The sequence below is a fragment of the Tessaracoccus sp. OH4464_COT-324 genome (genome assembly GCF_003932855.1).
Taxonomy (GTDB): Bacteria; Actinomycetota; Actinomycetes; order Propionibacteriales; family Propionibacteriaceae; genus Arachnia.
On sequence record NZ_RQYZ01000005.1, the window covers coordinates 57,457 to 114,731 of the forward strand.

Here is a 57,275-nt window from a genome sequence, read left to right on the forward strand (position 1 = left end):
TGATCTCCATCAAACGCCGCACCGACCTAGGGGAGCTTGATCCTGAGGAGAAGGAGGCGCCCAAGGCGGTCGAGTCGGAGCCATTCGATCCATTCGCAGGTGGTTACCCAGTTCCGCCGCGGCCGGGGCAGAAGCTGCCGGAACTGGCGGGCGTCGTGGCTGCCCAGAGCGAACCGCAGGCCGCTGAGGCCGACGCCGTCAAGGAGGAGGACGCCTGATGGGTTTCCTGCAAGAGTGGGCCGGTTTCGGCATCACGTTTGAAACGATGTTCCGCAAGACCTTCACCCAGGGTTACCCCCACAAGAAGGGGGAAGAGAAGGTCACGATGCCCCGTTTCCATGGGCGTCACCAGCTGAATCGGTGGCCGGACGGCCTGGAGAAGTGCGTCGGCTGTGAGTTGTGCGCGTGGGCATGCCCCGCGGACGCGATCTATGTCGAGGGCGCGGACAACACCGACGAGAACCGCTTCTCACCCGGTGAACGGTTCGGTCACGTCTACCAGATCAACTATCTGCGCTGCATTTTCTGCGGTATGTGCATTGAGGCTTGCCCCACCCGGGCGCTGACGATGACGAACGAGTTCAAGATCGCGGACACCACGCGGGAAAAGCTCATTTACACCAAGAACGAACTCCTGGCACCGCTGCTGCCGGGAATGGAGCAGCCGCCGCATCCTCGCCGTCTGGGCCCGGACGAGGACGACTACTTCCTCGGACTGCCGCCCACCGGTGAGCCCGACACGCGCAGCGCCGCAAAGTCAGGAGTGTCCGAATGATGAACGTTGCGCTACTCGCTGCCAGCGACGTTGCCTTCTGGGTTGCAGCGCCGGTGATGGTGTTCTGCGCGCTGGCTTTCCTCATCTCGCGTCGGCCGGTGCATTCCGCCGTATACATGGCGGGAGTGATGATCGGTCTCGCTGTGTTGTTCGCGGCACAGGACGCCCCCTTCCTGTTTGTCGCGCAGATCATCGTCTACACCGGCGCGATCCTCATGATGTTCCTGTTCGTCGTGATGCTCATCGGTGTCCAGTCGACGGATTCTGTCGTCGAGACGATCAAGGGTCACCGGGTGGCTGCGATCCTGGCGGCGCTCGGGGTCGGGTCGTTGCTGGTGTTGGGTGTGGGGCAGCTGGCCCAGTTCGGCCAGCCTGCAGGCCTGGCGACGGCGAACGCCGAGGGCAACGTCGAGACACTCGCCAAGATCGTCTTCCACGACTACTTCCTGGCCTTCGAGGTGTCGGCCGCTTTGCTGATCACCGCCGCGGTCGGCGCGCTGCTACTTACGCACAGCGACGAGTTGCGGCGCAAGCTCACCCAGCGGGAGAAGGCACAGGAGCGGACCCGCGCCTACGCCGAGGACGGAGTGCATCCCGGAACCGCCCCCAACTCGGGTGTGTTCGCCCGGCACAACGCCATCTCGGTGCCTGCGCTGCTGCCGGATGGCTCAGTGGCCGAGACATCGCTGTCCCGGACTCTGCTCGATCGCGGAGTGGCCGTCGACGTGGAACAGCTGCGCGGCCCTGCGGTCGAGAGCCTCGCCGCGATCGAAGCATCCCGTGCGCAAGCCGAAGGAGTTGAGGAATGACCACTTCCGCTCTGCTCGTACTGTCCGCCATCCTGTTCACGGTGGGTGTCGCGGGTTTCCTCCTGCGCCGCAACGCGATCATCGCCTTCATGTCCGTGGAGCTGATGCTGAACGCGACGAACCTGGCCTTTGTCGCGTTCGCGCGCCAACATGGCAACCTTGAGGGGCAGATGGCTGCCTTCTTCGTGATGGTTGTCGCAGCGGCCGAGGTCGTGGTGGGCCTCGCCATCATCGTTGCCGTCTACAGGGCACGTCGCTCGGCTTCGGTCGACGACGCGAGCCTGATGAAGTTCTAAGGGGCCGTACGTGTTTGCTCTAGAAACCATTCCGACGGAGGCGGCGGCCGGCCTGTTCGCGCTCGCTCCGCTGATGATCGCGATCCCGCTCTGCACCGCGCTGCTGCTCCTCCTACTGGGCAAGTACTCGGACGCGTGGGGCCACCTGCTGGCCACCGTCGCGCCGATCGCATCCTTCGTCATCGGGCTGCTGCTGTTCCTGCAGATGCTGGGCGATCCGAAACCGGTGAACATCTCCGTCTACGAGTGGCTGGCCACCGGAAACTGGTCGGTCAGCATCGGGCTGCTCGTGGATCAGTTGTCGATCCTGTTCGTGCTACTGATCACCGGCGTGGGATCCCTCATCCACGTCTACTCGATCGGCTATATGTCTCACGACGAACGGCGTAGGCGTTTCTTCGCCTACCTGAACCTCTTCATCGCCGCGATGCTCACGCTGGTCCTGGCGAACAACTACCTGGTGCTGTTTGTTGGCTGGGAAGGTGTCGGCCTGGCGTCGTTCTTGCTTATCTCGTTTTGGGCACACAAGGACTCGGCGGCCGCAGCCGGCAACAAGGCGTTCATTGTCAACCGGGTGGGCGACCTGGGGCTGGCTACCGCAATGTTCACGATGTTCAGCCTGATCGGTTCGGTCAACTTCACGGACGTCAGCGCGGTAGCCCCGCAACTGGGTGGCTGGGCGACGCTGATTGGTTGTCTGCTGCTGCTGGCGGCATGCGGCAAGTCTGCGCAGGTTCCGCTCCAGTCCTGGCTGCTGGACGCGATGGAGGGCCCGACCCCGGTTTCCGCGCTCATCCACGCGGCGACGATGGTCACCGCCGGCGTCTACCTCGTCATCCGCTCCAACGCGATTTATGCACAGTCGCCGGAGGCGACGCTGGCCGTGGCCATCGTCGGCACGGTGACGCTGCTCGCGGGCGCCTGGATTGGTTCCTGCAAGGACGACATCAAGAAGGTGCTGGCCGGTTCGACGATGTCTCAGATCGGCTACATGATGCTCGCGGCGGGACTCGGCCCGGTCGGCGCAGCCTTCGCTATTTTCCACCTGATCACGCATGGTTTCTTCAAAGCCAACATGTTCCTCGGCGCCGGTTCCGTGATGCACGGCATGAACGACGACGTGAACATGCGCAACTTTGGTGCGCTCGCCGCGCCGATGCGGATCACCTTCCTCACGTTCGCGGCGGGTTACCTGGCGATCATCGGTTTCCCCTTCACCGCGGGCTTCTATTCGAAGGACCACATCATCGAGGCCGCATTCCACGAGAGCACCACGCTTGGTGTACTGGCTCTGATCGGCGCGGGGGTGACAGCGTTCTACATGACCAGGCTCATGATGATGACCTTCATCACCAAGAAGCGCTGGAAGGAGGGCGTCCACCCGCACGAATCGCCGCTGACCATGACGGTTCCGCTTGTGGTGCTGGCTGTGGCGTCGCTGGTGGCAGGCCTGGCCATGAACGGCTGGATCCAGGACTGGCTGGTGGTGCCCACCGGGCACGAGGTGCACGCCACCGGCCTGCTGCACATCACCGGGATTGGTTGGCTGACGATGGCCGTCGTCGCCGCAGGTGTGGCCGTTGGCTACCTGGCGTTCCGTGATGTCGCCCGGGACGAGCCCAAGACGAGGAACGTACTTGTTCTCGCTGGCCGCAACGATCTGTTCGGCGACGCCATCAACGAGCACGCAATCATCCGTCCCACCAAGGATTTGGCCGCTGGCCTTGCTTGGTTTGATCGAACCACTCTCGACGGGCTGCCGGAAGGCGGCGCGGTCGTCGCGGCTGGGTTGGGCAACTTCCTGCGCCGAGGCCTGAACGGCTACTCGCGCAGCTACGGGCTCACCCTCGTCGTCGGCGTGCTGGCGCTGGCGCTGGTGGTCATTCTGGGTCAGCTGGGCTAAGGAGTAATAGAGACATGTTGTTGACCATTCTCGCCCTACTGCCGATTGTGGGGGCCGCCGTCGTCGCCCTGCTCAAGGGCAACGTGGCGAAACTTGTTGGCCTTGGATTCGCGCTGACGACGCTGGTGTTCGGCGGGACCGTGGCGGTGCTCAGCTTCTCGGGTGTCACTTCGCTGGCCATATCGGTGCCGTGGATTCGTCCGATCGGCGCCTACTATGCGCTCGACATGATGCCGATGGATGCCGTCCTGGTGCTCCTCACCGTGATCCTGCTGCCGGTGGTGCTGCTTGCGGAGTGGCGCATCGACGATCGCCCCGATATCCGGGGGACCGCGGCCGGGTTCTTCTCGCTGGCGCTGCTGATGCAAGGCCTGGCACTGTTCGTGTTCCTCGCGGGCGATCTGTTGCTGTTTTACCTCGCGTTCGAGGCCACCCTGATCCCGGTCTACTTCATGATCGGTCGCTTCGGCGGCACGGGCAGGCGCCGGGCGGCGATCAAGTTCCTGCTGTACTCGCTGGCCGGGGGCCTGGTGCTGCTGGTGGGCGTCGTCGGGCTGTACGCGTCGTCGGTGTCCGCTGGTAAGCCGAGCATGCTGATCGGTGACCTGGCGGCGCTGTCGCTGGATCCCACCACAGCGAACCTCCTCTTCGTGGCGGTCTTCTTCGCCTTTGCGGTCAAGGCTCCTCTGGTGGGGCTGCATAGCTGGCTGCCGGACACCGCAGCGGCCGCGACGAGCGGCACATCGACGCTGCTGGTCGGCATCCTCGACAAGATCGGCACCTTCGGCCTGATCAAGATCTGCCTAGTGATTTTCCCAGGGTCCATGCAGTGGGCCGCGCCGGTGGTGCTGGTGTGGGCGGTGGTGTCGATGTTCTACGGCGCGCTGATGGCTTTCCAGTCGAAGGACATGCTCCGGCTGGTGAGTTACACGTCGATCAGCCACTTCGGGTTCATGGTTCTCGGCATCTTCGCGTTGACCACCCAGTCCATGACCGGGTCGATCTTCTACATGCTGAACCACGGATTCTCCACCGCCGCTCTGTTCCTGATGGTGGGCTTCCTGGTGGCCCGTCGCGGCTCGGCCGATATCAACGCCTTCGGCGGTGTGCAGAAGGTAGCGCCGGTGCTGGCCGGGTTCTTCCTGCTGTCCGGTTTGTCTGCGCTGGCTCTGCCAGGTATGGCTAGCTTCGTGTCCGAGTTCCTGGTGATGGCCGGCTCCTTCCAGCGATACCCGGCGCACGTCGCTGTGATCGCGCTTGGCATGGTGCTGGCGGCCGTGTACGTCCTGCGTTTGTACAAGACGACGATGACCGGACCGGTGACCGAACAGGTCGAGGAACACATCAAACACGACCTCAGCCTGCGGGAGCGGGCTGCGGTCTTCCCGTTGATCGTGCTGTTGCTGATTCTCGGTTTCGTTCCGAAGCCCGCGCTGAGCATCATTGACAGTGCTTCCCAGGGCTTCCTCTCCGTCGCTGGTGTGACGGATCCCACCCCGCAGCTGAAGGAAGGCGGACGATGAGCAACGTCTTGGAGATTCTGGCCCCCACCGTCGAGTGGTTGCCCCTGGCTCCGCTCATGATCGTGTTCGGGGGAGCGGTGATCGGCGTGCTCGTCGAAGCTTTTGTGCCCCGCAGCGTGCGCTATACCGTGCAGACCGCGCTGACGCTGTTGACCCTGATCAGCGCCGTCGGCGCACTCGCCTATTCTGCGGTCGACTTCAAGGCCCAGCTGTTGGCGATGAACTCGGTGTCGTTCGACGGGCCCACCGCACTGTTCTGGGCGATGCTGCTGATCTTCGGGCTGTGTGGCCTGGCGTTGTTCGCGGAGCGTGGCGTGGCCGAGGGGCGTTCCGCGTTCGCTGCGGCAGCCAGCAGCGTCCCGGGCTCCCCGCTGGAGCGGAAGGCTGAGGAGGAGGGCCGCGAGCACACGGAGGTGTTCCCGCTGCTGCTGTTCTCGCTGCTCGGCATGATGCTTTTCGTCTCCTCGAACGACCTGATCCTGCTGTTCGTGGCGCTCGAAGTGTTCTCGCTGCCGCTCTACCTGCTGTCCTCCATGGCGCGTCGTCGCAGGTTGCTGTCGCAGGAGGCGGGCCTGAAGTACTTCCTGCTGGGCGCCTTGGCCTCGGGTTTCTTCCTCTATGGTGTCGCCATGCTCTACGGCTACTCGGGTGGCCTGAAGCTGACCAGCGTGGCTGCGGCGCTCGACTTGGGTGCGCCAAACTACGGTCTGCTGCTGTTTGGCCTGGTCCTGGTGGCCGTCGGGCTGCTGTTCAAGGTCGGCGCGGTGCCGTTCCACGCCTGGACCCCCGATGTCTACATGGGCGCGCCCACCCCGGTGACGGGCTTCATGGCCATCGCCACGAAGACTGCCGCCGTCGCGGCGCTTCTGCGCGTTTTCTTTGTTGCGCTGGGCGGGGCCGAGTGGGATTGGCAGCCGGTGTTTGCGGTCGTCGCTGTGGCGAGCATGCTGTTTGGTGCGACGGCCGCGCTTTGGCAAAGCGATATCAAGCGCCTGCTCGCCTACTCGGCGATCACGCACGCCGGATTCATTCTGGTGGGCGTGGTTGGTGCCGTCCAGGCTGGTCCGGAGATCTACGTTTCGACGGTGGCTTCAGCGGCGTTCTACCTGCTCACCTACGGCGTGGCCACGCTGGGCGCTTTTGCGCTGCTGATGACCGTGCGCCGTTCCGGGGGAGAGGCCACGAACATCGACGATTGGCGCGGCCTGGGCCGGACCAACCCGGTTACGGCGGGGATCATGACGCTGTTCTTCCTGAGCTTCGCCGGTATCCCGCTCACAGCTGGTTTCGTTGGGAAGTTGGCGGTATTTGTGTCAGCGTTCCAGGGCGGCTACGGCTGGTTGGTCGTGGTCGCGGTCGTGCTGAGCGTCGTGGCGGCCTACTTCTACCTGAAGATCGTGGTGGCGATGTGGTTCCAGGACGCTCCGGCCGCGTCTGAGGTGAGCGTTGTCAGCCCGTCTGCTTGGGGCTGGTCCGTGCTGGTGTTCGGGGCTATCGCTACAGTGGTTCTTGGCCTGCTGCCTGGCGGGCTGTTGGATCTGATGAACAGCGTTTCGGAGTTCATTCGTTGATGACCCTGACTTTTGAAGACCGGTTGCAGCGCCGGCTTGAGGCTTTCGAGCCCCGGCTGGCGCAGTCCGCCATTGCCGCCAGCGATCTTGTGACCGAGGCTGCACGCCATGTTATCGTCGCCGGTGGCAAGCGTTTCCGCCCTCTGCTTGTGTTTGCCTGCTCCGAGTTCGGCACCGTGAGCGACGAGGATCGTCTCCAATCGGCGGCGATGGTGATGGAGTTGACGCACGTGGCCAGCCTCTATCACGACGACGTCATGGACGAGGCGGACACGCGCCGGGGGGCGCCCAGCGCCAACCGGTTCTACGGCAACTCCGTGGCCATCCTGGTGGGTGACTTCCTATTCGCCCGGGCTTCGGCGCTCGTGGCCAGGTTGGGGCCGGACTTCATCGAGTTGCAGGCCAACACGTTTGCTCGGCTCGTGCAGGGCCAGATCGCGGAGACGGTTGGGGCGAGCCCCGAGGACGATCCCTTGGCGCACTACCTGCAGGTGATCGCCGACAAGACGGGATCGCTGATCGCGGCGTCGGCTTGCTTCGGCGCCATGGTCGCCGGGCTGCCACCGGAGCAGGTGGAGGCGTTGCGCTCCTTTGGGGAGGAGATTGGGGTCGTGTTTCAGCTTTCCGATGACCTCATCGACATCAGCTCCGAGGAGACGGGCAAGACTCCGGGCACCGACCTGCGTGAGGGGGTGCCGACGCTACCTGTGCTCATGCTGCGTGCCAGGAACGACCCAGCGGATGCTGAGTTGCTGGCGTTGATTGACGGGGACCTCACCTCTGACGAGGCCCTGACCGAGGTGCTGGTCAGGCTTCGTGCGCACCCCATCATGGCCGAGGCGCTTGCCGAGGTTGAGCGTCATGCCGCCCTGGCACGGGAGTATCTGGCTCCGCTGCCGGAGTGCGAGGCCAAGGAGACGTTGCTGAAGGTTGCGGACGAACTGGTCACCCGCTCATCCTGACCCACTGTTCGTTTCTGAGGCGATGCTGGGTTACGGCGCATCGGACCTCCCGAGGGCGAGTCGATGACTTCCTTGGCCGGTAGACTGCCGAGGAGAACTAGCTGTATGAAGGAGTCAGATGTTTCCCAGAGACGTCGTATACCCGCCGGACCCAGTAGAAACCGAGGCGCCGCCGGGGTCGGAGTTCCCCATACCCGGCGCTGACGCAGGGTTGGGCTGGGATGGGATTTCCATCATCGTTGGTGGCGTGGTGCTGCTCCTGATTTTGGTCCCCCTGCTGGTGTTTTTCCTCAAGGCGCGCAAGTCATGATGGGCGGGCACCTTCTGATTCCCGTAGACGTTTTGCCGCCGGTGTTTCCGGGCAGCCCGGTGTTTGCGCTCTTTATCGTCTTTGTCCTGGGGTGCTCCGTGGTAGCAGGTCTCATCGCGCTCCTGGTGTGGTTGTTTCGTCGGCGCTAGTTGGTGGTGGACTCTTCAGCTGACCAGAAGGCCCAGCCCGAATGACACGGCGTTGGAGATCAACCCCAAAGCGGCCGCTAACGCCCACGGCGCGTGGGTGTGCCCTGTGGCGGTGCGCCAGACGCAGCACTCGATCAGGGCGACCAGGACTTCCCCGATGATGATGTTCCAGAAGGTGAGCCCGAAAAAGTGCAGCGAAATCCAGAGCACCGGGTGTGTCAGGTTGGCGAGGAATAGAGTTGGTGCCCAGCGGCGGGTGTGGGCCCGAGTGGCCAGCCCGATCAAGAACACGGTCGCGGCCTCGAACACCAGGGTGAGGCCGAAGGCGCCGAGCCAGAGGAGGAACTGGTCCATGTGGAAAGGCTAGCAGCGCCGCTGGGCGGCTTGGCCGTGCTCTATTTCGCCGCCTCGACCCTGGCCTCCCTCGCTGCGACCCTGATGAGCGTATGGGCTGTAGCTGCTCTCGGGCTGGCCGCCTTTGGCATCACGCACGTGATCATCGAGTTGCGCTACGTTATCGGACGCTTCTCCTCCATGCTGCGCGGCGCGTTCGCCTGGTGGCTCTTCGGGCTGACGAGCCTGGTGTTCGTCGCACGGGCCCTGGCCAGCATCGTTCCGGTGGCGGCCGTTCTGGAGATTGTTGCTGGCATGGCAACGGTTGCCCTGGGCTGCTGGGTTGCGCTGGGAGGCGCCTGGCGGCTGCTGGCGCTTCTGGTATGCGCCGCCGCCACCATCCACGCGATCGAGTGGCCCGGGCAGTATTTCTTTGTGCTGACCCACCTGCATAACCTGGTTCCGCTAGCTTTTCTGTGGGATTGGTCCCGACGATTGGGCACCTCACAGCGCCGCTACTTCCTGGGCATGCAGTTGCTCTGGGCTGTACTGATCCCGCTGGGTCTCCTGCTGGCCGCGCCCAGCGTCGAATCCGTCCCAGGCTGGCTGGACGCGCGCGCGGCCTACAGCATCTGGGCCGGGGCCACACCGCCCGGGCTGCGCGAGAGCGGTCTGACGAGCTACCTATCGGTCTTCGCTTTCATGCAGACGATGCACTACGCGGTGTGGATCGGCTTCCTGCCGTGGGCTGCTCGCGACGCCAGCGCGGCCTTCTCCGCCCGCGTTCCGCTCCTCAAGGGAGGACGGGTGTGGTGGCTCGCGGCGGGTTGCGCGCTGGTGTTGGCCGGCATGTATTGCCTGGACTACCTGGCAGGCCGCAGCGTCTACGGCCTGCTCGCCACCTACCATGTCTACGTGGAACTGCCGCTCATCGTGGTGCTGGCCGCAGGCTGCGCTACACGTCGGGCTGGCGGCCCCCACTGAGGAGGGCCGCCGGTTCCTCACCAGATACTGATTCGCTCGTCGGGGTCGAGCCACAGGCCGTCGCCGGGCTGCGTGTCAAAGGCTTCGTGGAAGGCATCGATGTTGGACAGAATCTTGTTGACCCGGAACTCCGCAGGCGAGTGCTGATCAACGCTCAACAGCAGCTTTTCCATCTCGGGGCGCCGTTTGGAGCGCCAGATGGCCCCGTAGCCAAGAAAGAAGCGCTGTTTTGGCGTGAATCCATCGATCTCTTCGCCGTCGGGCTCCCCACCAGAGAGCAACCAGGCGCGGTAGGCGATGCCGACCCCGCCGAGGTCGCCGATGTTCTCCCCGAGGGTGAGTTTGCCGTTGACTGCGCCATCCACGCCCACCGGGGAAAGCCCGTCGAACTGGTCCACCAGCCGGCCGGTGCGCGCACGGAAGGCCGCGTGGTCCTCGTCGGTCCACCAGTTTCGGATGCGGCCTTCGGCGTCGGTGGTGGAGCCCTTGTCGTCGAAACCATGTCCGATCTCGTGGCCGATAACCGAGCCGATAGCGCCGTAGTTCACCGCGTCGTCTGCGCCAGGAGTGAAGAACGGCGGCTGAAGCATAGCGGCGGGGAAGACGATTTCGTTGCGCAGCGGATGATAGTAAGCGTTGACCGTCTGGGGCAGCATCTCCCAGTCGTCCACGTCAACGGGCTCCAGCACGCGCGACAAGGAACGATCGAATTCGAAGGCGTTGCGCGCCAGCACGTTGTCGATGAGAGAGTCGCCCACGTGGAGCGCCGAGTAGTCGCGCCAGTTGTTGCGGTAGCCGATCTTGGGACGAAATCCGGTGAGCTTTTTCAGCGCCTCCGCCCGAGTGACGTCGGTCATCCAGTCGAGCTGGGAGATGGAATCCCGGTAAGCGGCGATCAGGTTCTCCACCAGCTGTTCCATTGCGGCTTTGGACTCCGGCAGGAAGTGCCGCTCGACGTACAGCCTGCCCACCGCCTCACCCACGGTGCTCTCGACGAAGCTGATCGCCCGCTTCCAGCGGGGCCGGATCTCCTCGGTACCGGCCAGCGTGCGCCCGTAGAAGTCGAAGCGCTCCTCCACGAATGCACTGGACAGGTAGGGCGAGAGTGCGGAGACCGTGTGCCAGCGTGCCCAGGCGCGCCATGCCTCAATAGGCATGCTCGCGGCAAGCTCGGCCAGGCCGGTGAAGAAGGAAGGCTGTGCGTTGACGAAGTAGGACAGCTTCTCGTGAGGGATTTCGGCGGCGGCCACGAAAGCGTGCCAGTCGAATCCTGGTGTCGCTGCCAGCTCGTCCAGGGAGGAGGGGTTGAACATCTTGATGAAGTCGCGGCAGCTGACCTTGTCCCAGTGCAGGGTCGCAATCCTCGTCTCCAGATCGAGCACGAGCTCGGCCTGCTCTGCGGCTGCGGGGACGCCGGCGAGAGTGAGGACGCGTTCGACATGGCTCCGGTAGGCGGCGAGCGTCTCCGCGTGCTCTTCGAGCCGGTAGTACTCCTCATCCGGCAGCCCTAGGCCGCCCTGGTAGAGGAAGTAGACGTAGCGTTTCGGATCCCCCGGGTCGGCGTCCTCGCTCAGCGAGAAGGCACCTGCGTAGCCGTCGCGAGCGGCCCGCCCCAGGAAGGCAGCCAACGACGATGAGTCATGGATCTCTGCCACGCGATCCAGCAGCGGGCTGAGTGGGGAGGCCCCGAGCTTTTCGAGTTCGTCCTCGGCCAGGAACGAGCTGTAGAGCAGGGCGATCTTCCCGGACTCGCTGGCCGGATCGTCGGAGACCTGCTCCTCGATGATGGCTCGCACGTTGCGTTCCGCCTCATCCGTCAGCGTCACGAAGGCGCCGGCCGACGAGCGGTCGGGCGCAATCTCGGCTGTGGCCAGCCAGGAGCCGTTCAGATAGCGGAAGAAGTCGTCCTGCGGACGAACCGTCACGTCGCGATGGGAAAGGTCGAGTCCAGTCATGGGCTCAACCCTACTGGCGGGGCGCAAGACGGGTTGACCGGCTAGCGTTCCCAGCGCACTTCCAGCTTGTCACCGTCGCTGCCCATCATGTCCGCAGACACGGTGGTGGAGACGTGGACTTCCTCGGTGCCGGGGCTGGAGCCGTCCGTGTACTCAAAGGTGAGCGTCATCTGCAGGTCGGCGTTCAGCGTGGCCCGGGTCTGGTCCTGCGTGGAAAGCCCCGGCTCGACCCGGGCGAAGGGGTTGCCGACCAGCTGCCAGCGCACGGAGCCTTCGACGATGGGTCGCGCCGCGCGTCGAGCCTGCGGGCAGCCTTCGGGCGCCAGCTCCGTCCGCGCAACGCATGCTTCCAGTGAGCGGGCAACGGCCGTGCGGAACGCCTCCGATCCTTTGCTAGTGAGCTGCGGGATCGCTGGGAAGGGGGTCTTCTGCGCGAACTGTAGCGAGCTGATGGTGATGGTGTTGGAGGAGGGGAACTCAATGAAGTCGAGCCCGGTGCTCAGCTCGTAGATTCCCGGCACCACCTCGATGGCCTCGAACTCCTCGACCTCCACCCCCGCGAGGCGCAGGGGGAGCCGCTGCGCATTGTTCAGCTCCAGCAGGACGGAGGTGGTGACGTTCGCAAGCGCGTAGAAACCGTTCTCGACCTTGACCAGAGGCATGGTCGCCTCCACCTTGTTTCCGGCCAGCCGGTAGCTGACCTCCACGTTGAGGGCCTTCTCGTCGGTGGTGTGCACCATGATCTCGGTGATGGGAGCCTTCTGCCGCATCCGACGGTGCGCGTCCGGGTTCAGCAGGGCGCGGCTGCCGTCGCCCTTGATCTCCCCAAACGTCAGGGCTTTCTCAATGTCTCCGGCAGCTAAAGCCTCCAGGTAGCCGCGCACGGTTTCCTGGGGGGAGCGTCGTTTGGCGGGTTCCGGTCCCGTGTTGGTGATCACGAGCGTGTTCGGATCGTAGACCTGCGTGTTCAGATATTTCACATAGACGTAGCCGAGGCCAACTGCGATGGTCAGCACTAGGACCAGCGTGTAGGCCGCCGCTTTCCACGGCAGCGGGGCGCGGGCGTGCTCCTGCTCGACGGGCGGTGCGACGAACCTGTCTTGGTCGGTCGCCTCGAACTGGGCGTGCGTGAACGCGGGTCGGGCGGCGGAGTTCACCGTCCGCTGGAACGCGGTGCGGTCGGCCTGCGGGGCCTCGTGTTGCGCGTGCGTGCCGGCGGGCCACCGTTGTGGAGCGGCGGGCTGGGTCGGCTGCTGGTGGGAGCCGGTATGCGGCGGGACACCACCCCGGGGGCTGGGGCGTGGGGCCTCCGGGCGGTGCCTCATGCGTGGGCCTCCCAGGTATCGGGGCCGGCGATGATCTCCGCCAGCGCTGACGCCCGATCTGGGCGTTGGGCGAGCCTGATCTGCTCACGCAGTTGATCGTCGTAGGCGGGGCGGTCGACCCGTCGGAGTACGCCGACGGGGGCTCGGCTCAGCAGGCCGCTGTCAGTGAGCCGGGTGAGCGCGAATGCGTAGGCCGGGTCGTCGCAGGTTTCATCGTGGATGACGATGTCCTCGTCGGCCACGCTGGCGGCGTCAACGATCTTCAGGCCGGAACCGTCGCGCACGACTGCCTTGTGTCCTTCGGCGCCAAACACGATGGGCGCTCCGTGCACCAGCGGGATCAGGGTCTCTGCCGCGGCAGGGCCCTTGACTGAGTCGAAGGCTCCGTCGTTGAAGATGGGGCAGTTCTGGTAGACCTCGACGATGGACGCGCCCCGGTGCTCTGCGGCCGCCCGCAATACCTGGGTTAGGCCCGCCCGGTCTGAGTCGATGGCGCGCGCGACGAAAGTTGCCTCGGCGCCGACGGCCACGGACAGCGGGTTGAAGGGGTGGTCGAGGGAGCCGTAGGGCGTCGACTTGGTGATCTTGCCCAACTCGGAGGTGGGCGAATACTGGCCTTTGGTGAGGCCGTAGATGCGGTTGTTGAACAGCAGGATGTTGATGTTCACGTTGCGTCGGAGCGCGTGGATCAGGTGGTTTCCGCCGATGGAGAGGGCGTCGCCGTCCCCGGTGATGACCCACACGCTCAGATCCTTGCGCGCGGCGGCGAGCCCGGTCGCGATCGCGGGCGCCCGACCGTGGATAGAGTGCATCCCGTAGGCATTCATGTAGTAGGGGAACCGCGACGAGCAGCCGATACCGGAAATCAGCACCAGGTTTTCTCTGCGGATGCCCAGATCGGCTGCGACCTGCTGGAAGGTGGACAGGATCGAGTAGTCGCCGCAGCCGGGGCACCAGCGGACCTCTTGATCGCTGGACATTTCCTTGCGGCTGATGGGGGTGATGGCGAGGGGGACGCCAGCGAGACCGGACACTACTTCTCCTTCAGTGCGTTGATTGCGGCGCTCAGGTGCTGTTCCAGTTCGGCGATGGACAGGGGCAGGCCGCGCACGCGCGTGTATGGCTGCACATCGACGAGGTATTCGGCGCGCAGGACGTGCGAGAGCTGCCCGAGGTTCATCTCCGGCACGATCACGCGCTCGTAGGAGCGCAGCACTTCCCCCAGGTTCGCGGGCAGCGGGTTGAGGTGCCGCAGGTGGGCGTTGGCCACGACGAGCCCGGCGGCGCGGACGCGGCGGACGGCTGCGGTGATCGGGCCGTACGTGGAGCCCCAGCCGAGCACGAGTACCCGCGCTTCACCGCTGGGGTCGTCGACCGCGACATCCGGCACGTCGCGCACGATCCCCGCGATCTTTCGCGCCCGCGTGCGCACCATCTGCTCGTGGTTGTCGGGGTCGTAGGAGACGTTGCCGGTGAGCTGATCCTTCTCCAGGCCGCCGATGCGGTGTTCCAGGCCCGGCGTGCCGGGCACGGCCAGCGAGCGGGCCAGAGTCTCTGGGTCGCGGGCGTAGGGGTGGAAGTCCTCGGCTTCGGGCTGAGCGAAGCCCGGGTCCACGTCGGGCAGCTCCGCCAGGTTGGGGATCCGCCAGGGTTCCGCACCGTTGGCGAGGTAACCATCGGAGAGCATGATGACCGGGGTTCGGTACTTGACCGCGATGCGGCAGGCTTCCACGGCGATGTGGAAGCAGTCGGCGGGGGACTGCGCGGCCAGCACGGGCAGGGGGGCTTCGCCGTGCCTGCCGTAGAGCGCCTGGAAGAGGTCGGCCTGCTCGGTCTTCGTTGGTAGCCCGGTAGAGGGTCCGGCTCGCTGCACGTCCACCACCACCAGGGGCAGCTCGGTCATCACCGCGAGGCTGATCGATTCCGATTTCAGCGCCATGCCGGGCCCCGACGTCGTGGTCACGCCGAGCGCGCCGCCGAAGCTGGCGCCGAGCGCGGCAGCGATGCCAGCGATCTCGTCCTCGGCTTGGAAGGTCATCACCCCGACGTCTTTGCGTTTGGACAACTCGTGCAGGATGTCGGAGGCCGGGGTGATGGGGTAGGAGCCGAGGAAGAGTTCGAGCCCGGCTTTGTGCGCGCCTGTCATGAGACCGTAGGCGGTGGCCAGGTTGCCCGACACGTGCCGGTAGCGTCCGGCGGGCATCGGTGCGGGGGCGACGACGGTGCGCACCGCGAAGGATTCGGTGGTTTCGCCGAAGGCATACCCGGCTTTGAAGGCGGCCAGGTTGGCGTCGCGGATCTCGGGTTTGCTGGCGAATTTTTCCGCCAGGAAGCGCTCGGTTCCCTGCGTGGGCAGTGAGTACATCCAGCACAGCAGGCCGAGCGCGAACATGTTCTTGGTGCGCGACGCGTCCTTACGGGTGAGGCCGAAGCCCTCAACTGCGCCTTGGGCCAGCGCGGTCAGGTTGATCGCGTGGACGGTGTGGTTGGTGAGCGTGCCGTCTTCAAGCGGGCTGGTGGCCCAGCCGATTCGTTTCAGGTTGCGCGTGGTGAACTCGTTGGTGTCCACGACGATGACGGTGCCCCGAGCCATGTCGGGGAGGTTGACTTTGAGCGCCGCCGGGTTCATAGCGACGAGCACGTCGGGCGTGTCGCCGGGGGTGACGATGTCGTAGTCGGCGAAGTGCAACTGGAAGCTGGAAACTCCGGGCAGCGTGCCCTGCGGGGCGCGAATCTCGGCGGGATAGTTCGGCAGTGTGGCGATGTCGTTGCCGAAGCTGGCTGCTTCGGCGGTGAACCGATCGCCGGTGAGTTGCATCCCGTCGCCGGAATCCCCGGCAAAGCGAATGACGACCCGATTGAGTTGCCTAGTCACGGAACCTCTTTGAGTTGAAACGTTCTTGTCGGCGTTCATTGTAGTCGCCGCGACCGGGGTGGGAACGAATCCCGGATTCCGGCCGGGTACTGGGCTTGGGGCAATTGATTAGCTATGGTTAACTAGTTGTGGTTAAGTAAATGCTGGGTGTGCAGGAGCTGGGATGAACGACACGAGGAGGTTGGCAAATCGGGTGCGGCTGGCCTGCCAGCTGGTCAGCTACAAGGTGCGTTTCGAGTCGGGGTCGCCGGTGTCGCCGCACCAGCTCGTCGTGTTGTGGAATCTGAAGGATGGGCCGAAAACGGCCGGGGAGCTGGCCGAGTTGGAGCGGGTGACCGCGCCGTCAATGACCAAGACGCTGGATCAGTTGGAGGCCGAAGGCTACATCTCTCGCCTGCCCGACCCAGCGGACCGTCGGCGGCGCATCGTCACGATCACCGAACTGGGGAGGGCACAGCTCGACGAGGCAGCAGTCGTCCGGGATTGTTTCATGAGCGAGCGACTACGAACGTTGTCCCCAGAGGATCGCGCCACCCTGGAGAGGGCAGCCGAAATCCTGGAGCGGGTGATCGGATGAGTACCAGGACCTTTGCCTCGCTGCATGTGTACAACTTCCGGTTGTTCTGGGCGGCTTCGCTGATCTCCAGCACGGCTGGCTGGGCCAGCCTGATCGCGCAAGACTGGCTGGTTCTCACGATCCTCACGGATAATTCGGCGGCAGCCCTGGGCGTTGTCACCGGACTGCAATTCCTGCCGATCCCACTGGCTACGCCGTTTGCCGGCGCTCTTGCCGATCGTTTTTCCAAGCGGCGAGTGTTGGAGGTCACCCAGGCCCTGCTCATGCTGAACTCTGTCGTGCTGGCTGTCCTGGTCACGCTCGGAGCAGCTGAGCTGTGGCACGTCTTCGCTCTCGCGGTGCTGACGGGTACCATCCAATCCTTCGACGGCCCCGCACGTCAGGCGATCGTCGCTGAGATGGTGCCGGAACGGCTGCTGCCCAACGCGGTGGGGCTAAACTCCATGCAATTCAACGGCGCGCGCCTCGTCGGGCCGGCCATCTCCGGTTTGCTGATTGGCGCCTTCGGAGTCACTCCATCGCTGTGGATCAATGTCGTCAGTTTTGTTTTCCCGATTCTTGCCCTGGCACTGCTGCGTCCCGACGAACTCGCTCCAGCGAAACGCAGCGCCGGAAAAGGCGCGGTGCGCGCAGGGTTCTCCTATGTGCGTAAGCGCCCAGACCTGCTGATGATCTTTTTCGTGGTCTTCATGCTCGGAACGTTTGGCCTGAACTTTCAGTTGACGAATGCGTTGATGGCGACAGAGGTGTACGGGCTGGGTGCGGAGTCCTACGGCTTCCTGGGGTCGATGATGGCTGCGGGGACACTGACCGGGGCGGTGCTCGCCGCCCGTCGGGGGTATCCCCGGCTGGGGCTGATCGTGGGAGCGCTGGGCGGTTTTGCCCTGTTCGAGATGATCTTGGCATTTGCCCCCTGGTATTGGCTCTACGCGCTGCTGCTCACCCCGACCGGGCTGCTGGCCATCACCGTGATGACCACCGCCAATTCGCGGGTCCAGCTGACCACCGAGCCCGAAATGCGCGGCCGGGTGATGGCGCTCTACATGGCCATCTTTCTCGGCGGTACCCCCGTGGGCGCTCCGGTGGTCGGGTGGATTGGGGAACTCTGGGGGGCGCGCTCCACGCTGCTGGTGGGCGCGGCGGCAACGGCGCTCACTATGCTGCTCGCCGGCGTCTTCCTCCTGCGTACCGCGGAAAGCTATCCGGCGCCGCTGCACTTCTTGGAGGCGGTCCGTGATCGGGTTCGGAATCGCCGGGCCTAGCGGAGGGGCTTAGGTTGGGATTCTCAACAGAGGCGCGTGGCCGAGTGGCGCTCACCGGGCCTCCAACCCTGGAGGAAGGGGCGTGCAGGCAAGGGCACACAGCTCGGACGAGTCCCAGCCGACGGCGCGCTGCCGGTCAGCCGCCCTTCGTCCGGCCGGTAAAGGCAGGCGTAAACGGTTGGGAAATAGGCGGGAGCCTGAGGGGAGACTTCGCGTGGGGCCACGACCCGGCCGAGCCGTGGCCCCACGGGGAAAGGGATCAGAGGGCAGCGAGGGCTGCCTCGTAGTCGGGCTCGGTTTTGATCTCGGCCACCTGCTCGGCGTGGAGGACCTTGCCCCGCTCATCGAGCACGACCACGGCACGCGACAGCAGCCCCTCCAGCGGGCCGGTGATCATGGTGACCCCGTAGTCCTCACCCAGGGTGGTACGGAAGTCGGAGGCGACGACGACGTTTTCGATTCCTTCGGCTCCGCAGAAGCGGGACAGGGCGAAGGGAAGGTCACGGGAGATGCACAGCACCTTGGTGTTCTCCAGCCCTGCGGCACGCTCGTTAAAGGTGCGCACGCTCTGGGCGCAGACCCCGGTGTCCACCGAGGGGAAGATGTTCAGCACGACGCGGGAACCAGCGAAGTCCGACAGCTTGACGGCGCCGAGATCGGTGCCGACCAACTCGAAGGCCGGGGCGGAGGCTCCGACTTCGGGGAGGGAACCATGAGTGCGGACGGGGTTGCCGCCGAGAGTGATATCAGTCATGCAAGCATGATGACTGATCTACGCAAATCGCGGAAGCCAAAGTGGATTTTTCGTGCGGGATTCTTGGGCCTCAGACTCTCAACCCAGGAGGACATGGCTGAAGGCGACGCGGTGCCGCTTGATACCGTTGCTGGCGAGCTGTGGGGCTGGTGAACGCGACACGAAGCCGGGGGCGGAACTTCGCGATCGTCGTCGGGGTGTCGGCGTTCCCCCTGGCCCGATCAACACCAGCGCCAGGACCGGAGCTGAAGGCGTCGAGAGGCCTGGGAGCCGGACATGGGTTGCAGAACGCGGTGCGTCTCCGGGGTGTCACCCGGTGACCGTGCCCAGCCGGCCAACCTCTGCGCCGCTGCGGCGGCCGACGGCAAACCCGGGGGTGGCCCAGACTCTTTCCGTGTGTTCGGAATAATCGGGCGCATGGTTAGTATTATCGACTCTGCGGCAATCGGCCTACGGCTTGGGCTCTTGGGTTACTCCATCGAGGATGAGGGAGTCAGCGAGCTCGCTGCAGGCCTGGTCCGCCCCATCCTCGCGCGTCAACGGGAGTTGGCCCGCCGCCTGGGCTATGCGCTGCCGCCCGTCGACAACCGGATCCAATCCTTCCTCGACGCCTACTTCGCCGGAACCGACTGGGCCTCGCGGCTGCCCAACCGCACCCTGGTGCTTGACCAGCCCGGGCTGGCCAGCGAGATGTCGCTGCCCAGGGGCGGCGATCACTTCGAGTCCGAGCAGCTGAGCAGCTACCGCCTCGCCAACGGCGTCCTGCACAACCCGGCGAACGATCGTCGCACCACCAAAGGAGTCTTCCACATCGCCGAAGGTGGGCTGCCCATCCAAGACGACAAGATCGCCGTGCCGCGCGATGTTGCCGCACGCATCTTCGCCGCCGCGCTGTGCCCGCCCCAGGACTCGTTGTTGCTGCCCTACACCGCCGACGAGCCCAACCCCGCGCACTGCTGGGCGTCGCTGCTGCTGCGCCCCGTCGTCGTGCCCGAGGTTCCCGGGTTTACGCCCAGGCGAACCATGGAGGTGCGCTTCTTCGCGCCGGCGACGCTGATGGCTAACCTGCACTTCGTCGAAGGTATCTTCGGCAACGGCGGCGACCCGTTCCTGCCCGAGTGCGACGCCGCCCTCGACCCCGAGAGCTGGACCGGCCACACCGGCGCCGTCATCCTCGCCCCGCACCTCACCAAACTCACCAAACGCGAACTCGGCCTGCCGCATCACGACGAGGCGACCGAACGCCAGCGGCGCGACGGCCAGTGCTGGACCGACCCGGAGGAGCGCTACAACGGCGGCTCCGCCTTCAAACTGTGCGTGCGCGACGAACGCGGCGTCATCGCCACCGTCATCGCCGACAACTACTTCGGCTACTGCAAGAAGGAGGTCAAGGCGCAGATCAGCTACGCAACCAACCTGCTCGGCCTCGTCGAGGAAGAGCACTCGGGCGGTGCGCGCACCTACCCGCGCTACAACCTGGGCCAAACCTTCACCGCCACTCTCACGCGCGGGCGCACCTTCGTCGAGGCCTTGCGGTTGGATCCCGAATGGCAGCGGCAGCCCGAGGGGCACGCGACGCATGCCCGCATAGCCCGCGCTGTGCTGGTGCCCGACGACGCCGAGTTCTCCCTGCGCGACTCCACGATCACCTGGCACGCCGACGGGGAACCTCGCAGAATCACGCTCAAGGGCGACCACACCTACCTGACGGCCGACGGCTACCAGGTGGAGCCGTTCCACCTGGAGGTGGACGGCGCGCAGTGGACCCTCGTCGGGACCCTGCCGGTGCCCACCGAGGCGCACAAGCCGGCCACCGTGTCGGGGGGTGGCAAGTCGGAGATCTCCAAGAGCATCACGGACGCGTTCATCGTCGGAAACGCCTACGTCGAGGACTTCGACCGCGACATGGCCGCCGTCGCCGCCATTGTGCACCGGGACTTCTCGCAACGGTTCGTGGACAAGACGGTGGTGGACCACCGTCCGCTGCTCTCCGACGAGCGCAGCGTCGGCTCCGTCATCAAACTCCTCACCCCCAGCGCCGACTTCACCGACTACTACAACGAATGGCTGGAGCAGATCCCCAACCACGTCAAAGAACTGGTCTTCGTCGTGAAGCGGTTCTACCGGCCCGAATGGGGGGAAGACTGGCAGAGTCACTTCTCCGTGCCCAGCGTGAACGGGCGCACTGGCCACGCGCTGCGGCTCGACGGCGAGAAGATCCGCGTGAACATGCTGCGCGTCGGATACGGCCCCAATGACTCCTGGCGGCTGTTCGGGCTGCGCCACGACTTCCATCCCGCGGTGAAGGTGCAAACCGAGGACGACATCACCGCGTCGATCGTCGCCCCGGAGGGCGAGTGGAGCCGGAAATACGTGGAGAACGCGGAGCGGCTGCTGTTCCAGCGGCCCGACGACGCCATCCATCGCGGCTACGACAAACAGACCGAGCAGGATATCGCCAGCGGCGCCTTCCTCAGCAACTTCGCCCCGCTCACTGCCTCGGACGCCCAGGCGATCTGCGACGACGCCGTCGGCTTCTCGCAGTTCACCCGCCCCATGCGCACACTCATCAAGAAGGTAGCCGACGGCGAATCCCGCGAGACCTACTTCGTTTCCTCGGCCCACCCGCGCATCGTGGATGGCGCCCGCTCCAAGAACCCGCGCTACCTGCAGGTGCGCCCCGACATCGTCAACGCGCGCACCACGCAGCTGGCTGAACTGAGTGAACGGATGGCGCTGGGGCTGACGCCTGAGGAACCGCTGCGCAACTCGGTGGACGTGGTGGCCGCCGGGCGGCGCAACAACGTCGCCGAGCCCGGCGTGCCGGCGCTGTGCGCCTACGCGCCGCTGCATTACATGGAGCTGCCGGAACTGATGATGGAGTTCATCTCGTCCATGACGGGCAAATCGCCTTCGACGACCGGCGCAGGCTCGGAGGGTGCCATGACTAAGGGCCCGTTCAACGCGCTGCCCTCGGTGTACGACCTGAATGCCGCGTTCCTGTCGTTCGCGCTGACCGGCTACGACGGTTGGCTGTCTTCAGCGGGGGTCGTCGGGCCTAACCTGCGCGTCGACCACGACATCTCGCTGCTGATCCCGGAGCTGTTCTCCCGCATGAGCCCGGCGGAGCGCAACGCCAGCAGCCTGATCGCTGAGGGGGCGCTGGAGCCCGTGCCCGACTTTGAGCACGGGGGCCAGGTGCTGGCTGCGAGCCGGCTTGGCTACCGGATGACGAAGCGGTTCACCACCAAGTACTTCGGGCGCATCTTCCTGCACCCGCACGTTGTGTTCTCCGACGAGATGCTGCGCCCCGAGCTGCAGGATGCCGAAGCCTACGCGTCGTCGGTACGGACGATCGTCGCCACGCATGAGCGGGTGGCGAGAAGCTACTTCGCCGACGGCACCATCGACTACGCGATCCCGCCGGTCAGGGCGCTGCTGGGGGTGATGGCCAACGGGGAGCACGAGGGCATGACGTTGCGCTCGGTTGAGTTGAGGAACATGTTCACCCGCGACGCGGTGCTGGCCGCCAACTGGTACGAGGAGCGGCTCAGCGCCGCGACGGACAACGAGCGCGCGCTGCTTGGCCGCTCCATCTCCGCTATCGAGGAGTTCCTGGCCGAACCCACCAACGCGGAGGCTGCGGCCCGGCTGGGGCTCGTCGGGAAGCTTGAGCGTCTACGGGCCATCGAGCCTGATCCGGCGCGGCTCCGGGGCACCCTCGGTAGGCAGGTTCGTTTCTCCTGACTGTACGCTGTCAGCCATGGTGGCTGCGGTGGACTGGTTTGCTGATCGTTCGGTGTACGTCGTCGATCTGGCGTTGGCCTGCTGCGCCCTGGAGTCGCAGGCCGCCCTGGCGGCGCGGCCGCGCGTCGAGCTCACCCAGATACCCGACGGGGCGCGCGTCGTGTGCACGGTGTCGGGTACCGTGACGGGCGCGATGGCCCCGGCAACCCGCTCCGCTATCGAGGCCCTGCCGGAGGGGGCCACCGTCGTGGCCTTTGGGGCGTGCGCGTGCGCGGGAGGGCCGTACTGGGATTCCTACGCGGTGCGGAAGGGAGTGGGAGAGCTGGTGGAGGTGGACCACTTCGTCGCGGGCTGCCCGCCGCCGCCGGGCGCATTCGCGCAGATCCTGGAGGAGGTGCGTCGTGGCTGACTACCGGCGTCAGGCGGAGGAGGCCAAGGCCGACGGGTTCACCTTCCTGGTGTTCCTCACCGCCGTTGACGAGCTGGGCCGCGACGGTGGTTTCTCCGTGCATCTTATGGTGGAGCGGCCCGACGATGGCGCCCGCCGCGCGATCACCCACAGCGTCGGACGTGAGGACGCTTGGGCGCCTGCGGTGGACGACCTCTGGGCGGGCGCCGGCTGGTTGCAGCGGCAGGTGTCTGATCTGTTCGGGATTCGCTTTCCGGGGGCGGATGACCGACCGCTCATCTACTCGGGCGGCGACCATCCCCTGCGGAAGGACATGTTGCTTCAGCCGCGCAGCGCCGTCTCCTGGCCGGGTTCGCTGGAACCCGGCAAAGCTGCCCCCAGCGGGCGTAAGCTTCTGCCGGTGGGCGTGCCCGACCCGGCGGTGGTGGAGAACCCGGCGGCGACGGCGGAGGACATCGCGTTGAGCGCCACGGGCACGAGAGTGAGGATGCGGTGATTCACGGTTCGATTCACCTGATCGAGGAACGGTGCACGTCGTGCATGATCTGCGCGCGCGAGTGCCCGACGTGGTGCATCCGCCTCACCTCGCACACCGAGTCTTCGGCGCCCGCGCCGGGAGCTCGCCCGCGGGCCCGCAACGTGCTCGACACGTTCACCATCGACTGGTCGCTGTGCATGTACTGCGGGATCTGTATCGAGCAGTGCCCCCAGGATGCGCTCGTCTGGGGCGGTGGGCACGTGCCGAGCGCGGACACGCTCGGGGGGCTGCTGTACGACAGGATTCAGCTCTCGCAAGGGGTTTCGAATGAGTAATTGGCGCTCGGATCTGGCCTTGGCCCTTCGCTCGCGCGCGGTGTGGGCCGGTTTCATTGGTTCGTTGTTGGCGCTGCTCGGCTCGCTGAGTCCGGCCTATCTGCCGCAGGCTTCGCCGCTTTGGGAGTGGCTGCCGCGTTCGGCCTGGGGATTGTCGGCGATGAAGTGGACGGGCACGATCTGCACGCTGCTCGGGCTGGGGCTGCTGCTGGAGTCGTGGTTCAGGCTTCGGCCGAGTGCGCGGCGCGCGAAGGGTCGCCCGCTGCTGCGCAACTGGGCGGTGCTGCTGATCATCTCGTTGCCGTGGCTGCTCAGCCCGCCCGCGTTCTCGCATGACGCCTACTCCTATGTCGCGCACGGCTGGCTGATCCACAACGGCCTGGATCCGTACCTGCTGGGTCCGGGCGCGCTGCCCGGGCACTTCGCCGACCAGGTCTCGACGGTGTGGCGCGATACGCCGGCCCCGTACGGGCCGCTGTCGCTGCAGATCTCCTACTGGTTGGTTTCGCTGACTGGTTTCGACCCGCTCTGGTCAACGCTGCTGCATCGCGTTCCGGCGCTGGCTGGGGTGGGCATGATCGGGTATTTCGTGCCGCGGATCGCGAGCTATGTCGGGGTTTCACGCTCGACGGCCAGCTGGTTCGCGACGCTCAACCCCATCCTGGTGATCGACTTCATCGGCGGGATGCACAACGATTCGCTGATGGTGGGTTTGATGGTGCTGGGCGTGTGGCTGACGCTGCGCTACCGCGTGTGGGCGCTGGGGGCTGTCGCCGTCGGCTTGGCCACGGCGATCAAGCAGCCGGCGCTGCTTGCGGCGGTGGCGCTGCCCTTCCTGATAGTCCCGTGGACGTCGTGGCGGCCGAAGCCCCTGGCCGTCGCGTTCATCAAGTCCGTCACGTCGTTGGCGATCGCGCTCGCGTGTTTTGTCGGGATCACGTTCGCGACCGGGTTCGGCTTCGGCTGGATCCAGGCCGCCGGTGTGCCGGGGAAGGTGGACACCTTCTCTCCGGTGGTGTTGATCGGCCGACCTCTGCAGCGTTTCTTCGGCTGGGTGTGGAGCCCGGGTGCGGGTGACCTGGCGTTCAGCCTAGTGAGCAAGACGTTCACAGTGGCGATGATCGTCGGCATCGTCTGGATGGCGATCAAGTACCTGGGGAAGCAGCCGATCCGTTTCGTGTCCTGGTCCCTGCTGTGGTTCGCGTTGTGCGCCCCGGCGCTGCACTCCTGGTACCTGTTGTGGGGAGGCGTGCTGTTCCCGATGACGCGCCCGTCGGCCCGGTTGGCGCGCACCGGCGTCGTGGTCACGGTGATCCTGTTCGCCTACAAGGCGCTCAACTTCGGCGAGCGCAACGGCTTGGGAGCGATCATGCTGGCGGCGGTGGTGGCCACCTACTGGGCGTTCCACACCCATGAACTCCGGCTGAACTACGGCACCGACGAGGAGCAGCCCGCGGGCGGGCGGACCGCTCCCGCTGGCTAGATCCGGTAGTCGACGAGCACGGGGGAGTGGTCGCTCATCCGGGCCGCGTACTCGGCCTCGCGGTGCGTCCACGCTGCCGTGGCCCGCTCGGCGAGCGGAGCGGTGGCGAGATGGTAGTCGATGCGCCAGCCCGCGTTGTTCTCGAACGCCTTCCCGCGCCAACTCCACCACGAGTACGGGCCGTCGACGTCACCCGCGAGCCGGCGCTGCACGTCAACGAGCCCGTCGGACAGCACTCGGGTGAGCCACTCGCGCTCTTCGGGCAGGAAGCCCTCGGACTTGCGGTTGGCCCGCCAGTTCTTCAGGTCGCGCTCGGTGTGGGCGATGTTGAAATCGCCGACGATGAGGTACTCGCGCCCGTCGTCGGCGGCGCGCCGCCGGGCGGCGGCGACGTGCGTGGCCAGCCCCGACATGAAGCGCATCTTGTGCTCGTACTTGGGCTGGTTCTCCCCGTCATAAGGCCACGCGGAACCCTTGGGCAGGTAGAGCGAGGCCACGGTGAGGGGCGCGTCGGCGAGGTCCACCTCGATGTAGCGGCCGTGGGTGGCGGCATCAGCGAGTTCGTCGTTGCCGGTGGCCTCGGTGGCGCATTCGGCTACCTGGCCCCCCGCGACGGTGTGCGCGGCCTCGCCGTGCAGGGTGCGTACTGCGGCGGGGGGTCGCTTGGTGAGCACCGCGACACCGTTTCGCCCCGCGAGTTGGCCGAGGTCGAGGGTGGCGTGCCAGCCGTCGAATGCCGCGAGCGGCAGATCCTTGGGGCGGCAGCGCACCTCCTGGAGGCACACGACGTCGGCGCCGGCGGCGGACCAGAATGCGTCGAAGCCGCGCTTCATCGTCGCGCGGATTCCGTTGACGTTGTGGGTGGCGATCCTCATCGGTAGTTCACGAATTGGGTGGCGAAGTCGTAGTCCTGGTCGCGGATCAGCTTCTGCACAAACTGCAGGTCATCGCGGCTCTTCGACGACACGCGGAGTTCGTCGCCCTGGATCTGCGCCTTGACCCCCTTGGGGGCCTCGTCGCGGATCAGCTTGGAGATCTTCTTGGCGTTCTCCTGGCTGATGCCCTGCTCCATGCGGGCCGTGATCTTCCACACCTTGCCCGACGAGCGCGGCTCGTCGTCCTTCAGAGACTTCAGGCTGACGCCGCGGCGCGCGAGCTTCGACTGGAAGACGTCGAGCACCGCCTTGACCCGCTCCTCGGTGGCGGCCTCCATCTCGATGTTCTCCCCAGACCAGGCGATCTTTGCGCCGGTGTCCTTGAAGTCGAAGCGCTGACGCACCTCTTTAGCGGCCTGGTTGATGGCGTTGTCCACCTCCTGGCGGTCCACCTTGCTGACGATGTCGAATGAGCTCTCGGAAGCCATGAAGCGTCCCTCCTGGTCGTTGGTCAAGACGCCAGCCTACAAGGCCGGGCGGGCGTCGTTTCGTGGCGCGCGGAATGCCTCGATGCGCGCCCGGGTAGGTTTTGTGCTCCCGGGGGATAGCTGCTAACGTTTTCTCCGCGCCTAGCGCACGGCAGGTTGCCCGAGTGGCCAAAGGGAGCGGTCTGTAAAACCGTCGGTTCGCCTACGTTGGTTCGAATCCAACACCTGCCACGGACCCCGGGTCGGATGGATCCGGGGTTCAGCATGGAATCGGCTGTTCACTGCGGTGAACAGAGCGGTGAATCGGGTCTGACAAGCCCGGCAAGCTTCGATTTTGTGCCAGGACAAAACTGGTGTAAGTTATGTCGTCGCCAGCCCTCATAGCTCAGTGGTAGAGCGCATCCTTGGTAAGGATGAGGTCCGCAGTTCGACTCTGCGTGAGGGCTCGATTCCTCCCTGCCGGGAGAATCAAATTGACGGGGTAGCTCAGTCGGTAGAGCAAGCGGCTCATAATCGCTGTGTCGCGGGTTCAAGTCCCGCCCTCGTCACTAGGCAACCCACTGTTGCGCAGCAAGCGCAGAGTCAAGGAGACATCATGGCCAAGAAGGGCGCGGACGTTCGTCCGAAGATCACGCTTGCCTGCACCGAGTGCAAGGAGCGCAACTACATCACCAAGAAGAATCGGCGCAACACGCCGGATCGTCTGGAACTCAAGAAGTTCTGCCCGAGGTGCCGCACTCACCAGGCGCATCGCGAGACCCGCTGACTTCTCCAGCCGCCGACAGCGACCGCCCTCGGGCGGTCGTTGTGCGTTTCACGCTAATCTGCTCTCATGCCAATTAGCAGTGAGCATGTGGGACGAACGTTTCCCGACACGCCCCCATATGTGGTGAGCCACGCGAAGATTGCGGAGTTCGCGCGCGCGATCGGCGACGACAACCCGGCCTACTTCGGCGAGCATCCCATCGCGCCGCCAACGTTTGCGGCCATCATCGCCGCGCAGGCCTGGGACGGGCTGTTCGACGACGATGAGCTGGGGCTGAAGCTGCATCGCACCATCCACGCGGATCAGCTGTTCGAGGTGCGGCGCCCACTGCGTCCCGGCGACGAAGTGGTGGCCCGGCTAACGATCGAACGGGTCCGCAATCGGGGGCCGCTGGACATGGTCACCGTAGCGGCGGAGCTTCGGGTAGGGGAGGAAGTGGTGTGCGTCGCGCGCTCCACGCTCATGCACACGAGACAGGAGCAGGAATGATCGTCGGAGAAGAACGGCAGCGCCGGGCTCGGATCACGCGCGCGGGCGTCGTGCGCTACGCGGGCGCCTCGACGGACTTCAACGAGATCCACTTCTCTGATCGGCATGCGCGTGCGATCGGGCTGCCGGGTGTCGTTGCGCACGGCATGTGGACGATGGGGGCGGCGCTGAGGGTGGTCACAGACTGGGTGGGCGATCCTGGCCGGGTGCGGAACTATTTCGTGCGCTTCACCAAGCCGATCGTCGTACCGGATACGGATGAGGGGGCCGAGGTGTTGTTCACCGCGAGGGTAGCCGAGGTGAGCGACGGCGTCGCTACCGTTGCGATCACAGCCACCTGTGGCGAGGAGCAGGTGCTCGGCGCAGCGAAGGCCGAGGTGCGTCTTGACTGAGTGCTCCCTGAACTCCATTTCGCGGGAGCCCATCCCGGTGTCGGAGCCGACGTCGGTGCTGCTAGCCGAGCACACCACCTTGCGGGTGGGCGGCCCCGCCAAGCGTTTCGTCGTGGCGCGCACGCCCGAGGAGGTAGCGCGACTGGTAAGCGAGGCCGACGAGGCGGGCGAGCCAGTGCTGGCGCTGGGCGGTGGTTCCAACCTGCTCGTGTCCGACGAAGGTTTCGAAGGCTTGGTGCTCCGGGTGGGGATCGCGGGCCTGAGCGGCACGGTGTCGGACTGCGGCGGGGCGGTGGTCACCGTCGGCGCGGGCGAGAACTGGGATGATTTCGTGGCGCACGCGGTGGCTGAGGGCTGGTCGGGCGCGGAGGCGCTGTCGGGCATCCCGGGATCGGTGGGAGCCACTCCGATCCAGAACGTGGGCGCCTACGGCACCGAGGTGTCGGAGTTCGTCTACTCGGTGCGCGCCTTCGATCGTGCGACGCGTCAGTTCCGCACCTTTGCGGCAGCCGATTGCGGTTTCAGCTACCGGGATTCAATCTTCAAACGCGCCCGGGACCGCTACGTTGTCGTTTCGGTCACGTTCCAGTTCTCGCTAGGCGTGCTGAGCGCCCCGGTACGCTACGCCGAATTGGCCGACGCACTGGGCGTGACCGTCGGCGAGCGTGTCCCGGCCGCCACAGTGCGCGACACAGTGTTGGCGATTCGGGCAGGAAAGGGCATGGTGCTCGACGCGTCGGATCATGATACTTGGTCGGCGGGGAGCTTCTTCATGAACCCGCTGCTGAGCCCTGAGGAGGCGGAGCTGCTGCCGCAGGAGGCTCCGCGCTTCGCCGCCGGCGAACTGGTGAAGACGAGCGCGGCCTGGCTGATTCAGCATTCGGGGATCGCGAAGGGCTTCACGCTGGGCGCGGCGGGGCTATCGACAAAGCACGTGCTGGCGCTGACCAACCGGGGGCAGGCCAGGGCCGCCGACGTGGTGCGGCTCGCGCGTAGGGTGCGTGACACTGTCGAGGAGGCGACGGGGGTGCGGCTTGCGCCAGAGGTGAACCTCGTCGGAGTGGAGATATAACTCAAACCTTGAAGCGCATTCCTTAAACCTCAAGTTGAAACACTTTTGCACGGCAGGACCGGGTGACTAACCTCGCACCAACTTCGGGTTGTAGGAGGATCATGCGGACGCTTCGCAAGGTGGGGGCGGCACTCGTTGCGGCCGTGCTGTTGCTCGGGATTTTCTCGCCGCGGGCTGAGGCCAGCTCCCGGCAGCGTGATTTCATCGCGAAACTAGTGTCGGCCGCGCAGCAGACACAGCGCGAGTACGGCATTCCCGCGTCGGTTACCCTGGGTATGGCTGCGCTGGAGACCGGTTGGGGCCGCTCGTCGATGACACGTGAGCCGATCAACACGCTGTTCAACATCAAATGCACTAAGACTGCGTCGAGATACCAAAAGGGCTGCGCAGAGGTCGCCAGTTACGAGTATCGCGCTGACGGCACCCGCTATCTGGAGGTGTCAAGATTCCGCACCTACGCCAACTGGGGCGACTCGGTGAAGGATTTTGGCTTGTTCCTGTCGTCTCTGAAGCGCTACCGGAAAGCCTTCGACCACAAGAACGATCCGGACGCTTTTGTGCGTGAGGTGCGGCGCGGTGGCTATGCCACGGACCCGCGTTACGCAGACCTGGTGATCTCTATTATGCGTTCGCACAACCTGTACCGCTACGACCTCAAGTCCCAGCCCTCACAGGGAATTGCAGGCAAACCGAAGCTGCCGGTGGCTAAGGAGGAGTTCACGACGCTCACGCACGGCAGCCGGAACAACAACGTCGTTACCGCACAGCGCCTGCTGAACCAGGCGGGAGCCCGGCTTGCCGAAGACGGCCGCTACGGTTGGGTTACGCAGCAGGCGGTGGCGGAGTACCAGCATCGCACGTTCCCGGGGAAGGAAATCTCGGGTGACGTCGACCGCGCCACCTGGGTTTCGCTAGTGCCGACGCTTAGGCAGGGCGACCGGGGACCACTTGTGAAGATTCTGCAGCAGGAGCTAGAGTTCTCTGGCTATGAGGTGGCCATCGACGGCTCGTTTGGTGCGCAAACTCGCGGCATCGTCGAGGATGTGCAGCGCCGACATTCGCTGCCTGTGACCGGCGTAGCGGACGAAAAAACGTGGGGCAAATTGGTAGGGATGTGAGTCGAGATTCCAAGGAGAACACTAAGCGCCGGGTGGCCCTGCTGAGACTGGCCCCGGCGCTTAGGCCGTTCGCCGGGGTTTATTCGGTGGGCATCATCTTGGCGCTGGCGACGACGGCGCTGCACGTCTCGGTGCCGCTGCTCATCGGCCATGCGATCGACTCGCCTATCGCGTCGGGGGACATGCCTGGCCTGTTCGTGGTGGTGGCGGTGATCCTGGCGATCGTGATCGTGCGCGCGATCCTGGACTACTTTCGTCGTTACTGGTTGAGCCGAGCCTCCACCCGGATTCAGCATCGGCTGCGGCTGGAGCTGTTCGAGAAGTTGTTGTATCTGCCTCTGGCCGCGCACCGCCGCTGGGACAAGGGCCAGCTGATCACCAGATTGAAGGGTGATCTGACCCGTATCCGCCAGTTCCTGAACGTCGGTCTCGTCGTGGCCCTGAGCAGCATCGCCCAGATAGTGCTCGTCTTTGCGGTCATCCTCGCGCGGCACTGGCCGCTGGCGCTCGTGGCGGCCGTCGTCACCGCGCTGCTCGCTTGGGCGCTGGCGGTGCTGCTCAGACGTGCGGCGAAGGCCAGCCGCGCAATGAGCGAGACCGCGGGTGAGATGACGACCATGGTGGAGGAGGCGTTGCAAGGCATCCGCACGGTCTGGGCCTTCGGGTACCAATCAACCTTGTTCGCTGGTTTTGCGCAGGCGGCCGGGCGGCTGCGGGACATCGGGGTGTGGCGGATGCGGCTGTCGGCGGCGCTGTGGACAGTCATGGAACTCATCCCGAGCATTCTGTTGATCGTCACGGTGGCAGTCGGCGGTCTGGCGGCGGCCGCCGGCCAGCTCACCGTCGGTGACGTGGTGGCTTTCCTCGCGCTGCTCACCGCGTTGGCCGGCCCACTGGACACGCTCGGCTTCCTGGCCGACGGTGCAGTCAAGGCCGAAGTTGCCGCCCGTCGGCTCTTCGAAGTACTCGACGAGGAGGCCAGCCTGGCCCCCGGCGGGCGCAGGCTTGCCGAGGTACGTGGGCGCATCACCCTGAGCGACGTGGTCTTCCAACACGCCGACGCCGAGCGCCCCCTGCTTGACGGATTCAGCCTGGACATTCATCCGGGGGAGACGGTGGCCTTCGTCGGAGCGAACGGCAGCGGAAAGTCGTCGCTCGTCAGCCTGCTGCCGCGCCTGGAGGACGTCACGGCGGGCCGGATCGAGCTTGACGGCGTGGACGTGCGCGAGCTGCAACTCGACCAGGTGCGCTCCACCTTCGGGATCGCCTTTGACGATCCGCTCCTGTTCTCGCACACGGTTCGCACCAACTTGACGTTCGGTCGGTCAGGGGCAACCGACGAGGAGCTCCGCGAGGCCCTCAGGATTGCGCGTGCCGAGTTCGTCCTCGACCTGCCCGACGGCCTTGAGACCCGAATTGGCGAGCAGGGCCTCACCCTCTCCGGTGGGCAGCGGCAGCGGATCGCATTGGCCCGCGCCATCGTCGCGCGCCCCAAGGTGCTCGTGCTCGACGACACCCTCTCCGCACTGGACATCCACACCGAACGCGAGGTGGAAGAGGCGCTCACGTCGGTGCTGACATCGGTCACGGGGCTGGTGATCTCGCACCGCGCCTCCACCGTCCAGCTCGCGCACCGAGTGGTGCTGATCTCCGAGGGGCGGGTAGGGGACGTCGGCACGCATGCCGAGCTGCTGGCTCGCTCCGCGGAGTATCGACAACTGATGTGCCTGGATGCGCAGGAGGCCCAGCCGTGAGCGGTGAGCGCGACGCGCAGACCACCGACGCCGACCGCGCGGCCGGTCGGCGGCTGCTGCGGGAACTAGCGTGGCCCCACCGGCGCGCACTAGCTGGGTATGTGCTGGTCTCGGCGGTGGAAACGGGCGCCGGGCTGGCGGTGCCCTACCTGACCAGCCAGGTGCTGGATGAGGGTATCCCGCAGGCCGCAGCCGGCCTGGTTGGCGTGCTATTCGGACTGCTGGTGGCGCTGGGGGCGGCGGCAGCAGTGCAGGGTTTGTGCCGGTTCGTGTTCGTCGCCGGCACGGGACGGATCGGTAACGACATGTTGCGCGAGCTGCGCTCGCGACTGTTCCACCACCTGTTGTGGCTGCCGGTGGGTTTCCACGATCGATACAGCTCCGGGCGGGCGGTGTCGAGGATGACCTCCGACGTCGAGAGCTTAGAGGACCTGACTTTCGATGGTGTGGACGTCATCACTAACGCGGTCCTGCTGTCGCTCGGCACGTTGGGCCTGCTGTTCTGGCTGGACTGGCGGCTGGCGCTGGTGGTGCTCGCCGTGCTGCCGGTGGCGGGGCTGGTGGCCCGCTGGTTTGGGCGCGCCACCACGCGCGAGGCACGCCGCATCAGCAGCCGGGCGGCGGAGGTCATCGTGAGTTTCTCGGAGACGATCGGTGGATTGAAGGCGGTGCAGGCCTTCCGTAGGGAGGAGACGCGGCGCGAGGACTTCCAGCGGGCGTCGCAGGAGCTGCTGGATGCTGAGTTGGGCAGGCTGCGAGTGGACAGCATCGCCAGCCCGGCGATCCAGCTGGCGGGCAACGTGGGCGTCACGCTGGTGCTGTTGGCCGGTGGAATCTTCGCGGCCTCGGGATCGCTGAGCGTTGGCGTGCTGGCCGCGTTCGTGTTGGCGGTCCGCCAGCTGTTCAACCCGCTCTCGGAAGTGGGATATTTCGTCGCGCTCATCCACGCGACGCTGGCAGGGCTGGAAAAGATCGCGACCGTCCTCGCCGAGCCTTCGCCCGCCGACGACGGGATCACGCTGCCGGGTAGGGTCTCCGGGGCCGTGCGCTTCCAAGGGGTGAGCTTCGGCTACGGCCAGCAACCCGTGCTCAGCGATTTCTCGCTCAGTATCCCAGCCGGGCAGCGGGTGGCACTCGTGGGCGCCACCGGCGCGGGCAAGAGCACGGTGGTGAAACTGCTCACCCGCTTCTATCGGGCGGACTCGGGCCAGATTCTGCTCGACGATCACCCGCTCGACACGCTCGCGGAGGAGACGCTGCGCAGGCAGGTTGCGATGGTGACGCAGGAAACGTTCCTGTTCTCCGGCAGCGTCGCTGACAACATCGCGCTCGGCCGGCCCGACGCCAGCCGGGCCGAGGTGGAGGAAGCGGCGCGGCTCGTCGGGGTGGAGCCGCTGATTCGGCAGTTACCGAACGGCTACGACACCCAGCTTGGGTCGCGCGGAGGGCGGCTGTCCGCAGGCGAGCGGCAGCTGGTGGCGCTGGCACGGGTACTGCTCGCCGATCCGCCGGTGGTGGTACTCGACGAAGCCACCAGCTCCCTGGACATCCCCAGCGAGCGGCGGGTGCAGGCGGCGATGGCTGCCGCGCTGGCCGGGCGCACCGCAGTCATCATCGCGCATCGACTCACCACCGTGCAGTCCGCCGACCGGGTGTTGGTCCTTGACGGTGGGCGAATCGTCGAGGATGGGGCACCCGCAGAGCTGCTCATCGGCGGCGGGCACTACTCCGGCCTGCACCGTGCCTGGCTTGCCTCCCTGGCGTGACTGGTGGACGGTGTCGATCACGTGCCTCGTCTGAGCAGGAGGTTCACGTAAGGGCGCTCGACCAGGTGCCCGTGCTCGCTGACCGCCAGGTCGCGCTCATCCGACTTGGCCAGGAAGTCAAGCGGGAGTCCGGCCCGTTCGACCCAGCTGAGCACATCGTCGGCGTCCAAGATGCGGAAGCCGTGGCGGGTGAAGGACAGGGAGCGCATGAAATGGCTCTCCGCGAAGCTCAGGCACAGTAGCCCTCCGGGGCGCAGCACGCGAGCGAACTCGCCGAGCGTGGCCTGGGGATCATTCCAGAAGTAGGCGGTGTTCACGCTGAGCGCACGGTCGAAGTGCGCGTCGGGCAGCGGGAACACGTCTCCGGCACAGCACAGGAAGTCGGCTCGGCCTGCGGCGATGAAGGGCTGGTTGAAGGAGCGCGCCTCATCCACCATCGTCGGCGAGATCTCCACACCGGTGTAGCTGAGACCGGGGTGCTGGGAGAGCGTATAGCCCAGATGGCCGGCGCTGCCGCAGCCCTGTTCCAGGAGTCGGGGACGGTCGCAGGCCACGTCGGGCAGCCCCAACCCATCGAGCGCTGAGAGGATCATCGTCAGGTTGCGCAGGCCCATGGCCTGCCCGAAAGCGACGCCCGTCGCGCCCGACGGGCACCGCAGCTGCTCGGCTACCTCTTTGCTGCTTAACGCCATTCGGCAATCCTATGGCATGCTCCGGGCCCTGTTGGCGGGAAGACCCCGGGCGGGATTGGTCGGGCGGCCAGCAGCTTCCTTCCGCGCCCGATGTGCTGACCAGGAGGGGGAGCCGCATCACCCAAACCGGTACCGGCGCCGCGGCTACCTGCGCCAACCGGTGACGACGCCGTTGCGGTAGGCGAGGATTACCAGCTGGGCGCGGCCGCGGGCGCCCAGCCGGCTGAGCAGCCGTGAAACGTAGCTTTTGATGGTCGCGGGAGAGAGCGTGAGCTGCTCGGCGAGTTCCGCGTTGCTCAGTCCCTGCGAGATGAGCCGCAGCAGCTCCAGGTCGCGGCTGGATAGGTCCTCGATCTCCTTGGCCGGCCGCTGTCCCGGTTCGTAGTTGGCCAGGACTCGCGTGATCAGGCTGGGCGACAGCATTGATTCACCGTGGTGCGCCTGTTGGATGGCGTGCGTGATCTCCCCGCGGGAACTAGTTTTCAGCAGGAACCCGGTGACCCCAGCGCGTAGCGCCTCGTGGAAGGTGGCGTCGTCCTCCAACGAGGTGGGCGCCGCTGGCCGATCTGCGCGCGGACATCCAATTCTCGGCCGGCGCCGACGCGGTGCGCCAGCGGCTGGAGGCGGCGCTTCGGGCCGACGAGCGGCTCGGCAACGTCCGGGCGTTCAGCAAGGTGCTGTGCGAGGCCCGTGGGCCTCAGGGGTGGGAGAGTCTTCGGGTGGAGGTGGGCGACCATTCGGCGGGCGCCGTCGAGTTCCTGGCGGGGCGGCGGCCCGTGAGGGGAGAGATCGCACTGTCGGTGCTGAACGCGAATCGGTTTCAGGTATGGGTGGGGGACACTCTGCGGCTGCGTCGAGGCGGAGAGGAGGGCAGCGAGACCGTCTCCGGCATCTACCAGGACGTCACCAGCGGCGGACGGACGGCGAAGATGCCGGGCGGCGTTGAGGAGGGGGCGGTCGGCCACATCATCTACGCGGATGTGCTCGACGGCGCAGACCCGGAGCTTCTCAGCCGGGAGTATGGCGCGCGGTTCCAGCGCGCGAGCATCGTCCCGATGCCGCAGTACGTGGCTGAGGCCCTGTCTCACGTGACCGAAGCGTTGCGCAGCGCGGCCTGGCTGTCGTTCGGGTTCGGTTTGTTGGTCGCTGGTCTCATCACCGTGCTTTTCCTGGGGCTGCGGTTGAGCAGGGAGCGGCGTCGCCTCGGTGCCCTCGCGGCGCTCGGCTTCTCCCGGCGGGAACTGGGCGCCCACGTTCGGCGCAAGGCCACCGTCATGGTTGCGGTGGGCACCATCGTCGGCACCCTGTTGGCCGCGACCGTCGGCGAGTTGTTGCTCAGCTGGGTGATTTCCGCGACCGGCATCGGCCTGACGAGTCTGCGGCTCGTCCCGCAGCCGCTGCTGGTTCATGTCGGCTGCCCGGTTGCCCTGCTGGGGACTGGTTACCTCGCGGCGACCGTCGTCGCGGCGCGGCTGCGGCGCGGGGAGATCAGCGAGTGGCTGACCAAGTGAAAGGAGGCCGTATGCCGGACGTGATGCTGGAGTGCACCGGAATCACCAAGACATGTCTGAACACCGACCCGCCGACGCAGGTGCTGCACGGCGTGGATCTGCGGGTGGCCGAGGGTGAGTTCGTGGTCATCATGGGGGCCTCGGGCTCGGGGAAGTCGACGCTGCTCCACACCATCAGTGGCATGGATCGCCCGACGACGGGGCAAGTTCGGCTAGAGGGCCGGGAATTGACGAGCCTCGGGGACGACGAGATGAGCCGCGTGCGGCTGACCCGCATGGGCTTCGTCTTCCAGCAGGCCTACTTCCTGCCGAACCTGAACATCCGTGACAACGTCCTGCTGCCGGCGCTCAAGGCGGCGCCGAAGCAGACGGAGGCCGTGGTAGCCCGCGTTGACGCGCTGCTCGAACAGTTCGGCATCGCGCACGTCAAGAGGCAGGGCATAACGGAAGTTTCCGGCGGGCAACTCCAACGCGCCTCGCTTTGCCGGGCGTTGGCGGGGGAGCCGGTCATCGTGTTCGCCGACGAGCCGACCGGGGCGTTGAATAGCTCCATGTCTGCGGAAGTGATGGACGCGCTGTCCGGCATCCACGCCGAGGGCCGCACGGTCGTCATGGTGACCCATGACCCGGCGTGCGCAGCCCGGGCGGATCGGGTGGTGTACCTTGGCGACGGGCTCCTCGTTGACTCCTGCTGCCTGGGAAGATGGCGCCGGGCCGACGCCGCCCGCCGGGAGGATGAGCTTCTCGCCTGGCTGCGGGGGCTTGGCTTCTGAGCGGCAGGGAGGGAACCGAGCGGCCTTTTCTCTATCCGCGTCCGGCGCTACATGACCTACACGGTGCCGAAAGCGACACGGCTTGGGCCTGTGTCGGTGAGGAGGAAGAAGATGGCCTTTCAGACCTTCTTGGCTGCTGGCCAGAGACACTCCGTGGCGCGGCTGGCGGACGGGAGGGTGATCGCTGCGGGGGCAAACACCTGCGGCGAGTGCTCGACGGGCCAGTGGCGGGACGTTGTGGCGGTGGCGACAGCCAATGTGCACGTGGCTCGCAACACCGGCCGGGCTCATACCTTGGGGCTTCGAGCCGACGGGACGGTGCTGGCAGCAGGCTGGGACGAGGCCGGGCAGTGCGCGGTTCAGGGTTGGCGGGACGTTGTCGGAATTGCGGCCGGTTGGCGGTTCAGCGTCGGGCTGCGCGGCGATGGAACGCTGGTGACGGCTGGGCGGGGTACCGAAGGACAGCTCGATGTCGCGCAGTGGCGCGACGTGGTTGCTGTCAGCTGCGGCGATTGGCACACGGTGGCGCTGTTCGGTGATGGCACGGCGGGCGCCACCGGTAGTAACGCGATGGGCCAGTGCGCGGTCGATTCTTGGGGAGAGATGCGCTGCGTCGCGGCCGGATACCTGCACACCCTGGGCCTGACCCGGCAAGGTCGGGTGCGGGTGGTCGGCCCTGCGGAGTTCTGGGCCGGTAGCGAGGAATGGACCGACGTGGTGGCGGTCGCGGCGGGCAGCTATCACAGCGTCGGGTTGACCGCCCGAGGCGACGTGGTGGCGGTCGGGCGCTCGGACTTTGGTCAGTGCGCGGTGGGTGAGTGGTGTGACATCATCGCGGTGGCGGCAGGGGCGCTTCACACTCTGGGACTGCGCGCTGACGGAAAAGTTCTGAGTGCAGGAAGCGACGAGTATGGCCAAAGGCAGGTTGGCTCGTGGCAGCTTGCCGCTCTGTGTGCGCGTTGAGTCGTTGGGTTTCGCTAGAGCGCCTGCGGCGGAGACGGTTGCTCTTCGGCCGCCTGTGCGGCGCGGCGCAGGGGAACTGGGTGAAGAACCCGACGATCCGACCTGCTGTATATCTCAGTCCGGAGGGGGACTGGTTTCTCTCACGGGACGCGGTGGGTCTCCAGCCAGGAACGCGCCGCTTCCCGGGCCTGGGCGCTGAGCGTAGGCAGCGTGGCGTCTAACACAGTTCTCGTCTGCTCGGGCGAGCAGAGCTCCGCCAGGAGGTCCAGGGCCTCTGGCAGCGTGCCAGCGGTGCACTCCGGGAGCAGCCTGCGTGCATGTTGAGCGCCGCGACGGCGGTGCAGCTCGTTCGGCGACAGCCTGGTCAGCGCGTGCAGCAGGCGCAGCTTTGTCGCGGTGCCCTGCGGCTGTGCTAGGTGGTTGAGCAGCGCGTCTCCCGCGGCGAGTCGTTGATCCGGTGCGGGATCCAGCCGGAGCAGCGCTTTGACGCAGACGGGGGAGCGTTGCGCGGAGTAGTCGCGGATGGCCCGAACTACAGCAGCGCGCGCCTCCGCTAGCTCCTGTGCTGTCGGCATCAGGTGGATGAAGGCGGACGCGCAGGCCGCGGAGGCGTCGGGGTCGTCGGCAAGGTAGCCGCCGACGACCGCCCGTGCTTGCCGCATCTCCTTCTTGGTCGGTCGAAGACGCAGCAGGGTGCGAGCGCACTGCGCAGCGTGGCGTCCGGTGGATTCATCGAGGACGCGCAGCAGGGCGGCTCGTGCCTCGACCTGCTCGGCGCGGGTCGGGCGGAGGAGAGCGAGCGCATCGGCGCAAATCCGTGTGTGCCAGGCGTCGGCGCGTAGCTGCGCCAGCAGAGCCGCCCGGGCTAGCGCCAGTTCCTTGGGCCTTGGGCGATTGCCGGCCAACGCTCGGGCGCATTCCGCTGCCGCCCGAGCATCAGCGGCGACAACGTGTGCCAGCAGTGCGGCACGCGCGACGGCGAGCACATCGTCGGTGGGGCTCAGATGGGGCAGCGCGCGTGCGAACTTCGCCGCATCCCAGGCGCCCGCGACAGCGAGGCGATCTACAACTGTCGTCCTCGCCAGCGTTTCCTCCTCTGGGGTGGGACCGAGCCGTGCGAGGGTTTGAGCCAGGCGAGCGACGTGGCGAGGCTGCGCGGCGCCCAACTGGCCGAGCAGTACCGTGCGACCCAGCGACAGGTCATCCGGCTCGGGCCCCAGCCGGGTCAGCAGCCGGGCCAGGAAAACCACTTCCCACGGGCGTGGGGTGGTGGCCAGTCGATCTACTACTAGGATGCGAGCCTCGGAATCGGACACGGGGGCGGGGCCACTCGCGTGGCCGAAAGCATCGTGACCGAACACAGCTCCTCCTTCGCGGCTGTTCCTTCAAAGTATGACAAGGAGCTGGCCGGGATACACGAAACCCCTGGTCGGTCAGCGGGCACATCCATGAGGGGTTACGTCCGATCGAGTGGAAGTTTCGCCAATCGGGGATTACCGGCTATAGTTGTCCAACGGTAATCAAGTTGCCGCTGCCGGAGCGACTGCGCAAGCTCCGCTGCGGTGGCCCAACCGCCAAGGGTAGTAGCTCAATTGGCAGAGCAGCGGTCTCCAAAACCGCAGGTTGGGGGTTCGAGTCCCTCCTGCCCTGCGAAGTGGATGTTGTCCACTCGTGCGCCTTCCGGCATCTTGCCGCAGGGCCTTTTGTTTGTTAGCGAAAGGGACATCCAGCGTGAGCGATAAGTCGCCTGAGGACAACCTCCCCGAGAGCCTTGACGAAGCCGCCGAAGCTCCGGAGGCGGCCAGCGCGGACGTCGAGAACGCCGATGACGCCATCATCGAGGAAATGGAGAAGGACCTACCCGCCGACGACAAGGCAGCCGCACCCATCAAGCGCAAGACCGCCAAGGCGCCGGTGAAGAAGCAAGTCGCCACTCGCAGCCGTAAGGAAGCGGAAACGGAACACGAGGACCTCTACAAGGCCGACAACCCGGCACACTTCGTCCGCCAGTCGGTCGGCGAGTTGAAGAAGGTCGTCTGGCCTACGTGGCCTACCCTCGTCAAGTACTTCTTCGCGGTGCTGGCTTTTGTGCTGTTCGTTATCTTGTTTGTGTTCCTGCTCGACGGTGCCTTCGGCTGGGGGCTGCTGCAGATCCTAGGGAAGTAAGTGATGACTGAGAACAACGAACACGACGATCTGGACTTCGAGATCGACCTCGACGCGCTCGGTGCCGCCGACGATGTCGAGGTGGACGACCTTGAGATCGACCTCGGCGCTGACCTCTCCGACGAGGCGGTGGAGGAAGCCATCGCACTCAGCTTGGGGGGCGACGACAAGGATGATGAAGAGGAGGAGGAAAGCTCCTCCGACGCCGACGAGGCCCTGGCTAAAGCGCTCGCCGAACTCCGGGAAGAGTTGGAGGGCAAGTGGGGCGAGTGGTACGTGATCCACACCTATTCCGGCATGGAGAACCGCGTCAAGCAGAACATTGAGGCGCGTGTCCAGTCCTTCGAGATGGAGGACTATATCTTCGAGGCCATCGTGCCCACCGAAGAGGTGGTCGAGGTGCGCAACAACGCCCGCAAGACCGTCACCCGCAGCGTCCTGCCCGGCTACGTCCTGGTGCGCATGGAGCTCACCGACGACTCGTGGGGCATCATCCGGCACACGCCCTCCGTCACCGGATTCGTCGGCAACGGCCAGACGGCTGTCCCGCTGTCCATTGACGAGGTCCTCCACATGCTTACTCCTTCGGTGAAGGCCCGGGTCAACGCCGAGTTGGCGGGTGCCCAGCCGAAGCTGAAGAAGAAGGTCGAGGTCGTCGACTTCGCGGTCGGCGACTCCGTCATGGTGACCGACGGCCCCTTCGCGGGCATTCACGCCTCGATCACCGAAATCAACGCCAACACCAACCGCCTTCGTGCCCTGGTGGAGATCCTCGGGCGGGAGACCCCCGTCGATCTCGAATTCCGCCAGGTCAGCAAAGTCGTCTAGGATAGAGCGTTGCGCCGAAATCCTTCGGCGTCGAACAAACATCACAGGTAAGGACCCCTATGCCTCCCAAGAAGAAGGTAACGGCGATCGTCAAGATCGCCCTGCAGGCCGGCGCTGCCACGCCTGCACCGCCGGTCGGTACCGCTCTCGGTCCGCACGGCGTGAACATGATGGAGTTCGTCAAGGCCTACAACGCCAAGACGGAGGCCATGCGCGGCAACGTGATCCCCGTCGAGATCACCATCTACGAGGACCGCACGTTCACGTTTATCACCAAGACCCCGCCGGCTGCCGAGTTGATCAAGAAGGCCGCGGGCATCTCCAAGGGCTCCGGCAGCCCGCTCAAGGAGAAGGTCGGCAAGATCACCAAGGCTCAGGTTCGCGAGATCGCCGAAACCAAGCTGCCCGACCTCAACGCCAACGATGTTGAGGCCGCGATGAAGATCGTCGAAGGCACCGCCCGCCAAATGGGCGTTTCCGTCGCCGACTGATCCACCCCATGAACTCTCTGGTAGGGCGTGCCCCGCACCAGAACTGGCGGACCGGGATACGAACCCGGCACACAAGCTGAAGGAACCAGATATGAAGCACGGCAAGGAATACAAGGCCGCAGCCGCCAAGCGCGACGCTGCCCAGGCCTATTCCCCCGAAGAGGCTATCCGCCTCATCAAGGAGATGGCGTCGGCCAAGTTCGACGAGTCCATCGACGTCGCGATGCGTCTCGGCGTAGACCCCCGCAAGGCAGACCAGATGGTCCGCGGCACGGTCAACCTTCCTCACGGCACTGGCAAGACGGCACGGGTCCTCGTCTTCGCTTCTGGTGAGAAGGCTGAGGCCGCTCTGGCAGCCGGCGCCGACGAGGTGGGAACCGACGAGCTGATCGAGAAGGTGGCCGGCGGCTATCTCGACTTCGACGCGGTTGTGGCCACCCCCGACATGATGGGCAAGGTCGGCCGTCTCGGACGCGTCCTCGGCCCCCGCGGCCTCATGCCGAACCCCAAGACGGGTACCGTCACGATGGACACCGGCAAGGCTGTGGCAGACATCAAGGGCGGCAAGATCGAGTTCCGAGTCGATCGGCACGCCAACCTGCAGTTCATCATCGGTAAGGCCTCCTTCACCGAGCAGCAGTTGGTGGACAACTACTTCGCGGTTCTCGACGAGGTGCTGCGCCTGAAGCCAGCCTCCTCGAAGGGGCGCTACCTGCGCAAGATCGCCGTGTCGGCCACCATGAGCCCGAGTGTCCAGGTGGACACCCAGGCCCAGAAGCCGGCCAATTGAGTCGAGCCGAAATGGGGCGGACGTTCTGTCCGCCCCATTTGTTTTCCCCAAAACACCTCTGACCAGCCGCGACGATGCGCTAGCCCACCCCGCTACCAGCAATGAACGCTTTGGTTGTTAGGATCGGGGAGCGGTCACAGTGTGGTGGCCGCACCACCTGAGGGAGGGAGTACACGTGAGTAAGAGCAGCCGGTTGTTTGCGGTCTGTCTGGGAGTGGTTCTACTGCTCGGAGGGTTTGGCGCACCCGCTGGCGCCGAACCACCAGCCCAGCCGGACGCGGTGTCGGTGCCCGGAAGCCACAATAAGGCGATGGGCTGCGACGCCGACTGGCAGCCCGGTTGCGCTGATGCTCAGCTCAAGCTGGACGCGGATTCCGTCTGGAAGGGCACCTTCGCCCTGCCCGCGGGCGAGTACGAATACAAGGCAGCCATCAACCGCAGCTGGGACGAGAACTACGGGGCCGGCGGGGCAGCTGGCGGCGCCAACATCACCTACACGGTCGCAGACAAGCCAGTCACCTTTTACTATGAGCACGCCCGCCACTACGTCACCAGCGACGCCGAGGGCCCGATCATCACCGCCCCCGGCTCCATGCAGTCCGAGCTGGGTTGCGCCGCCGACTGGGATCCGAGTTGCATGGCAACGTGGCTGATCGACCCGGAACGTGACGGTGTCTACACCTGGTCCTCCACAGAATTGCCGGCGGGTAACTACGAGATGAAGGTGGCTCACGGTTTGAGCTGGGCGGAGAGTTACGGCAATGAAGGGGCGAACGTGAAGTTCTCCGTGCCTCGGGCGGGTGTCCAGGTGGCGATCAGTTACAACATCGGCAGTCACGAGATCGTAGTCAGCTCCTCGGAGCCCGGGGTAGCTCCCGATCTCCGGGCCGCGAAGGCGATTTGGCTTGCTCCGGATCTGATCGCCTGGCCGGTGGATGCGAAGGTGGCCTCCGACGCGTTCCGCCTGCACTGGGCCCCAGAGGGGATGACGGTCGGCGACGCCGGGTTGAGCGGGGAGTCCGTGTCGCTAGTGCTGGACCAAGCGGGCCTGCCCGACGAGATGAAGCGACGATTCCCGCACCTGGCCAGGTACGCTGCGCTGCGCGTTGACTCCGTCGACGCCGCGCGCGCCAAGCAACTTCTCACCGGCCAGGTGGCGGTTGGGCGCTACGCGGCCGACGGCAAGCTTCTGGACGGCACTGGTATTCAGATCGCGCCGCTGCTCGACCGGCTCTACGCTCCGGCCGCGGAGGCCCAGCTGGGAGTCAGCCTGGCCCGCCCTGTCGCGCGGCTCTGGGCGCCCACGGCCCGCAACGTCACGATGCTCATCTGGCCGGGGGGCCAGTCTTCGGAACCCACCAGGCTGAACATGTCTCGGGATGATGCGACCGGTATCTGGTCCACCACGGGGGACTCCTCCTGGAGCGGCGCGCACTACCTGTACGAGGTGGAGGTCTTCGTGCCGAGCACGGGTCGCGTCGAGAAGAACCTGGTCACCGACCCGTACTCGGTGGGCCTCACCCTGAACTCGCGCCGTTCGGTGATGGTGGATCTGAACAGCCCGACGACGCGGCCGCCCGGCTGGGAGTCGAGCGTCGGGCCCAAGCTCGCGAGCCCCGTCGATCAGACGATCTACGAGTTGCACGTTCGGGACTTCTCCGTCAACGACCCGGCGGTGCCGGAAGAGCTGCGTGGCTCCTACAAGGCGTTCGGGGTGGATGGCAACGGACGTAAGCACCTGCGCAGGCTCGCCGAGGCTGGGCTGAACACCGTGCACCTGCTGCCGACGTTCGACATCGCCACCATTGAGGAGGATCCGTCGAAACAGCTGAAGCCGGAGTGCAATCCCGCGTTGTTCGCCCCCGACAGCCCGGAGATGCAAAAGTGTATCGCCGACGTGGCCGACAAGGACGCCTTCAACTGGGGCTACGACCCGTTCCACTACATGACGCCTGAGGGGTCCTACGCCTCGACGGCGGCCGCGGCCGACGGCGGGCAACGGACCCGCGAATTCCGCGAGATGGTGGCCGCGCTGCACAGCCTGAACCTGCGAGTCGTGCTCGATCAGGTCTACAACCACACGACGCAGTCCGGGCAGGGGGAGCGCTCGGTGCTCGATCGGGTCGTGCCCGGCTACTATCACCGGTTGAACGCCGACGGCGGGATCGAGAACTCCACCTGCTGCGAGAACATCGCCACCGAGAACGCAATGGCGCAGAAGCTGATGGTGGACTCCGTGGTGCTGTGGGCCAAACACTACCGGGTTGACGGTTTCCGCTTCGACCTGATGGGGCATCACTCGACGACGAACATGGCCGCCGTGCGTCGGGCCCTCGATGAACTGACCCCGGAACGAGACGGCGTGGATGGCAAGGCCATCACCCTTTACGGCGAGGGTTGGGACTTCGGCGAGGTGGGCGGCAACGCGCGATTCGAGCAGGCCAAGCAGGGGCAGCTGGCGGGCACGTCGATCGGCACCTTCAACGATCGGTTGCGCGACGGGGTGCGCGGCGGCGGCCCGTTCGACGCGGACCCGCGCACCGACCGAGGCTTTGCCACCACCGGCGACAATGCCGACGACCTGGACCTCGTGCAGATTGGTCTGGCCGGCAACCTGGCCGACTTCCAGCTGCGCAGTCAGAAAACCCGCGAGGTGGTGCCGGGCAGCAAGATCGACTACAACGGCGCTCCTGCGGGCTATGCCGCCCAACCCGACGAGGTCGTGAACTACGTGGACGCGCACGACAACGAGACGTTGTTCGACATGATCACGTTCAAAGTGCCCACGGATCTGCCGATGAGCGAGCGGATCCGGCTCAACACGCTGGCGCTGGCCACGACGACGCTCAGCCAGTCCGCGTCGTTCTGGCACGCGGGCACGGACATGCTGCGCAGCAAGAGCCTCGACCGGGACTCCTACAACTCCGGGGACTGGTTCAACCTGCTCGACTTCACGATGGCCGACAACGGGTTCGGGCGCGGGCTGCCCCCGGCGGGTAAGAACAAGGACAAGTGGGCGTTCATGGCCCCGCTGCTGGCCAACCCCGCCAACAAGCCGTCCTCGGAGCAGATCAGCCAGGCGTCGGCGATGGCGCAGGATCTGCTGCGGCTGCGGGCCACGACCAAGCTGTTTAGGTTGGGAGACGCCGACCTGATTCGGCAGAAGCTGTCCTTCCCCGTCTCCGGTACCGAGCACGGCTCCAACCAGGTGATCGTGCTGCGCGTCGACGACTCCGTGGGTCCTGACGCCGACCCGAGGCTGAAGCAACTCGTCGCCGTGTTCAACGCCTCGGGCGCGGACATCGAGCAGCGCGTGCCCGGGCTGGAAGGTGCCCCACTGGTGCTGAACGATGTGCAGGCCCAGGGCGCCGACCCCGTCGCGAAGCGCGCCAGCTGGGACGCGGCCACCGCCACGGCCCGCGTGCCGGCGCGTACCGTCGCGGTGTTCTGGGAGACCCAACCGGTCAAGCCGAGTGAGCCCAAGCCGAGTGAGCCCAAGCCGTCGAAGCCCGGCCGCCCCGGCCTGCCGCGCACGGGCCAGCCGGGCTGACCGAGCCGGCCGGTCCACCGGGCGGGCGCCGAGGGTCGCACCCCGCGGGGCAGCGTGGCTCGGCCCGGCCCGGAGCGGCCGTGCCGGTGCGGGGTTCGGTGGTAATCCCGGAAAACGGTGCGGAGCCCGGCCGCGGGACCTAGGATCTAGCTAGCGTCCGCGCACCTCAAGGAGGAGGACATGTCGCTGAAAATCGACTACCTGCTGGAGTGTCTGGCCGATCCCGGTTCCTACCAGTCCTGGGACGTGCCGCTCGACGACCCGCCGCCCACCGTCGGCTACGCCGAGGCGCTGCGCATGGCCCGGCACAAGACGGGGCGCGACGAATCGGTCACTGCGGGGGAGTGCACGATCAACGGACGGCGGGTGGCCGTCGTCGGCGGTGACCCCACCTTCCTAGGCGGCAGCATTGGCGTGGCCGCGGGCGAACGACTGACCGCCGCGATCGAGCGCGCGACGGGGGAGAGGCTGCCCATCATCGCGCTCCCCGTCGGCGGTGGCACCCGGATGCAGGAGGGTACGGTGGCCTTCCTCCAGATGGTGAAGATCACCGCCGCGGTGCTGGCGCACAAGGAGGCCCACCTGCCGTATCTGGTCTATCTGCGCAACCCGACCATGGGCGGGGTCTTCGCCTCTTGGGGCTCGTTGGGCCACGTGACGTTCGCGGAGCCGGGGGCGCTCGTCGGTTTCCTGGGGCCGCGGGTCTATGAGGCGCTCTACGGACAGCCCTTCCCACCCGGGGTGCAGCAGTCGGACAACCTGGCGGAGCTGGGCATCATTGACCGGGTGCTGCCCCCCGACGAGCTGCGCGCGGCGCTCCACAAGCTGCTGAACGTGCTCGTCACGCGCTCCTCCGGCGAGCGCAGCGGCGAGCGGGACTGGCCGCCGCTCGGCGACACGCCCGCCTGGGAGTCGGTGCAGCGCACGCGGCGCGACGACCGGCCGGGTCTGCGCGAACTGCTGGCGCACGCGGCCACCGACGTGACAATGCTCAACGGCACAGGCGACGGCGAAACTCACCCGGGCAGCGTGCTCGCCCTCGCGCGCTGGGCGGACACCCCGTGCGTCGTGGTCGGCCAGGACCGGGCCGATCAGGGACGCCCGCTCGACCCGGCCGCGCTGCGCGAGGTGCGGCGCGGAATCCGGTTGGCCAGGGAGCTGAAGTTGCCGCTGGTCAGCGTCATCGACACTCCGGGCGCCGCGCTGTCGAAGGAAGCGGAAGAGCGGGGCATGGCCAGCGAGATCGCGCGCACGCTGGCGGACCTGCTGAGCCTCGAAACCCCCACGGTGAGCTTGCTGCTCGGCCAGGGCACCGGCGGCATCGCGCTGGCCTTGACCCCGGCGGATCGGGTGGTGTGCAGCGAGCACGCCTGGCTGTCGCCGCTGCCGCCGGAGGGGGCGTCGGCGATTGTCCACCGCGATGTCGACCACGCCGAGCAGCTGGCCGAGGCGCAGGGCATTCGGTCGCGGGCGTTGCGAACGGCGGGCATCGTCGACGTGATCGTGCCGGAGCCCGACGACCCGGCCGCCGACGTGGCGCAGTTCTGCGGCAATCTAGCGGCCGCGTTGCACGATCAGATCCTCGCGGCCTGCGCGCTGAGCGACGAGGAACGGCTCGGCACCAGACGAGTACGGTTCCGCACCCTCGGCTGGGGTTAGGGTCGCCCTGCTCCGGCGGCGCTTTCCCGAGACGGCTTAGAGCACGCGGGCGAAGAAGTCGCGGGTGCGCTCCTGCCGGGGGTTGTCGATCACCTCGGCAGGGGTGCCGCACTCGACGATCTCCCCGTCGGCCATGAACACCACCTGATCCGCAACCTCCCGGGCGAAGCCGATCTCGTGGGTCACCACCACCATGGTCATGCCGCTGGCTGCCAGCTCCTTCATCACGGTGAGCACTTCGCCCACCAGCTCCGGGTCGAGGGCGGAGGTGGGCTCGTCGAAGAGCATCAACTCCGGCTCCATGGCGAGTGCCCGGGCGATTGCCACGCGCTGCTGCTGCCCGCCGGAGAGCTGGCCGGGATAGTGGTCGATGCGCTCCGCGAGTCCCACCCGGTCGAGCAGTTCGATGGCCAGGGCTCGCGCCTCGGATTTGGCCAGGCCGCGCACCTGGATGGGGGCCTCCATCACGTTTTGCAGCGCCGTCATGTGCGGGAACAGGTTGAACCGTTGGAACACCATGCCGATGCGGGAGCGTTGTCGGGCGATGTCGGCGTCGGTGCGGCGGCGCAGCACGGTCTTCCCGCTCTCTTCGGTCTCTGTGAGGCCCATGAGCTCGCCCGCGACGCGCAGCCGCCCGGCGGAGATCTGCTCCAGTTCGTTGATGCAGCGCAGCAGCGTGGACTTGCCTGAGCCCGACGGCCCGAGCAGGACGCAGACCTCGCCGCGGGCAACGTCTAGGTCCACGCCCCTGAGCACGTGGGTGTCGCCGAAGAACTTGTGTACGTGTCGTATCTCGATCATGGGGTCACATCCAGGAAGGGATCGTCCTTGGCGCTGCCGGAGCTGAGCATGGAGGCCTGCTTGCGGCTGAGGCGTTTGGGGTGTTCGGGATCGAATCCCTTGCCGTAGTGGGCCTCGATGCGGGCCTGCACCATCATCAGCAGCGACGTGATCACCAGGTAGTGGATGGCCGCGACGATGAGCAGCGGCACGGGCAGGAACAGGGAGTTGCCGATCACTTGTGTAGCGAACGTCAGGTCAAGCGTGAACGGTACTGCGGTGACCAGCGACGTCGTTTTCAACATCGAGATGGTCTCGTTGCCGGTGGGCGGGACGATCACCCGCATCGCCTGCGGGATGATGATCCGCCTGAGCGTCGTCGAGCGTTTCATGCCGAGCGCGGTGGCAGCCTCCCACTGTCCGCGGTCGATGGAGTTCAGCCCGGAGCGCACGATTTCCGCCAGGTACGCGCCCTCGTTGAGTCCGAGGCCGAGCAGCGCGGGCAGAAAGCCCGCGCGGAGGAACGAGTCCATGATGTGCTGGGTATCCAGTTCGGCGAGCGGGATGCCGGGCAGGCCGAGGGTGATCGTCGGGTAGAGCACCGCGAACAACCCCCAGAAGATCAGCTGGGTGTACACCGGGGTGCCACGGAAAAACCAGATGTAGGCGGTGGCGACGCCGCGAAGTACAGGGTTGGTGCTCATGCGCATGATCGCGCTGGTGAGCGCCAGCACGATGCCTATGACCATTGAGGCAAAGGTCAGCACCAGGGTCCAGCCGACCCCGCTCAGCACGCGCGCGTCGAGCAGGTGGCGGGCTACTACATCCCAGCGGAAGTTCGGGTTGGTGATTAGCGAGTAGGCGAGCCCGGCGCTGGCGAGCGCGACGATCGTCGCCGCCACCCAGGTGCCCGGCCGGGGCACGGGCCGGGCGTGGATCAGTTCGGGTTGGGACGGCACGGATCAGCCCTGCGGGTTGAGCTCGGCCGTGTTGAGGATCGCGGCCTCGGTGCCCCAGCTGGTCATGATCTCTCGCCAGACTCCGGTGGTCATGAGGTGCTGGGTCGCCCGCTGGAGCGCCGCGGTCAGCTCGGCGTCGTCTTGGGCGACGACGATGCCCTGCGGGGCGGAGTCGAGCACCCCGCCGGCGGTTTCCAGCTGGCCGTTGGTGAGGGTTGCGGCGTAGTCGGCGACGGTGGAGTCGGCGTAGAAGGCGGCCGCTTTGCCGCCCACGACGTTGGTGGTGGCGTCGGATTGCGACGAGTAGACGAGCACCTCAATAGCAGGCTTGCCCTGAGAAGTGCATTCCTGGCTGCGCTTGTCCAGGTCCTCGTGCTGCCAGGTGCCGTTCTGGACGGCGATGGCCTTGCCGCACACGTCGTCGGAGGAGAAGCCGCTCGGGTTCCCCTTCTTCACTGCGAAGGAGGAGCCCACCTGGACGTAGGAGATCATGTTGTAGCTTGCGATGCGCTCAGGGGTGATGCTGAACGATGAGATGCCGACGTCGTAGCGGGTGCCGATGCCGGGCAGGAGGCTGGCGAACTCGGCGGGGCTGATCTCCACTTGGAGGTCGAGCACGCGGCCGATTGCCTTTGCCAGGTCGATGTCGTAGCCGATGGCGGTTTGGAGGTCTGCGGCACGGAACTCGGCGGGTGCGTAGTCGATGGCGGAGCCGACGACCAGCTTGCCCTTCTCCCGAATCTTTGCGGGCACGAGCGCTGCAAGCTCATCCACCTTCTCGATTTTGGCGACATCGTAGGAGCGGTCGGTGGCGGAGGAGCCACCGCCGGTGGGGGAACAGGCCGCCAGGGCCAGTGCGGCGGTGGTGATGGCGATTACCTTGCGCATGGGAAACCTCGGATCTGGGTGGTCGGAGCAGCTTATGATGGAATACTAATGCATAAAATGAAATATGTATGAATCATGGCCTGAGAAAGGGCCGCCCCGGAGTGGAGCGGCCCCGCCGAGGCTCAGCTAAGGCCAAGCGCCTCAGAGACGTGGTCCACGTCCTTGTCCCCCCGGCCCGACAGGTTCACGATCACGGCGTCGTCGTGGCCCAGCGTCGGCGCATACTTCAGCGCATAAGCCAGCGCGTGCGAGCTCTCGATGGCCGGGATGATCCCCTCGACGCGGGACAGGGTGAGCAGCGCGCTCAGCGCCTCGTCGTCGGTCACCGACACGTACTTTGCTCGCCCGATCTCCTCCAGGTAGACGTGCTCCGGGCCGACACCCGGATAGTCGAGGCCGGAGGCGATGGAATGCACCGGAGCCGGCTCGCCGTCGGCCGTTTGCAGCACCTTCGTCTGCATCCCGTGGAGGATCCCCGGCGTGCCGAGCGTCATGGTGGCGGCGTGCCGGTTGGTGTCCAGGCCCTCGCCCGCAGGCTCGACGCCGAGCAGCGCCACGTCGGGGTCGTCAACGAAGCCCGCGAACAGGCCCATCGCATTCGAGCCGCCGCCCACGCAAGCTATGGCTGCAACGGGCAGCTTGCCCTCGGCCTCCAGGATCTGCGCGCGTGCCTCGCGCCCGACGACGCTCTGGAAGTCCCGCACCATCGTCGGGTACGGGTGCGGGCCGACGACGGAGCCGATGCCGAACAGGTACTCATCCGGCTTGGAGGCGTAGGTGGCAAAGGCGGAGTCCACCGCCTCCTTCAGTGACTTGCCGCCCGCCTCGACAGCGACGACCTCCGCGCCCAGCAGGCGCATGCGGCGCACGTTCGGGTGCTGCTTGGTCACGTCGATCGCGCCCATGTGGATCTCGCAGCCGAGCCCCATGAGAGCGGCGGCTGTGGCTAGCGCAACTCCGTGCTGGCCGGCGCCGGTCTCCGCGATCAGCTTCTTCTTGCCCAGGCGCTTCGCGAGCAGGGCCTCGCCGAGGCAGTGGTTGATCTTGTGTGCCCCCGTGTGGTTCAGGTCCTCACGTTTCAGATAGATCTTGGCGCCGCCCGTGCGCTCCGACAGGTTTTTCGCATAATAGAGCAGCGAGGGCCGGCCGACGTAGTTGCGCAACAGCTCCTCGTACTCGGCCAGGAAAGTGGGGTCTTGGCGGGCTTCCTCGTAGGCGGCCGCAACATCGGCTATCGGTCCTTCAAGGTGGGGAGGCAGGTGGCTGCCGCCGTGGGTGCCGAACAGGCCGTTTTCGTGCGCGTCGAGCAGGGACATCGGTTTCTCCTAGCGAGTATGGGCCCAGAGGACGAAAAAACCGCCCTCTAATGGGGCGGTTTGGGTGTGTCAGTGCAGCACTCAGTTCCGCCCGAGGGCGGTCCACCAGACGCGGTTGTTGAGTGCTGTCATGCCTCGTATCTAAGCACCGGCGGCCGGTATACGCAAGAGGCGTTCGAATGCTGGGCGTTCGGTCGGAGCGGTCGGCCTCGGCGTCGATTTGGTATCGACTAGGGAAACAGGTATCGTTGCCGGAGCCGAAGACCGCAGGTGGAGCGATCCGTAATGCCGAAAGGTGCCCGCGCAGGTGACCGTGACAGCCCTCAGCCCGTGTGCTGAGCGCCGCCCCGCGCCGCCGGCCGGGGCTTTGTTGGTTTCCGTGGTCTGAGGTGCGTCGGAGCCCTAGCTCCGGCAGTGATGAACCGGAAGGAGACCCAATGGCAAGGCCGGACAAGGTTGCCAAGGTGGAGGAGCTTGTTGCCCAGTTCAACAACTCCGCCGCTGCTGTGCTGACCGAGTACCGCGGTCTCACCGTCAAGGACCTGCAGACCCTGCGTCGGTCCTTCGGTGGGGACGCCACCTATGCCGTTGCGAAGAACACCCTGACTCGGATCGCCGCTAAGGAAGCCGGTATCGAAGGTCTCGAAGAGACCCTCACCGGCCCCACTGCCATCGCCTTCATCTCGGGCGACGTGGCCACGGTGACCAAGGGTCTGAAGAACTTCGCAAAGGACAATCCGTCTCTGGCCATCAAGGGCGGCGTCATGGATGGCAAGTTCCTCGACGCCAAGGCCGTGCTGAAACTGGCTGACCTCGAATCTCGCGAGGTTCTGCTGTCGAAGATGGCAGGAGCGCTCAAGGCGAACCTGTCCAAGGCTGCATTCGCCTTCGCTGCACCCGCCGCCAAGCTCGCCCGCGTCATGGGTGCGCTGGAAGGCAAGGCGAAGGAGAATCCCGAAGTTATCGGTGGTGCTGGCTCCCAGCCCGCCGCTGAGGCCACTGAGACCCCCGCCGCGGAAGCGGCAACCGAAGCAGCAGAAGCTGCGGAATGATCCGTTGCAGCTGACGCTGCTGCGACCTAACTGAAAGGAACGCCAACCATGGCGAAGCTCACCAACGAAGAGCTCCTTGACGCTTTCAAGGAAATGACCCTGATCGAGCTGTCTGACTTCGTGAAGCTGTTCGAAGAGACCTTCGACGTCACTGCTGCCGCTCCGGTTGCCGTCGCTGCCGTGGCCGCTCCGGCTGCTGGCGAGGCTGCTGCCGATGAAGAGGACGCTGATTCCGGCAAGGTCGACGTCATCCTTGCTTCCGACGGTGGCAAGAAGCTGGCCGTCATCAAGGAAGTCCGCTCGCTCACCTCGCTGGGCCTGAAGGAGGCCAAGGAACTCGTCGAGAACGCTCCGAAGCCTGTCCTTGAGCAGGTTGACAAGGAGACCGCGACCAAGGCGAAGGAAGCCCTCGAAGCTGCCGGCGCCACCGTCGAACTCAAGTGACCCCAGCGCCGCTAGGCGCTTTGTTGAGGCGGCCGTCCCGTTGAGGGCGGTCGCCTCGGCTTTTTCCTGATCGATGGCGGCTCGCGTCGTCGTGAGTCGCGCCGATCGTCGGCTACAGTTGTTGTGCGACGCCGTGGTCGCCCATCTCGCGGGGTTGCGAGCGCTTGGGGCTTTGCCCTATAGTGATTTCTTGCCCCTGTGTGCCTTAGTACCCGTATTTGACGCGGGGCCTTCGTCATGCAGAAAACCGCCCCAAGCGTTCTTGGAAGGACCGAATCTTGGCCACCTCGCGCTCTGCGTTGAACAACACCAATGTCGTCTCGCCCAGTGGTCGAATCTCGTTCGCGAAGATTTCTGAGCCTCTGGAGGTCCCTAACCTTCTCGATCTGCAGATCGATTCCTACAACTGGTTGATCGGTAGCGAAGCCTGGCAGCAGTCCGTGGAGGAGCGTCTTGCGGCCGGCCGCACCGACGTCAACACGCGCTCCGGTCTGGAGGAGATCTTCGAGGAGATCTCGCCGATCGAAGACTTCAACGAGACCATGTCCCTGTCGTTCAGGGATCACCGCTTTGAAGCGCCGAAGTATAGCGTGGAGGAGTGCAAGGATCGCGACGTCACCTACGCGGCCCCGCTATTCGTCACCGCGGAGTTCATCAACAATGACACGGGGGAGATCAAGTCCCAGACCGTGTTCATCGGCGATTTCCCGTTGATGACTGACAAGGGCACCTTCATCATCAACGGCACGGAGCGTGTCGTCGTCTCGCAGCTTGTGCGATCGCCTGGCGTCTACTTCGAGCAGTTGCCGGACAAGACTTCTGACAAAGACATCTACTCGACCAAGATCATCCCGTCGCGCGGTGCCTGGCTAGAGTTCGAGATCGACAAGCGCGACCTCGTGTCCATGCGGCTGGACCGCAAGCGCAAGCAGAACGTTACCGTGCTGCTCAAGGCGCTCGGCTGGAGCGAGGAACGCATCCTCGACGAACTGGGCGAGTTCGAGTCAGTCCGCATGACGCTGGAGAAGGATTCGGTCAGGACGCAGGATGAGGCTCTGCTCGACATCTACCGCAAGCTGCGTCCGGGTGAGCCGCCGTCGCGCGACGCCGCGCAGCAGCTGCTGGAGAATTACTACTTCAACCCCAAGCGTTACGATCTGGCCAAGGTCGGCCGCTACAAGGTGAACAAGAAGCTCGGCTTGCAGCTGCCCTTCGACCAGCAGACGCTGACGATGGACGACATCATCGCCGCCATCAAGTACGTGTGCGCGCTGCACGAGCATCGGGAAGAGGTCGGAGGCGTCCCGGTTGAAGCCGACGACATCGACCACTTCGGCAATCGGAGGCTCCGCACCGTCGGTGAGCTGATTCAGAATCAGCTGCGCACCGGACTCGGGCGCATGGAGCGCGTCGTGCGCGACCGCATGACCACCCAGGACATCGAGGCCATCACGCCGCAGACCCTCATCAACATCCGCCCAGTGACGGCCGCGCTGAAGGAGTTCTTCGGAACCTCGCAGCTCAGCCAGTTCATGGACCAGAACAATCCGCTGGCGGGCTTGACCCACAAGCGTCGTCTCTCCGCGCTCGGCCCCGGCGGCCTCTCCCGCGACCGCGCCGGCATGGAGGTTCGCGACGTGCACCCGTCGCACTACGGCCGGATGTGCCCGATCGAGACCCCTGAAGGCCCCAACATCGGCCTCATCGGATCGCTCGCCTCCTTCGCGCGCGTCAACGCCTTCGGCTTCATCGAGACCCCGTACCGCAAGGTCGTCGATGGCAAGCTGACCGATCAGATCGACTACCTGAGCGCCGACGAGGAGGATCGTTACGCGATCGCGCAGGCCAACGCCGCCGTCGATGCCGAGGGCCGCCTGGTGGACGAGCGAGTCATGGTCCGCCTCAAATCGGGCGACGTTGACCAGGTGCCGCGTGCCGAGGTTGAGTACATGGACGTGTCGCCGCGCCAGATGGTGTCCATCGCGACTGCGCTGATTCCCTTCCTGGAGCACGACGACGCCTCGCGTGCGCTCATGGGCGCTAACATGCAGCGCCAAGCCGTGCCGCTGATTCGCAACGAGTCCCCGTTCGTCGGCACCGGCATGGAGTACCGTGCGGCGGTGGACGTCGGCGACGTGACCCTGGCCAAGAAACCGGGCGCTGTTACCAGCGTGACCGCAGACATCATCGATGTCATGAACGACGACGGCACCTACTCGGCCTACCGGCTGGAGAAGTTCGTCCGGTCCAACGCAGGCACCTGCATCAATCAGCGCCCGCTGGTGAAGCCGGGTGACCGCGTCGAGGTGGGCACCCCGATTGCAGACGGCCCGTGCACCGACCGCGGCGAGCTGGCGCTCGGCAAGAATCTTCTCGTGGCCTTCATGCCGTGGGAAGGCCTCAACTACGAGGACGCGATCATCCTCTCGCAGCGCATCGTGCAAGACGACGTGCTCACCTCCATTCATATCGAGGAGTACGAGATCGATGCCCGGGACACCAAGCTGGGCGCCGAGGAGATCACTCGGGACATCCCGAACGTCTCCGAGGAAATGCTCTCCGACCTCGACGAGCGCGGCATCATCCGCATTGGTGCCGAGGTCTCTGCCGGAGACATCCTGGTGGGCAAGGTCACGCCGAAGGGCGAGACGGAGCTCACCCCTGAGGAGCGCCTGCTGCGCGCCATCTTCGGTGAGAAGGCCCGCGAGGTGCGCGACACGTCGCTGAAGGTGCCGCACGGCGAGCAGGGCACTGTGATCGGTGTTCGGGTGTTCAACAGCGAGGACGGCGACGAGCTGCCGCCCGGCATCAATCAGTTGGTGCGCGTGCACGTCGCGCAGAAGCGTAAGATCTCCGACGGCGACAAGCTCGCGGGCCGCCACGGCAACAAGGGCGTCATCTCTAAGATCCTGCCCGTGGAGGACATGCCGTTCCTGGAGGACGGTACCCCGGTGGACATCGTGCTCAACCCGCTGGGCGTCCCGTCGCGGATGAACGTCGGCCAGGTGCTGGAGAACCACCTCGGCTGGATCGCGAAGACCGGCTGGGACGTGTCCGATGTCGCCGAGGAGTGGGCGGAGCGCCTGCGCGAGGTGGGTCTGGGGCGGGTCGAGTCCGGCTCGCGCGTGGCCACCCCGGTGTTCGACGGCGCGGAGGAGCGCGAAATCACTGGCCTGTTGGAGCACTCGCTCACCACCCGCGACGGCGTGCGCCTCATCGACGGCACCGGCAAGGCGCGGCTGTTCGACGGCCGCTCGGGCGAGCCCTACCCGGAGAAGATCGGTGTGGGCTACATGTATATGCTCAAGCTGCACCACCTCGTCGACGACAAGATCCACGCTCGGTCGACCGGCCCGTACTCGATGATCACCCAGCAGCCGCTCGGTGGTAAGGCGCAGTTCGGCGGCCAGCGCTTCGGTGAGATGGAGGTGTGGGCGCTGGAGGCCTACGGCGCGGCATGGGCCCTGCAGGAGTTGCTCACCATCAAATCCGACGATGTTCCGGGCCGCGTAAAGGTCTACGAGGCCATCGTCAAGGGGGAGAACATCCCCGAGCCCGGCATCCCCGAGTCCTTCAAGGTTCTCGTGAAGGAAATGAAGTCGTTGTGCTTGAACGTCGAGGTGCTTTCCGGCGACGGCAAGATCATCGACCTGCGCGAATCTGAGGATGACATCCGTCACTCCGAGGACTTCGGCATCGACCTGGGTCGCCGCCCCGGCAGCGACAACTTCATGGACGTTGGCGAAGTCTGAGTTCACTTCACCAAACGAAACAAACTCAGACGACATCACCTACACAGGTAGGGGAAAGAGAAGAACACGTGCTGGACGTCAACTTCTACGACGAACTGCGAATCGGTCTGGCCTCCGCGGACCAGATCCGCGAGTGGTCGCACGGCGAGGTGAAGAAGCCGGAGACCATCAACTATCGCACGCTCAAGCCGGAGCGTGACGGCCTCTTCTGCGAGAAGATTTTTGGCCCGACCCGGGACTGGGAGTGCTTCTGCGGCAAGTACAAGCGGGTCCGTTTCAAAGGCATCATCTGTGAGCGCTGTGGTGTCGAGGTCACTCGCTCCAACGTTCGTCGCGAGCGGATGGGACACATCGAGCTGGCTGCCCCCGTGACCCACATCTGGTATTTCAAGGGCGTGCCGAGCCGTCTCGGCTACCTGCTCGACATCGCGCCGAAGGACCTGGAGAAGGTTATCTACTTCGCGGCACACATGATCACCAAGGTCGACGAGGACGCGCGGCATCGCGACCTGTCGTCGCTGCAGGCCAAGGTGGAGGTGGAAACCAAGCAAGTCGCCCAGCGTCGAGACGCCGAGATCGAGGCCCGGCTGCGCAAGCTGGAGGAAGACCTGGCCCAGCTGGAGAACGAGGGAGCAGAGGCGAGCGCGATCCGCAAGGTACGCGAGCTCGGGGAGAAGGAGACGGAGCAGATCCGCAAGCGCGCCCAGCGCCAACTGGACCGCATCGACGAGGTGTGGCAGCGCTTCAAGACCCTGAAGGTTCAGGATCTGGAGGGCGATGAGACCCTCTACCGGGAGATGAAGAAGCGCTTCGGTCGCTACTTCGAGGGTTACATGGGCGCGGAGGCCGTGCAGCGACGCTTGCAATCGTTCGACCTGAAGGCCGAGGAGCAGGTGCTGCGCGACACCATTGCCACCGCCAAGGGGCAGCGTAAGACCCGCGCTCTCAAGCGCCTGAAGGTAGTCGGGGCCTTCCTGGCAGGTCAGCACCAGCCTAGCTCTATGGTGCTGGACTGCGTTCCGGTCATCCCGCCGGATCTGCGCCCGATGGTGCAGCTCGACGGTGGCCGCTTTGCGACCTCTGACCTCAACGATCTCTACCGTCGAGTCATCAACCGCAACAACCG

General features: G+C 65.9%; 52 protein-coding genes and 4 tRNA genes (2 of these 56 only partly in view). 41 read left to right on the plus strand and 15 right to left on the minus strand.

Annotated features, from left to right (window positions below; genetic code table 11):
* The 9 genes from nuoH to EII42_RS04630 form a co-directional block, all read left to right on the plus strand.
* Positions 1–218: the final stretch of an NADH-quinone oxidoreductase subunit NuoH gene (gene nuoH, locus EII42_RS04590; protein ID WP_125170941.1), read on the plus strand. Its footprint begins 1,126 nt before the window's first position; 218 of the gene's 1,344 nt are visible here — the last part of the coding sequence; the start codon falls outside the window, past its left edge; the stop codon is at positions 216–218.
* A gap of 8 nt (positions 219–226) precedes the next feature.
* Entirely contained in the window at positions 227–775 is a 549-nt protein-coding gene (nuoI, locus tag EII42_RS04595) for an NADH-quinone oxidoreductase subunit NuoI (protein WP_125171008.1), read from the plus strand.
* Complete coding sequence (locus EII42_RS04600; protein ID WP_125170942.1) at positions 772–1,584, plus strand: NADH-quinone oxidoreductase subunit J; 813 nt, start codon at positions 772–774, stop codon at positions 1,582–1,584. The genes nuoI and EII42_RS04600 overlap by 4 nt, the downstream gene beginning before the upstream one ends.
* A complete protein-coding gene (gene nuoK, locus EII42_RS04605; RefSeq protein ID WP_125170943.1) occupies positions 1,581–1,880 on the plus strand; it encodes an NADH-quinone oxidoreductase subunit NuoK in 300 nt (99 codons plus the stop codon). The genes EII42_RS04600 and nuoK overlap by 4 nt, the downstream gene beginning before the upstream one ends.
* Before the next feature lie 73 nt (positions 1,881–1,953).
* Positions 1,954–3,783 (plus strand): NADH-quinone oxidoreductase subunit L, encoded by a 1,830-nt coding sequence (gene nuoL / locus EII42_RS04610; RefSeq protein ID WP_125171009.1) that lies wholly within the window; start codon positions 1,954–1,956, stop codon positions 3,781–3,783.
* Positions 3,784–3,797: 14 nt separating this feature from the next.
* A complete protein-coding gene (locus EII42_RS04615; RefSeq protein ID WP_125170944.1) occupies positions 3,798–5,306 on the plus strand; it encodes an NADH-quinone oxidoreductase subunit M in 1,509 nt (502 codons plus the stop codon).
* Positions 5,303–6,877, plus strand: a complete 1,575-nt coding sequence (nuoN, locus tag EII42_RS04620) for an NADH-quinone oxidoreductase subunit NuoN (protein ID WP_125170945.1) — start codon at positions 5,303–5,305, stop codon at positions 6,875–6,877. The genes EII42_RS04615 and nuoN overlap by 4 nt, the downstream gene beginning before the upstream one ends.
* On the plus strand, positions 6,877–7,839 hold the full coding sequence (locus tag EII42_RS04625) for a polyprenyl synthetase family protein (protein ID WP_125170946.1): 963 nt from the start codon (positions 6,877–6,879) through the stop codon (positions 7,837–7,839). The genes nuoN and EII42_RS04625 overlap by 1 nt, the downstream gene beginning before the upstream one ends.
* Before the next feature lie 118 nt (positions 7,840–7,957).
* Entirely contained in the window at positions 7,958–8,149 is a 192-nt protein-coding gene (locus EII42_RS04630) for a hypothetical protein (protein ID WP_125170947.1), read from the plus strand.
* Between the two features lie 164 nt (positions 8,150–8,313).
* Here EII42_RS04630 and EII42_RS04635 read toward each other — a convergent pair whose 3' ends face one another.
* Positions 8,314–8,652, minus strand: coding sequence for a hypothetical protein (locus EII42_RS04635; protein WP_125170948.1), 339 nt, complete (start codon positions 8,650–8,652; stop codon positions 8,314–8,316).
* Here EII42_RS04635 and EII42_RS04640 point away from each other — a divergent pair, their 5' ends adjacent.
* On the plus strand, positions 8,653–9,615 hold the full coding sequence (locus EII42_RS04640; RefSeq protein WP_125170949.1) for a hypothetical protein: 963 nt from the start codon (positions 8,653–8,655) through the stop codon (positions 9,613–9,615).
* 17 nt (positions 9,616–9,632) lie between these two features.
* Here EII42_RS04640 and EII42_RS04645 read toward each other — a convergent pair whose 3' ends face one another.
* The 4 genes from EII42_RS04645 to EII42_RS04660 are packed head-to-tail and all read right to left on the minus strand — an operon-like array spanning position 9,633 to position 15,770.
* Positions 9,633–11,570, minus strand: coding sequence for a M13 family metallopeptidase (locus tag EII42_RS04645; protein ID WP_125170950.1), 1,938 nt, complete (start codon positions 11,568–11,570; stop codon positions 9,633–9,635).
* Positions 11,571–11,611: 41 nt separating this feature from the next.
* Complete coding sequence (locus EII42_RS04650; protein WP_125170951.1) at positions 11,612–12,895, minus strand: hypothetical protein; 1,284 nt, start codon at positions 12,893–12,895, stop codon at positions 11,612–11,614.
* A complete protein-coding gene (locus EII42_RS04655) occupies positions 12,892–13,875 on the minus strand; it encodes a 2-oxoacid:ferredoxin oxidoreductase subunit beta (RefSeq protein ID WP_125171010.1) in 984 nt (327 codons plus the stop codon). The genes EII42_RS04650 and EII42_RS04655 overlap by 4 nt, the downstream gene beginning before the upstream one ends.
* A 53-nt stretch (positions 13,876–13,928) precedes the next feature.
* The gene (locus tag EII42_RS04660) at positions 13,929–15,770 is read right to left on the minus strand and encodes a 2-oxoacid:acceptor oxidoreductase subunit alpha (RefSeq protein ID WP_233558275.1); all 1,842 of its coding nucleotides are present in this window, start codon (positions 15,768–15,770) and stop codon (positions 13,929–13,931) included.
* Between the two features lie 163 nt (positions 15,771–15,933).
* Between EII42_RS04660 and EII42_RS04665 the strand changes: the two genes are divergently transcribed.
* Together EII42_RS04665 and EII42_RS04670 are read left to right on the plus strand one after the other, a co-directional pair.
* Entirely contained in the window at positions 15,934–16,347 is a 414-nt protein-coding gene (locus EII42_RS04665; protein WP_125170953.1) for a MarR family winged helix-turn-helix transcriptional regulator, read from the plus strand.
* Positions 16,344–17,609 carry an MFS transporter gene (locus EII42_RS04670; RefSeq protein WP_125170954.1) on the plus strand — a complete coding sequence of 422 codons (1,266 nt, stop codon included), beginning with the start codon at positions 16,344–16,346 and terminating at the stop codon, positions 17,607–17,609. Before EII42_RS04665 ends, EII42_RS04670 begins: the two co-directional genes overlap by 4 nt.
* A 259-nt stretch (positions 17,610–17,868) precedes the next feature.
* Here the strand turns inward: EII42_RS04670 and tpx are convergent, their stop codons facing one another.
* Positions 17,869–18,363: a thiol peroxidase gene (tpx, locus tag EII42_RS04675; protein WP_125170955.1), complete on the minus strand. Its 495-nt coding sequence runs from the start codon at positions 18,361–18,363 to the stop codon at positions 17,869–17,871.
* A gap of 417 nt (positions 18,364–18,780) precedes the next feature.
* On the opposite strand from tpx, the gene EII42_RS04680 reads away from it, so the two are divergent.
* From EII42_RS04680 to mptB, 5 genes are read left to right on the plus strand one after another with little or no spacing between them, the layout of a single operon-like run.
* Positions 18,781–22,110 (plus strand): hypothetical protein, encoded by a 3,330-nt coding sequence (locus tag EII42_RS04680; RefSeq protein ID WP_125170956.1) that lies wholly within the window; start codon positions 18,781–18,783, stop codon positions 22,108–22,110.
* 19 nt (positions 22,111–22,129) lie between these two features.
* Positions 22,130–22,519, plus strand: coding sequence for an NADH-quinone oxidoreductase subunit B (locus EII42_RS04685; protein WP_125171011.1), 390 nt, complete (start codon positions 22,130–22,132; stop codon positions 22,517–22,519).
* Complete coding sequence (locus EII42_RS04690) at positions 22,512–23,015, plus strand: NADH-quinone oxidoreductase subunit C (protein ID WP_158676406.1); 504 nt, start codon at positions 22,512–22,514, stop codon at positions 23,013–23,015. The genes EII42_RS04685 and EII42_RS04690 overlap by 8 nt, the downstream gene beginning before the upstream one ends.
* A complete protein-coding gene (locus EII42_RS04695) occupies positions 23,012–23,332 on the plus strand; it encodes a 4Fe-4S binding protein (protein ID WP_199729800.1) in 321 nt (106 codons plus the stop codon). The genes EII42_RS04690 and EII42_RS04695 overlap by 4 nt, the downstream gene beginning before the upstream one ends.
* Positions 23,325–24,815 (plus strand): polyprenol phosphomannose-dependent alpha 1,6 mannosyltransferase MptB, encoded by a 1,491-nt coding sequence (gene mptB / locus EII42_RS04700; protein ID WP_125170958.1) that lies wholly within the window; start codon positions 23,325–23,327, stop codon positions 24,813–24,815. Before EII42_RS04695 ends, mptB begins: the two co-directional genes overlap by 8 nt.
* Here the strand turns inward: mptB and EII42_RS04705 are convergent.
* Positions 24,812–25,690 (minus strand): exodeoxyribonuclease III, encoded by an 879-nt coding sequence (locus EII42_RS04705; RefSeq protein WP_125170959.1) that lies wholly within the window; start codon positions 25,688–25,690, stop codon positions 24,812–24,814. The two genes, mptB and EII42_RS04705, sit on opposite strands and share 4 nt — an antisense overlap.
* Positions 25,687–26,178, minus strand: a complete 492-nt coding sequence (locus tag EII42_RS04710; RefSeq protein WP_125171013.1) for a YajQ family cyclic di-GMP-binding protein — start codon at positions 26,176–26,178, stop codon at positions 25,687–25,689. Before EII42_RS04710 ends, EII42_RS04705 begins: the two co-directional genes overlap by 4 nt.
* 150 nt (positions 26,179–26,328) lie before the next feature.
* On the opposite strand from EII42_RS04710, the gene EII42_RS04715 reads away from it, so the two are divergent.
* The 10 genes from EII42_RS04715 (at position 26,329) to EII42_RS04760 (ending at position 33,535) form a co-directional block, all read left to right on the plus strand.
* A tRNA-Tyr gene (locus tag EII42_RS04715) sits at positions 26,329–26,409 on the plus strand.
* Between the two features lie 143 nt (positions 26,410–26,552).
* Positions 26,553–26,624, plus strand: a tRNA-Thr gene (locus tag EII42_RS04720).
* Positions 26,625–26,653: 29 nt separating this feature from the next.
* A tRNA-Met gene (locus EII42_RS04725) sits at positions 26,654–26,726 on the plus strand.
* 47 nt (positions 26,727–26,773) lie between these two features.
* On the plus strand, positions 26,774–26,944 hold the full coding sequence (gene rpmG / locus EII42_RS04730; RefSeq protein ID WP_125170960.1) for a 50S ribosomal protein L33: 171 nt from the start codon (positions 26,774–26,776) through the stop codon (positions 26,942–26,944).
* A gap of 66 nt (positions 26,945–27,010) precedes the next feature.
* Positions 27,011–27,433, plus strand: coding sequence for a MaoC family dehydratase N-terminal domain-containing protein (locus tag EII42_RS04735; protein ID WP_125170961.1), 423 nt, complete (start codon positions 27,011–27,013; stop codon positions 27,431–27,433).
* Positions 27,430–27,825: a MaoC/PaaZ C-terminal domain-containing protein gene (locus EII42_RS04740; protein WP_125170962.1), complete on the plus strand. Its 396-nt coding sequence runs from the start codon at positions 27,430–27,432 to the stop codon at positions 27,823–27,825. Before EII42_RS04735 ends, EII42_RS04740 begins: the two co-directional genes overlap by 4 nt.
* The gene (locus EII42_RS04745) at positions 27,818–28,897 is read left to right on the plus strand and encodes a UDP-N-acetylmuramate dehydrogenase (protein WP_233558277.1); all 1,080 of its coding nucleotides are present in this window, start codon (positions 27,818–27,820) and stop codon (positions 28,895–28,897) included. Before EII42_RS04740 ends, EII42_RS04745 begins: the two co-directional genes overlap by 8 nt.
* A gap of 101 nt (positions 28,898–28,998) precedes the next feature.
* The gene (locus EII42_RS04750; protein ID WP_125170963.1) at positions 28,999–30,015 is read left to right on the plus strand and encodes a glucosaminidase domain-containing protein; all 1,017 of its coding nucleotides are present in this window, start codon (positions 28,999–29,001) and stop codon (positions 30,013–30,015) included.
* Positions 30,012–31,769 carry an ABC transporter ATP-binding protein gene (locus EII42_RS04755; RefSeq protein WP_158676407.1) on the plus strand — a complete coding sequence of 586 codons (1,758 nt, stop codon included), beginning with the start codon at positions 30,012–30,014 and terminating at the stop codon, positions 31,767–31,769. The genes EII42_RS04750 and EII42_RS04755 overlap by 4 nt, the downstream gene beginning before the upstream one ends.
* Positions 31,766–33,535: an ABC transporter ATP-binding protein gene (locus tag EII42_RS04760; RefSeq protein WP_125170965.1), complete on the plus strand. Its 1,770-nt coding sequence runs from the start codon at positions 31,766–31,768 to the stop codon at positions 33,533–33,535. Before EII42_RS04755 ends, EII42_RS04760 begins: the two co-directional genes overlap by 4 nt.
* Before the next feature lie 17 nt (positions 33,536–33,552).
* On the opposite strand, the gene EII42_RS04765 is transcribed toward EII42_RS04760, so the two are convergent.
* A complete protein-coding gene (locus EII42_RS04765; RefSeq protein WP_125170966.1) occupies positions 33,553–34,227 on the minus strand; it encodes a class I SAM-dependent methyltransferase in 675 nt (224 codons plus the stop codon).
* Between the two features lie 144 nt (positions 34,228–34,371).
* Positions 34,372–34,770, minus strand: coding sequence for a response regulator transcription factor (locus EII42_RS04770; protein ID WP_125170967.1), 399 nt, complete (start codon positions 34,768–34,770; stop codon positions 34,372–34,374).
* 62 nt (positions 34,771–34,832) lie between these two features.
* Here EII42_RS04770 and EII42_RS04775 point away from each other — a divergent pair, with 62 nt between their 5' ends.
* From EII42_RS04775 to EII42_RS04785, 3 genes are all read left to right on the plus strand, one after another.
* Positions 34,833–35,738, plus strand: a complete 906-nt coding sequence (locus EII42_RS04775; RefSeq protein ID WP_125170968.1) for an FtsX-like permease family protein — start codon at positions 34,833–34,835, stop codon at positions 35,736–35,738.
* Positions 35,739–35,749: 11 nt separating this feature from the next.
* Positions 35,750–36,511 (plus strand): ABC transporter ATP-binding protein, encoded by a 762-nt coding sequence (locus EII42_RS04780; protein WP_125170969.1) that lies wholly within the window; start codon positions 35,750–35,752, stop codon positions 36,509–36,511.
* A 111-nt stretch (positions 36,512–36,622) separates the two neighbouring features.
* Positions 36,623–37,474 (plus strand): chromosome condensation regulator, encoded by an 852-nt coding sequence (locus tag EII42_RS04785; RefSeq protein ID WP_125170970.1) that lies wholly within the window; start codon positions 36,623–36,625, stop codon positions 37,472–37,474.
* A 140-nt stretch (positions 37,475–37,614) separates the two neighbouring features.
* On the opposite strand, the gene EII42_RS04790 is transcribed toward EII42_RS04785, so the two are convergent.
* A complete protein-coding gene (locus tag EII42_RS04790) occupies positions 37,615–38,835 on the minus strand; it encodes a hypothetical protein (protein WP_125170971.1) in 1,221 nt (406 codons plus the stop codon).
* Positions 38,836–39,051: 216 nt separating this feature from the next.
* Between EII42_RS04790 and EII42_RS04795 the strand changes: the two genes are divergently transcribed.
* From EII42_RS04795 to EII42_RS04825, 7 genes are all read left to right on the plus strand, one after another.
* A tRNA-Trp gene (locus EII42_RS04795) sits at positions 39,052–39,124 on the plus strand.
* Positions 39,125–39,205: 81 nt separating this feature from the next.
* On the plus strand, positions 39,206–39,640 hold the full coding sequence (gene secE, locus EII42_RS04800) for a preprotein translocase subunit SecE (protein WP_233558278.1): 435 nt from the start codon (positions 39,206–39,208) through the stop codon (positions 39,638–39,640).
* A gap of 3 nt (positions 39,641–39,643) precedes the next feature.
* On the plus strand, positions 39,644–40,468 hold the full coding sequence (gene nusG, locus EII42_RS04805) for a transcription termination/antitermination protein NusG (protein ID WP_125170972.1): 825 nt from the start codon (positions 39,644–39,646) through the stop codon (positions 40,466–40,468).
* 59 nt (positions 40,469–40,527) lie between these two features.
* On the plus strand, positions 40,528–40,959 hold the full coding sequence (gene rplK, locus EII42_RS04810; RefSeq protein ID WP_125170973.1) for a 50S ribosomal protein L11: 432 nt from the start codon (positions 40,528–40,530) through the stop codon (positions 40,957–40,959).
* A gap of 91 nt (positions 40,960–41,050) precedes the next feature.
* A complete protein-coding gene (gene rplA / locus EII42_RS04815; RefSeq protein WP_125170974.1) occupies positions 41,051–41,749 on the plus strand; it encodes a 50S ribosomal protein L1 in 699 nt (232 codons plus the stop codon).
* A 175-nt stretch (positions 41,750–41,924) separates the two neighbouring features.
* Positions 41,925–45,299 carry a pullulanase-type alpha-1,6-glucosidase gene (gene pulA / locus EII42_RS04820; protein ID WP_233558279.1) on the plus strand — a complete coding sequence of 1,125 codons (3,375 nt, stop codon included), beginning with the start codon at positions 41,925–41,927 and terminating at the stop codon, positions 45,297–45,299.
* Between the two features lie 180 nt (positions 45,300–45,479).
* Entirely contained in the window at positions 45,480–46,958 is a 1,479-nt protein-coding gene (locus EII42_RS04825; RefSeq protein ID WP_125170975.1) for a carboxyl transferase domain-containing protein, read from the plus strand.
* 36 nt (positions 46,959–46,994) lie between these two features.
* Here the strand turns inward: EII42_RS04825 and EII42_RS04830 are convergent, their stop codons facing one another.
* The 4 genes from EII42_RS04830 to trpB form a co-directional block, all read right to left on the minus strand.
* On the minus strand, positions 46,995–47,759 hold the full coding sequence (locus tag EII42_RS04830) for an amino acid ABC transporter ATP-binding protein (protein WP_125170976.1): 765 nt from the start codon (positions 47,757–47,759) through the stop codon (positions 46,995–46,997).
* On the minus strand, positions 47,756–48,697 hold the full coding sequence (locus EII42_RS04835) for an amino acid ABC transporter permease (RefSeq protein WP_125170977.1): 942 nt from the start codon (positions 48,695–48,697) through the stop codon (positions 47,756–47,758). The genes EII42_RS04830 and EII42_RS04835 overlap by 4 nt, the downstream gene beginning before the upstream one ends.
* A 3-nt stretch (positions 48,698–48,700) precedes the next feature.
* Entirely contained in the window at positions 48,701–49,585 is an 885-nt protein-coding gene (locus EII42_RS04840; RefSeq protein ID WP_125170978.1) for an ABC transporter substrate-binding protein, read from the minus strand.
* A gap of 122 nt (positions 49,586–49,707) precedes the next feature.
* Complete coding sequence (gene trpB / locus EII42_RS04845; RefSeq protein ID WP_125170979.1) at positions 49,708–50,901, minus strand: tryptophan synthase subunit beta; 1,194 nt, start codon at positions 50,899–50,901, stop codon at positions 49,708–49,710.
* A gap of 437 nt (positions 50,902–51,338) precedes the next feature.
* Between trpB and rplJ the strand changes: the two genes are divergently transcribed.
* The 4 genes from rplJ to rpoC all read left to right on the plus strand — a co-directional run.
* Positions 51,339–51,953, plus strand: a complete 615-nt coding sequence (rplJ, locus tag EII42_RS04850) for a 50S ribosomal protein L10 (RefSeq protein WP_125170980.1) — start codon at positions 51,339–51,341, stop codon at positions 51,951–51,953.
* A 48-nt stretch (positions 51,954–52,001) separates the two neighbouring features.
* Positions 52,002–52,397, plus strand: a complete 396-nt coding sequence (gene rplL, locus EII42_RS04855) for a 50S ribosomal protein L7/L12 (RefSeq protein ID WP_125170981.1) — start codon at positions 52,002–52,004, stop codon at positions 52,395–52,397.
* A 278-nt stretch (positions 52,398–52,675) separates the two neighbouring features.
* Positions 52,676–56,149, plus strand: a complete 3,474-nt coding sequence (gene rpoB, locus EII42_RS04860) for a DNA-directed RNA polymerase subunit beta (RefSeq protein WP_125170982.1) — start codon at positions 52,676–52,678, stop codon at positions 56,147–56,149.
* Positions 56,150–56,217: 68 nt separating this feature from the next.
* On the plus strand, positions 56,218–57,275 hold the 5' portion of the coding sequence (rpoC, locus tag EII42_RS04865) for a DNA-directed RNA polymerase subunit beta' (protein WP_125170983.1). The gene runs 2,887 nt beyond the window's last position; 1,058 of the gene's 3,945 nt are visible here — the first part of the coding sequence; the start codon lies at positions 56,218–56,220; its stop codon lies off the right edge, out of view.

Coding starts and splice junctions, on each gene's coding strand:
- tpx (WP_125170955.1), bottom strand. CDS start 18,363: ATGACTGATATCACTCTCGGCGGCAACCCCGTCCGCACTCATGGTTCC.
- EII42_RS04740 (WP_125170962.1), top strand. CDS start 27,430: ATGATCGTCGGAGAAGAACGGCAGCGCCGGGCTCGGATCACGCGCGCG.
- EII42_RS04680 (WP_125170956.1), top strand. CDS start 18,781: ATGGTTAGTATTATCGACTCTGCGGCAATCGGCCTACGGCTTGGGCTC.
- rpmG (WP_125170960.1), top strand. CDS start 26,774: ATGGCCAAGAAGGGCGCGGACGTTCGTCCGAAGATCACGCTTGCCTGC.
- EII42_RS04785 (WP_125170970.1), top strand. CDS start 36,623: ATGGCCTTTCAGACCTTCTTGGCTGCTGGCCAGAGACACTCCGTGGCG.
- EII42_RS04665 (WP_125170953.1), top strand. CDS start 15,934: ATGAACGACACGAGGAGGTTGGCAAATCGGGTGCGGCTGGCCTGCCAG.
- EII42_RS04765 (WP_125170966.1), bottom strand. CDS start 34,227: ATGGCGTTAAGCAGCAAAGAGGTAGCCGAGCAGCTGCGGTGCCCGTCG.
- trpB (WP_125170979.1), bottom strand. CDS start 50,901: ATGTCCCTGCTCGACGCGCACGAAAACGGCCTGTTCGGCACCCACGGC.
- EII42_RS04840 (WP_125170978.1), bottom strand. CDS start 49,585: ATGCGCAAGGTAATCGCCATCACCACCGCCGCACTGGCCCTGGCGGCC.
- rplJ (WP_125170980.1), top strand. CDS start 51,339: ATGGCAAGGCCGGACAAGGTTGCCAAGGTGGAGGAGCTTGTTGCCCAG.
- rplL (WP_125170981.1), top strand. CDS start 52,002: ATGGCGAAGCTCACCAACGAAGAGCTCCTTGACGCTTTCAAGGAAATG.
- EII42_RS04830 (WP_125170976.1), bottom strand. CDS start 47,759: ATGATCGAGATACGACACGTACACAAGTTCTTCGGCGACACCCACGTG.
- EII42_RS04780 (WP_125170969.1), top strand. CDS start 35,750: ATGCCGGACGTGATGCTGGAGTGCACCGGAATCACCAAGACATGTCTG.
- EII42_RS04600 (WP_125170942.1), top strand. CDS start 772: ATGATGAACGTTGCGCTACTCGCTGCCAGCGACGTTGCCTTCTGGGTT.
- rplA (WP_125170974.1), top strand. CDS start 41,051: ATGAAGCACGGCAAGGAATACAAGGCCGCAGCCGCCAAGCGCGACGCT.
- nuoL (WP_125171009.1), top strand. CDS start 1,954: ATGATCGCGATCCCGCTCTGCACCGCGCTGCTGCTCCTCCTACTGGGC.
- mptB (WP_125170958.1), top strand. CDS start 23,325: ATGAGTAATTGGCGCTCGGATCTGGCCTTGGCCCTTCGCTCGCGCGCG.
- EII42_RS04630 (WP_125170947.1), top strand. CDS start 7,958: ATGTTTCCCAGAGACGTCGTATACCCGCCGGACCCAGTAGAAACCGAG.
- EII42_RS04615 (WP_125170944.1), top strand. CDS start 3,798: ATGTTGTTGACCATTCTCGCCCTACTGCCGATTGTGGGGGCCGCCGTC.
- rplK (WP_125170973.1), top strand. CDS start 40,528: ATGCCTCCCAAGAAGAAGGTAACGGCGATCGTCAAGATCGCCCTGCAG.
- EII42_RS04710 (WP_125171013.1), bottom strand. CDS start 26,178: ATGGCTTCCGAGAGCTCATTCGACATCGTCAGCAAGGTGGACCGCCAG.
- EII42_RS04705 (WP_125170959.1), bottom strand. CDS start 25,690: ATGAGGATCGCCACCCACAACGTCAACGGAATCCGCGCGACGATGAAG.
- EII42_RS04645 (WP_125170950.1), bottom strand. CDS start 11,570: ATGACTGGACTCGACCTTTCCCATCGCGACGTGACGGTTCGTCCGCAG.
- EII42_RS04670 (WP_125170954.1), top strand. CDS start 16,344: ATGAGTACCAGGACCTTTGCCTCGCTGCATGTGTACAACTTCCGGTTG.
- EII42_RS04655 (WP_125171010.1), bottom strand. CDS start 13,875: ATGTCCAGCGATCAAGAGGTCCGCTGGTGCCCCGGCTGCGGCGACTAC.
- EII42_RS04625 (WP_125170946.1), top strand. CDS start 6,877: ATGACCCTGACTTTTGAAGACCGGTTGCAGCGCCGGCTTGAGGCTTTC.
- nusG (WP_125170972.1), top strand. CDS start 39,644: ATGACTGAGAACAACGAACACGACGATCTGGACTTCGAGATCGACCTC.
- EII42_RS04735 (WP_125170961.1), top strand. CDS start 27,011: ATGCCAATTAGCAGTGAGCATGTGGGACGAACGTTTCCCGACACGCCC.
- nuoK (WP_125170943.1), top strand. CDS start 1,581: ATGACCACTTCCGCTCTGCTCGTACTGTCCGCCATCCTGTTCACGGTG.
- EII42_RS04650 (WP_125170951.1), bottom strand. CDS start 12,895: ATGAGGCACCGCCCGGAGGCCCCACGCCCCAGCCCCCGGGGTGGTGTC.
- EII42_RS04750 (WP_125170963.1), top strand. CDS start 28,999: ATGCGGACGCTTCGCAAGGTGGGGGCGGCACTCGTTGCGGCCGTGCTG.
- EII42_RS04635 (WP_125170948.1), bottom strand. CDS start 8,652: ATGGACCAGTTCCTCCTCTGGCTCGGCGCCTTCGGCCTCACCCTGGTG.
- nuoN (WP_125170945.1), top strand. CDS start 5,303: ATGAGCAACGTCTTGGAGATTCTGGCCCCCACCGTCGAGTGGTTGCCC.
- EII42_RS04825 (WP_125170975.1), top strand. CDS start 45,480: ATGTCGCTGAAAATCGACTACCTGCTGGAGTGTCTGGCCGATCCCGGT.